62 protein-coding genes and 1 tRNA gene (1 of these 63 cut by a window edge) are annotated in these 55,418 nt (G+C 51.1%); 28 read left to right on the top strand and 35 right to left on the bottom strand.

Going from position 1 to position 55,418, the window contains the following annotated elements; all coding sequences use genetic code 11:
* The 3 genes in view from hemB to cobA are tightly spaced (each overlapping or abutting the next) and all read left to right on the top strand, a layout consistent with a single transcriptional unit that may run on beyond the window.
* Positions 1-124, top strand: the final stretch of a protein-coding gene (hemB, locus tag Q7J08_RS07620; protein ID WP_304911089.1) for a porphobilinogen synthase. The gene continues 842 nt to the left of window position 1, outside the view; 124 of the gene's 966 nt are visible here — the last part of the coding sequence; its start codon lies off the left edge, out of view; it ends in the stop codon at positions 122-124.
* Positions 121-1,359: a glutamate-1-semialdehyde 2,1-aminomutase gene (locus Q7J08_RS07615; RefSeq protein WP_304911088.1), complete on the top strand. Its 1,239-nt coding sequence runs from the start codon at positions 121-123 to the stop codon at positions 1,357-1,359. The genes hemB and Q7J08_RS07615 overlap by 4 nt, the downstream gene beginning before the upstream one ends.
* Entirely contained in the window at positions 1,352-2,983 is a 1,632-nt protein-coding gene (gene cobA, locus Q7J08_RS09465; protein ID WP_370651242.1) for a uroporphyrinogen-III C-methyltransferase, read from the top strand. The genes Q7J08_RS07615 and cobA overlap by 8 nt, the downstream gene beginning before the upstream one ends.
* A 366-nt stretch (positions 2,984-3,349) precedes the next feature.
* On the opposite strand, the gene Q7J08_RS07600 is transcribed toward cobA, so the two are convergent.
* The 3 genes from Q7J08_RS07600 to dapA all read right to left on the bottom strand — a co-directional run bounded on the left by Q7J08_RS07600 (position 3,350) and on the right by dapA (position 5,960).
* On the bottom strand, positions 3,350-3,523 hold the full coding sequence (locus Q7J08_RS07600; RefSeq protein WP_304911087.1) for a 4Fe-4S binding protein: 174 nt from the start codon (positions 3,521-3,523) through the stop codon (positions 3,350-3,352).
* A gap of 795 nt (positions 3,524-4,318) precedes the next feature.
* On the bottom strand, positions 4,319-5,074 hold the full coding sequence (dapB, locus tag Q7J08_RS07595) for a 4-hydroxy-tetrahydrodipicolinate reductase (RefSeq protein ID WP_304911086.1): 756 nt from the start codon (positions 5,072-5,074) through the stop codon (positions 4,319-4,321).
* Positions 5,067-5,960, bottom strand: a complete 894-nt coding sequence (gene dapA / locus Q7J08_RS07590; RefSeq protein WP_304911085.1) for a 4-hydroxy-tetrahydrodipicolinate synthase — start codon at positions 5,958-5,960, stop codon at positions 5,067-5,069. Before dapA ends, dapB begins: the two co-directional genes overlap by 8 nt.
* A 132-nt stretch (positions 5,961-6,092) precedes the next feature.
* On the opposite strand from dapA, the gene Q7J08_RS07585 reads away from it, so the two are divergent.
* Entirely contained in the window at positions 6,093-7,196 is a 1,104-nt protein-coding gene (locus tag Q7J08_RS07585) for a DUF362 domain-containing protein (protein WP_304911084.1), read from the top strand.
* Positions 7,197-7,279: 83 nt separating this feature from the next.
* Positions 7,280-8,485: a TIGR00297 family protein gene (locus Q7J08_RS07580; RefSeq protein WP_304911083.1), complete on the top strand. Its 1,206-nt coding sequence runs from the start codon at positions 7,280-7,282 to the stop codon at positions 8,483-8,485.
* A 1-nt stretch (position 8,486) separates the two neighbouring features.
* Here Q7J08_RS07580 and Q7J08_RS07575 read toward each other — a convergent pair whose 3' ends face one another.
* The 5 genes from Q7J08_RS07575 to mobB form a co-directional block, all read right to left on the bottom strand.
* Positions 8,487-8,990 (bottom strand): FumA C-terminus/TtdB family hydratase beta subunit, encoded by a 504-nt coding sequence (locus Q7J08_RS07575; RefSeq protein WP_304911082.1) that lies wholly within the window; start codon positions 8,988-8,990, stop codon positions 8,487-8,489.
* Positions 8,987-9,808, bottom strand: a complete 822-nt coding sequence (locus Q7J08_RS07570) for a fumarate hydratase (protein ID WP_304911081.1) — start codon at positions 9,806-9,808, stop codon at positions 8,987-8,989. Before Q7J08_RS07570 ends, Q7J08_RS07575 begins: the two co-directional genes overlap by 4 nt.
* Before the next feature lie 303 nt (positions 9,809-10,111).
* Positions 10,112-11,692, bottom strand: a complete 1,581-nt coding sequence (gene sepS / locus Q7J08_RS07565) for an O-phosphoserine--tRNA ligase (protein WP_304911080.1) — start codon at positions 11,690-11,692, stop codon at positions 10,112-10,114.
* Positions 11,689-12,624, bottom strand: a complete 936-nt coding sequence (gene twy1 / locus Q7J08_RS07560) for a 4-demethylwyosine synthase TYW1 (protein WP_304911079.1) — start codon at positions 12,622-12,624, stop codon at positions 11,689-11,691. Before twy1 ends, sepS begins: the two co-directional genes overlap by 4 nt.
* Positions 12,625-12,629: 5 nt before the next feature.
* Positions 12,630-13,052: a molybdopterin-guanine dinucleotide biosynthesis protein B gene (gene mobB / locus Q7J08_RS07555; protein ID WP_304911078.1), complete on the bottom strand. Its 423-nt coding sequence runs from the start codon at positions 13,050-13,052 to the stop codon at positions 12,630-12,632.
* An 87-nt stretch (positions 13,053-13,139) separates the two neighbouring features.
* Here mobB and Q7J08_RS07545 point away from each other — a divergent pair, with 87 nt between their 5' ends.
* From Q7J08_RS07545 to Q7J08_RS07530, 4 genes are all read left to right on the top strand, one after another.
* Positions 13,140-14,864 (top strand): formylmethanofuran dehydrogenase subunit B, encoded by a 1,725-nt coding sequence (locus tag Q7J08_RS07545; protein ID WP_370651241.1) that lies wholly within the window; start codon positions 13,140-13,142, stop codon positions 14,862-14,864.
* Between the two features lie 70 nt (positions 14,865-14,934).
* Positions 14,935-16,209 carry an O-acetylhomoserine aminocarboxypropyltransferase/cysteine synthase family protein gene (locus tag Q7J08_RS07540; RefSeq protein ID WP_304911077.1) on the top strand — a complete coding sequence of 425 codons (1,275 nt, stop codon included), beginning with the start codon at positions 14,935-14,937 and terminating at the stop codon, positions 16,207-16,209.
* Between the two features lie 8 nt (positions 16,210-16,217).
* Positions 16,218-17,681 carry a homoserine O-acetyltransferase gene (locus Q7J08_RS07535; protein ID WP_304911076.1) on the top strand — a complete coding sequence of 488 codons (1,464 nt, stop codon included), beginning with the start codon at positions 16,218-16,220 and terminating at the stop codon, positions 17,679-17,681.
* The gene (locus tag Q7J08_RS07530; RefSeq protein ID WP_304911075.1) at positions 17,678-18,154 is read left to right on the top strand and encodes a threonyl-tRNA synthetase editing domain-containing protein; all 477 of its coding nucleotides are present in this window, start codon (positions 17,678-17,680) and stop codon (positions 18,152-18,154) included. The genes Q7J08_RS07535 and Q7J08_RS07530 overlap by 4 nt, the downstream gene beginning before the upstream one ends.
* Position 18,155: 1 nt before the next feature.
* Here the strand turns inward: Q7J08_RS07530 and Q7J08_RS07525 are convergent, their stop codons facing one another.
* The gene (locus tag Q7J08_RS07525; RefSeq protein ID WP_304911074.1) at positions 18,156-18,752 is read right to left on the bottom strand and encodes an LOG family protein; all 597 of its coding nucleotides are present in this window, start codon (positions 18,750-18,752) and stop codon (positions 18,156-18,158) included.
* A gap of 138 nt (positions 18,753-18,890) precedes the next feature.
* Between Q7J08_RS07525 and modA the strand changes: the two genes are divergently transcribed.
* Genes modA through Q7J08_RS07510 form a run of 3 tightly spaced genes read left to right on the top strand, consistent with a single transcriptional unit; the run spans position 18,891 to position 21,570 of the window.
* On the top strand, positions 18,891-19,691 hold the full coding sequence (gene modA, locus Q7J08_RS07520; RefSeq protein ID WP_304911073.1) for a molybdate ABC transporter substrate-binding protein: 801 nt from the start codon (positions 18,891-18,893) through the stop codon (positions 19,689-19,691).
* A gap of 9 nt (positions 19,692-19,700) precedes the next feature.
* Positions 19,701-20,522 (top strand): ABC transporter permease, encoded by an 822-nt coding sequence (locus Q7J08_RS07515; protein ID WP_304911072.1) that lies wholly within the window; start codon positions 19,701-19,703, stop codon positions 20,520-20,522.
* On the top strand, positions 20,515-21,570 hold the full coding sequence (locus Q7J08_RS07510; RefSeq protein ID WP_304911071.1) for a sulfate/molybdate ABC transporter ATP-binding protein: 1,056 nt from the start codon (positions 20,515-20,517) through the stop codon (positions 21,568-21,570). Before Q7J08_RS07515 ends, Q7J08_RS07510 begins: the two co-directional genes overlap by 8 nt.
* Positions 21,571-21,585: 15 nt before the next feature.
* On the opposite strand, the gene Q7J08_RS07505 is transcribed toward Q7J08_RS07510, so the two are convergent.
* From Q7J08_RS07505 to Q7J08_RS07415, 19 genes are all read right to left on the bottom strand, one after another.
* On the bottom strand, positions 21,586-22,356 hold the full coding sequence (locus tag Q7J08_RS07505) for a formylmethanofuran dehydrogenase subunit C (protein ID WP_304911070.1): 771 nt from the start codon (positions 22,354-22,356) through the stop codon (positions 21,586-21,588).
* Complete coding sequence (locus tag Q7J08_RS07500; RefSeq protein WP_304911069.1) at positions 22,353-24,053, bottom strand: formylmethanofuran dehydrogenase subunit A; 1,701 nt, start codon at positions 24,051-24,053, stop codon at positions 22,353-22,355. Before Q7J08_RS07500 ends, Q7J08_RS07505 begins: the two co-directional genes overlap by 4 nt.
* Positions 24,054-24,650: a 4Fe-4S dicluster domain-containing protein gene (locus Q7J08_RS07495; protein WP_304911068.1), complete on the bottom strand. Its 597-nt coding sequence runs from the start codon at positions 24,648-24,650 to the stop codon at positions 24,054-24,056.
* 1 nt (position 24,651) lies between these two features.
* On the bottom strand, positions 24,652-25,737 hold the full coding sequence (locus Q7J08_RS07490) for a nickel-dependent hydrogenase large subunit (protein WP_304911067.1): 1,086 nt from the start codon (positions 25,735-25,737) through the stop codon (positions 24,652-24,654).
* The gene (locus tag Q7J08_RS07485) at positions 25,734-26,213 is read right to left on the bottom strand and encodes an NADH-quinone oxidoreductase subunit B family protein (RefSeq protein ID WP_304911066.1); all 480 of its coding nucleotides are present in this window, start codon (positions 26,211-26,213) and stop codon (positions 25,734-25,736) included. The genes Q7J08_RS07490 and Q7J08_RS07485 overlap by 4 nt, the downstream gene beginning before the upstream one ends.
* Positions 26,210-26,569 (bottom strand): DUF1959 family protein, encoded by a 360-nt coding sequence (locus tag Q7J08_RS07480; protein ID WP_304911065.1) that lies wholly within the window; start codon positions 26,567-26,569, stop codon positions 26,210-26,212. The genes Q7J08_RS07485 and Q7J08_RS07480 overlap by 4 nt, the downstream gene beginning before the upstream one ends.
* The gene (locus Q7J08_RS07475; RefSeq protein WP_304911064.1) at positions 26,566-26,814 is read right to left on the bottom strand and encodes a hypothetical protein; all 249 of its coding nucleotides are present in this window, start codon (positions 26,812-26,814) and stop codon (positions 26,566-26,568) included. The genes Q7J08_RS07480 and Q7J08_RS07475 overlap by 4 nt, the downstream gene beginning before the upstream one ends.
* Positions 26,811-27,668 carry a respiratory chain complex I subunit 1 family protein gene (locus tag Q7J08_RS07470; RefSeq protein WP_304911249.1) on the bottom strand — a complete coding sequence of 286 codons (858 nt, stop codon included), beginning with the start codon at positions 27,666-27,668 and terminating at the stop codon, positions 26,811-26,813. The genes Q7J08_RS07475 and Q7J08_RS07470 overlap by 4 nt, the downstream gene beginning before the upstream one ends.
* A gap of 1 nt (position 27,669) precedes the next feature.
* A complete protein-coding gene (locus tag Q7J08_RS07465; protein ID WP_304911063.1) occupies positions 27,670-27,861 on the bottom strand; it encodes a hypothetical protein in 192 nt (63 codons plus the stop codon).
* A 2-nt stretch (positions 27,862-27,863) separates the two neighbouring features.
* Positions 27,864-28,505, bottom strand: a complete 642-nt coding sequence (locus Q7J08_RS07460) for a hypothetical protein (RefSeq protein WP_304911062.1) — start codon at positions 28,503-28,505, stop codon at positions 27,864-27,866.
* On the bottom strand, positions 28,502-29,122 hold the full coding sequence (locus tag Q7J08_RS07455) for an EhaG family protein (protein ID WP_304911061.1): 621 nt from the start codon (positions 29,120-29,122) through the stop codon (positions 28,502-28,504). The genes Q7J08_RS07460 and Q7J08_RS07455 overlap by 4 nt, the downstream gene beginning before the upstream one ends.
* A complete protein-coding gene (locus tag Q7J08_RS07450) occupies positions 29,119-29,631 on the bottom strand; it encodes an EhaF family protein (RefSeq protein WP_304911060.1) in 513 nt (170 codons plus the stop codon). Before Q7J08_RS07450 ends, Q7J08_RS07455 begins: the two co-directional genes overlap by 4 nt.
* A complete protein-coding gene (locus Q7J08_RS07445; RefSeq protein WP_304911059.1) occupies positions 29,628-29,870 on the bottom strand; it encodes an EhaE family protein in 243 nt (80 codons plus the stop codon). The genes Q7J08_RS07450 and Q7J08_RS07445 overlap by 4 nt, the downstream gene beginning before the upstream one ends.
* Positions 29,867-30,106 (bottom strand): EhaD family protein, encoded by a 240-nt coding sequence (locus tag Q7J08_RS07440; protein WP_304911058.1) that lies wholly within the window; start codon positions 30,104-30,106, stop codon positions 29,867-29,869. Before Q7J08_RS07440 ends, Q7J08_RS07445 begins: the two co-directional genes overlap by 4 nt.
* Positions 30,103-30,357, bottom strand: coding sequence for a DUF2109 domain-containing protein (locus tag Q7J08_RS07435; protein ID WP_304911057.1), 255 nt, complete (start codon positions 30,355-30,357; stop codon positions 30,103-30,105). Before Q7J08_RS07435 ends, Q7J08_RS07440 begins: the two co-directional genes overlap by 4 nt.
* The gene (locus Q7J08_RS07430) at positions 30,339-30,827 is read right to left on the bottom strand and encodes a hypothetical protein (RefSeq protein WP_304911056.1); all 489 of its coding nucleotides are present in this window, start codon (positions 30,825-30,827) and stop codon (positions 30,339-30,341) included. The genes Q7J08_RS07435 and Q7J08_RS07430 overlap by 19 nt, the downstream gene beginning before the upstream one ends.
* 145 nt (positions 30,828-30,972) lie before the next feature.
* Entirely contained in the window at positions 30,973-31,797 is an 825-nt protein-coding gene (gene dapF, locus Q7J08_RS07425; protein WP_304911055.1) for a diaminopimelate epimerase, read from the bottom strand.
* 113 nt (positions 31,798-31,910) lie between these two features.
* Positions 31,911-33,122: a RuBisCO large subunit C-terminal-like domain-containing protein gene (locus Q7J08_RS07420; protein WP_304911054.1), complete on the bottom strand. Its 1,212-nt coding sequence runs from the start codon at positions 33,120-33,122 to the stop codon at positions 31,911-31,913.
* A 1-nt stretch (position 33,123) separates the two neighbouring features.
* Complete coding sequence (locus Q7J08_RS07415; protein WP_304911053.1) at positions 33,124-34,083, bottom strand: ribose 1,5-bisphosphate isomerase; 960 nt, start codon at positions 34,081-34,083, stop codon at positions 33,124-33,126.
* Positions 34,084-34,156: 73 nt separating this feature from the next.
* Between Q7J08_RS07415 and Q7J08_RS07410 the strand changes: the two genes are divergently transcribed.
* From Q7J08_RS07410 to Q7J08_RS07370, 9 genes are all read left to right on the top strand, one after another.
* Positions 34,157-34,981 (top strand): HAD-IC family P-type ATPase, encoded by an 825-nt coding sequence (locus Q7J08_RS07410; RefSeq protein WP_304911052.1) that lies wholly within the window; start codon positions 34,157-34,159, stop codon positions 34,979-34,981.
* A gap of 181 nt (positions 34,982-35,162) precedes the next feature.
* Positions 35,163-36,932 carry a methyl coenzyme M reductase system, component A2 gene (atwA, locus tag Q7J08_RS07405; protein WP_304911051.1) on the top strand — a complete coding sequence of 590 codons (1,770 nt, stop codon included), beginning with the start codon at positions 35,163-35,165 and terminating at the stop codon, positions 36,930-36,932.
* A gap of 9 nt (positions 36,933-36,941) precedes the next feature.
* Positions 36,942-38,486 (top strand): methanogenesis marker 3 protein, encoded by a 1,545-nt coding sequence (locus Q7J08_RS07400; RefSeq protein ID WP_304911050.1) that lies wholly within the window; start codon positions 36,942-36,944, stop codon positions 38,484-38,486.
* Positions 38,483-38,944 (top strand): methanogenesis marker 6 protein, encoded by a 462-nt coding sequence (locus Q7J08_RS07395; protein ID WP_304911049.1) that lies wholly within the window; start codon positions 38,483-38,485, stop codon positions 38,942-38,944. The genes Q7J08_RS07400 and Q7J08_RS07395 overlap by 4 nt, the downstream gene beginning before the upstream one ends.
* The gene (locus Q7J08_RS07390; protein WP_304911048.1) at positions 38,944-39,390 is read left to right on the top strand and encodes a methanogenesis marker 5 protein; all 447 of its coding nucleotides are present in this window, start codon (positions 38,944-38,946) and stop codon (positions 39,388-39,390) included. Before Q7J08_RS07395 ends, Q7J08_RS07390 begins: the two co-directional genes overlap by 1 nt.
* Positions 39,387-40,649: a methanogenesis marker 15 protein gene (locus tag Q7J08_RS07385; protein WP_304911047.1), complete on the top strand. Its 1,263-nt coding sequence runs from the start codon at positions 39,387-39,389 to the stop codon at positions 40,647-40,649. The genes Q7J08_RS07390 and Q7J08_RS07385 overlap by 4 nt, the downstream gene beginning before the upstream one ends.
* A complete protein-coding gene (locus Q7J08_RS07380; RefSeq protein ID WP_304911046.1) occupies positions 40,650-41,231 on the top strand; it encodes a methanogenesis marker 17 protein in 582 nt (193 codons plus the stop codon).
* Complete coding sequence (locus tag Q7J08_RS07375; protein ID WP_304911045.1) at positions 41,228-42,166, top strand: methanogenesis marker 7 protein; 939 nt, start codon at positions 41,228-41,230, stop codon at positions 42,164-42,166. The genes Q7J08_RS07380 and Q7J08_RS07375 overlap by 4 nt, the downstream gene beginning before the upstream one ends.
* Positions 42,167-42,169: 3 nt before the next feature.
* Positions 42,170-42,604 (top strand): carboxymuconolactone decarboxylase family protein, encoded by a 435-nt coding sequence (locus tag Q7J08_RS07370; RefSeq protein WP_304911044.1) that lies wholly within the window; start codon positions 42,170-42,172, stop codon positions 42,602-42,604.
* A gap of 50 nt (positions 42,605-42,654) precedes the next feature.
* On the opposite strand, the gene Q7J08_RS07365 is transcribed toward Q7J08_RS07370, so the two are convergent.
* Both Q7J08_RS07365 and Q7J08_RS07360 read right to left on the bottom strand, forming a co-directional pair.
* Positions 42,655-43,479 (bottom strand): ABC transporter ATP-binding protein, encoded by an 825-nt coding sequence (locus Q7J08_RS07365; RefSeq protein ID WP_304911043.1) that lies wholly within the window; start codon positions 43,477-43,479, stop codon positions 42,655-42,657.
* A complete protein-coding gene (locus Q7J08_RS07360) occupies positions 43,476-44,609 on the bottom strand; it encodes an iron ABC transporter permease (RefSeq protein WP_304911042.1) in 1,134 nt (377 codons plus the stop codon). Before Q7J08_RS07360 ends, Q7J08_RS07365 begins: the two co-directional genes overlap by 4 nt.
* A 152-nt stretch (positions 44,610-44,761) precedes the next feature.
* Between Q7J08_RS07360 and Q7J08_RS07355 the strand changes: the two genes are divergently transcribed.
* The 5 genes from Q7J08_RS07355 (at position 44,762) to Q7J08_RS07335 (ending at position 49,883) form a co-directional block, all read left to right on the top strand.
* Positions 44,762-45,565 (top strand): hypothetical protein, encoded by an 804-nt coding sequence (locus tag Q7J08_RS07355; protein WP_304911041.1) that lies wholly within the window; start codon positions 44,762-44,764, stop codon positions 45,563-45,565.
* A gap of 72 nt (positions 45,566-45,637) precedes the next feature.
* Positions 45,638-47,218, top strand: a complete 1,581-nt coding sequence (locus Q7J08_RS07350) for an MFS transporter (protein WP_304911040.1) — start codon at positions 45,638-45,640, stop codon at positions 47,216-47,218.
* Positions 47,219-47,272: 54 nt separating this feature from the next.
* Positions 47,273-48,283 carry a ComEC/Rec2 family competence protein gene (locus Q7J08_RS07345; protein ID WP_304911039.1) on the top strand — a complete coding sequence of 337 codons (1,011 nt, stop codon included), beginning with the start codon at positions 47,273-47,275 and terminating at the stop codon, positions 48,281-48,283.
* Positions 48,280-48,501 carry a DUF3006 domain-containing protein gene (locus tag Q7J08_RS07340; protein ID WP_304911038.1) on the top strand — a complete coding sequence of 74 codons (222 nt, stop codon included), beginning with the start codon at positions 48,280-48,282 and terminating at the stop codon, positions 48,499-48,501. The genes Q7J08_RS07345 and Q7J08_RS07340 overlap by 4 nt, the downstream gene beginning before the upstream one ends.
* A gap of 38 nt (positions 48,502-48,539) precedes the next feature.
* Positions 48,540-49,883 (top strand): aldehyde dehydrogenase family protein, encoded by a 1,344-nt coding sequence (locus Q7J08_RS07335; RefSeq protein ID WP_304911037.1) that lies wholly within the window; start codon positions 48,540-48,542, stop codon positions 49,881-49,883.
* Here the strand turns inward: Q7J08_RS07335 and Q7J08_RS07330 are convergent.
* The 5 genes from Q7J08_RS07330 to Q7J08_RS07310 all read right to left on the bottom strand — a co-directional run bounded on the left by Q7J08_RS07330 (position 49,880) and on the right by Q7J08_RS07310 (position 54,542).
* Positions 49,880-50,440, bottom strand: coding sequence for a DUF357 domain-containing protein (locus Q7J08_RS07330; protein ID WP_304911036.1), 561 nt, complete (start codon positions 50,438-50,440; stop codon positions 49,880-49,882). The two genes, Q7J08_RS07335 and Q7J08_RS07330, sit on opposite strands and share 4 nt — an antisense overlap.
* The gene (gene dph5 / locus Q7J08_RS07325; RefSeq protein WP_304911035.1) at positions 50,434-51,192 is read right to left on the bottom strand and encodes a diphthine synthase; all 759 of its coding nucleotides are present in this window, start codon (positions 51,190-51,192) and stop codon (positions 50,434-50,436) included. Before dph5 ends, Q7J08_RS07330 begins: the two co-directional genes overlap by 7 nt.
* 63 nt (positions 51,193-51,255) lie before the next feature.
* Positions 51,256-53,130 (bottom strand): ferrous iron transport protein B, encoded by a 1,875-nt coding sequence (gene feoB / locus Q7J08_RS07320; RefSeq protein WP_304911034.1) that lies wholly within the window; start codon positions 53,128-53,130, stop codon positions 51,256-51,258.
* On the bottom strand, positions 53,127-53,822 hold the full coding sequence (locus tag Q7J08_RS07315) for a metal-dependent transcriptional regulator (RefSeq protein WP_304911033.1): 696 nt from the start codon (positions 53,820-53,822) through the stop codon (positions 53,127-53,129). The genes feoB and Q7J08_RS07315 overlap by 4 nt, the downstream gene beginning before the upstream one ends.
* Before the next feature lie 36 nt (positions 53,823-53,858).
* Positions 53,859-54,542: a Dna2/Cas4 domain-containing protein gene (locus tag Q7J08_RS07310; RefSeq protein ID WP_304911032.1), complete on the bottom strand. Its 684-nt coding sequence runs from the start codon at positions 54,540-54,542 to the stop codon at positions 53,859-53,861.
* A 45-nt stretch (positions 54,543-54,587) separates the two neighbouring features.
* Here Q7J08_RS07310 and Q7J08_RS07305 point away from each other — a divergent pair, with 45 nt between their 5' ends.
* Both Q7J08_RS07305 and Q7J08_RS07300 read left to right on the top strand, forming a co-directional pair.
* Complete coding sequence (locus Q7J08_RS07305; protein ID WP_304911031.1) at positions 54,588-54,881, top strand: DUF3467 domain-containing protein; 294 nt, start codon at positions 54,588-54,590, stop codon at positions 54,879-54,881.
* 51 nt (positions 54,882-54,932) lie between these two features.
* Positions 54,933-55,004: transfer RNA gene (locus Q7J08_RS07300), tRNA-Thr, on the top strand.
* The last annotated feature ends 414 nt before the right edge of the window (positions 55,005-55,418 follow it).

Raw genomic sequence — 55,418 nt, 5'->3', positions numbered from 1 at the left:
CGGTATGAACGGCTGGATCGATGAAAAGAAGATCATGATGGAGTCGCTTCTCGCAGTCAAGCGGGCAGGGGCCGACTTGATCATCACCTATTTTGCAAAAGAGGCCGCGGAGATGCTGCCATGAAAAGTGAAGAGTTATTTACCACAGCAAAGACCTGCCTTCCGGGCGGAGTCTCAAGTCCGGTGCGTGCAATCAAACCGTATCCGTTTTATGTAAAATCCGCCAAAGGCGCAACGCTCGAGACAGAAGACGGGGAATCACTCGTCGACTGCTGCATGGGATACGGCCCCCTGCTTCTCGGTCACGCAAACCCGGTGATCAGAAAGGCGATCGAGGCCCAGCTTGACGACGGCTGGCTCTACGGAACACCGACGAAACTCGAGATCGATCTTGCGCAAAGGATCATCCGCGATCATTCATCGATTGAGATGCTCAGATGCGTTTCGACCGGTCTTGAGGCCACACTTGCCGCTATCCGGCTTGCACGGGGTTTCACGAAAAAATGCGGGATCGTCAAGATCGAAGGCGGGTTCCACGGAGCCCATGACGCCGTTTTGATCGCCGCAGGAAGCGGGGCGACCACGCACGGAACGCCGGACTCGCTCGGCGTCCCTCCGTCGTTTGCAGCTCACACCCGTCAGGTCCGGTATAACGATCCGGAGGCACTTGAAGAGCTGCTTTCAAAGGACAAGGACATCGCCGCATTCATCATCGAACCGGTGATGGGAAATGTCGGCCCGGTCCTCCCGGACGACGGCTATCTGTCCGCGGTCCGCGAGATCACCGCGGCCCATGACGTTCTCCTCATCTTCGACGAGGTCATCACCGGATATCGGCTCGGAATCGGCGGAGCACAGAAAAAATACGGCATAAAACCCGACCTCACCACGCTCGGCAAGATCACCGGCGGCGGTCTGCCGATCGGTGTGTTCGGCGGCAGGCGGGACATCATGGAACTCATTTCCCCGTCGGGCGGCGTCTACAACGCCGGAACGTTCAACGGAAACCCCCTCACCATGGCCGCGGGTATCGCGACAAACGCCTACCTCCACGAAAATGAGGGTCTGTATGCAAAGCTCGATGAAAAGACCCGGGCGATCGAAGAATCGCTGCCCGCGAAGGCTTCCGGCTCGTTTGTGAGACTCGGCTCGCTCTTCAAGTACTTCTTCAGAAGCACTGCTCCGCAGAATTATCTTGAGGCAAAGGGATCGGACACCGCCGCGTTCCGCGTCTTCTTCGAGAAAGCGCTCAAAGACGGCGTGTTCATCCCGCCTTCGCAGTTTGAGACCAACTTCCTCTCGACCGCCCACGACTCCTCCTCGATGGAAAAAATCATTTCGGTATATCAGCATGTCTAAAATTCGGATCGGCACACGCGGCAGTAAACTTGCTCTTGCCCAGACAGAGAAGGTCATCGGTCTTCTTGCAGAGAACGGCATCGAAGCAGAGTATGTTATCATCAAAACGACCGGCGACAACATCACGGACCGCGGTCTTCATCAGATCGGCGGCTTTGGGATGTTTGTCCGGGAACTCGATAATGCGATCCTCCGGGGCGAGATCGACTGCGCTGTTCACAGTATGAAGGACATCCCCGCCGAACGGCCCAAAGGTCTTCTCACCGTTGCCGTTTTGAAACGGGATCCCCCGTATGATTATCTGGTGATGGACGGGACCATGGAGGATCTGATGGTGATCGGGACCTCGAGTCTGCGAAGAAAGGCCCAGCTGCTCAGATATTATCAGAATTGTTCCGGGGCCCGGGTCGAGATGCTCCGCGGGAATCTGGATACGCGGCTTGCCAAACTCGATGACGGACTGTATGATGGGATCGTGGTCGCAGAGGCGGGCCTTAAACGGCTCGACTACCGGCGAAACGGGATCCGGCTGCCGGTCGATATGTTCGTTCCGGCGGCAAATCAGGGAACGGTCGCGGTCGTCAGCCGGGATACCCCCGAACTTCGGGCAGCATTTGCCCCGCTGAATGATGATCAGTCGGCTCTGGACTGCGCCATCGAGCGGATCGTTATGGAAGAGGTCGGCGGCGGATGTTTTACCCCGATGGGGATCTTCTGCGAAAATCAGCACCTGATCGCCGAGGTTCTTTCGCTCGACGGGACCCGTGCCGAGCGTATCACCGCGGATGTGGTGGATCTGGAAGGAGCGAAAATTGCCGGGATCAAGCTCCGGACCGTTGCCGCCGAACTGATCGCCGAGGCAAAACTTGCCCTTGGCGAACCTACCGGAAAACCCGGGAAGGTGTATCTCGTTGGGTCAGGTCCGGGAGGTCTTGGACTTCTGACGTTCCGTGCCCGCGAGGTGATCGACTCGGCTGATGTGATCATGTATGATCAGCTGCCGGGTGACGAGATCATTGCCTCACTTCCAGCACGTGCGGAGAAGATCGACGTTGGAAAATACGGCGGTCATCACACGATGAAGCAGGAGGATATCGAGAAACTGCTCGTCGAAAAAGCGCAGGCAGGCGGGATCATCGTCCGGCTGAAGGGCGGCGATCCGTTCCTGTTCGGTCGCGGCGGCGAGGAGATGGAGGTGCTGCGCGAGCACAACATCCCCTGCGAAGCAATTCCCGGGGTCACGAGCGGGATCGCGGTCCCTGAATGTGTGGGCATCCCGGTCACCCACAGGGATTTTGCAAGCCAGGTGACCTTTGTCACCGGTCATGAGAATCCGGAAAAGGAAGTATCTTCGATCGACTGGAAATGGCTTGCGGGAAGCCCCGGGACGATCGTCATTTACATGGGCGTGAAAAATCTCGGCAGGATCGCGGAACTCTTGATCGAAAACGGCAGGGATCCAAAAACGAAGATCGCCGTGATCGAGAGTGGATTCCGTCCAGATCAGCGGGTCACGTGTGCCACGCTTGCGGATATCGGCGAGGTCGGAGCTCGGGTGGGACTGAAACCTCCGGCGATCATCGTGATCGGTGAAGTGGTCGGGCTGTATAATAAATCTCACTAAATCAGTTACTTACCCGAAAATAAAAAAATAAAAGATATAATTACAATTACTTTTTACTAAGAAGGCGATTACCAAATATCAATACAACAGCTATCACTAAACAGACAATAAATATTGTCATGTTAATGTATAACCCCCCAAGGAATCCTAATATCAACAATACGATACAAATTGCAAGTATAAGTTTCAGAATCACAAATGATACATGAAGATAATAGTATATAAATGTCCTTGTATAGGCAGTGAAATATATAATGATCAGTGCAATTGCGCTGTATAAAGAAAATTAAAAGACACGTTCACTCTATTTTTCGGCAGACGGGTCCCAACGTGATTCGCGTATCAATCTGAAAGAAAAAAAAAGATTTATTCCATGTGGAGTGCGCTTTCAGGGCACTCATCCACACAGGTTTCACAGTCAACACATTCATCGGCGTTGACGACTGCTTTGTCATCGACAAGTTCGATCGCAGCTGACGGGCAGATGTCCACACAGGTCGCACATCCGGTACATTTTTCTTTATTAACTACTGCTGGCATTTTTGGATTTACCTCGTATAATTACCATATTTCTTATCCGAAGGGGAAATACATTTCGAGTTGGTGAAGAGAGGTGTCTGTCAAATCAACGCTCCGATTTACAGGTCAGAGTATGTTTAGATTTGGGTGGTACCATCTTCTCAAGTCTATTGACTCGCTCGGCTGAGTTCGTCCCCTTTCAGCGTCCAACCCGCCCATCACACGAAATCCACGAAAAAAGAACGAAAACACGAAAATCAAAAAAAATATCAATTGAGTGTAACACATTTCGTACCTCCCCATCCTTCCACCCCTGTCCCCATTTTCGTGAATTTCGTTGGCGGGTTGGCGACGAAGTCGACGACCTCAGCCGAGCAAACCGAAGGTTTGCGAATTTGTGAGTTTTGTGTGGGGGACGGGGGAGGGTACTATGAGGAATCACTTATAATCCAATCTTATTGGTTTTCGTGTTTTCGTGGATTTTTTCGTGAATTTAGTGTGATGAATTATAATTTCCAAAGAATATCGACCACTTTGAATAAAGGGGCTCAGGAACAAGTGTAAAATATAGTAAATAAAGAAAAAAATAATCTCTCTCGTTAATCTGCCAAGACAGGTCACACATCCCGGGGATTAGGATATCTCCACCGCGGGACGCTCCGCGCCGAAGTCGCGTCCCCGCACCCCAAACATAACCAAAAACACCCATTTTTCCTCATGGATCCCCCTGGGGCGGCGATAGGATTTGTCCGAACGCTCTCGCAAACCGAAGTACAACCAAAAAAAAGATCAATATCGAAAAAAAGAAGGATCGGATTATAACCCGAGAACTTCTTTCATAGTGTATAAACCGGGCGCTGCCGTAGGTGCCCATCCTGCTGCACGGATAGCCCCTCGTGCGAATACCGCCCGGTCATATGCCCGGTGGGTAAGCTCGATCGTCTCAAAGTTCTGGTGGAACTGGACGGTGTGGTCCCCAACCACATCGCCGCCGCGGATCACATGGACGCCGATCTCGTTTTTCCGCTCGGTCATACCCTCGCGTCCGTACATCTCTTCACGTTTGCCGACCTCTTCCTGGATCACTTTCAGGATCGTCTTCGCCGTTCCACTTGGAGCGTCCTTTTTGTGCCGGTGGTGTGCCTCGATCACTTCGATATCGTAATCGCCGAGGCGGGAAGCCGCATCGCGAACAAGTTCCCAGAAAATGTTCACGCCGACACTGAAGTTCGTCGTCTTAACGACCGGGACGTTCTTTATCGCGTCAAGGAGTTCTGCATCCTGTTCCGGGGTAAAACCGGTCGTGCCGATGACTAATGCCACGCCTTTTTTCGCGGCGATCTTTGCATTGATCATCGTCGCCGCTGCGATCGTGAAATCGATCATCACATCGGGTTTGACCTCGTCGATGAATGCGGCAAGATTTTCGGATGAAACGACCGGTTTACCCAGGACCGTACCTTCCCGGATATCCACGCCGCCGACGAAATCCAGCTCAGGGTTTTCGATGACCATGTTTGCGATCATGGTTCCCATTCTGCCGAATGCACCGCAGATGATGACCTTAGTCATACCGGGAAAGCACCTCGCGAAGTACTGCAGTGTGCTCCTCACTAAGTGAGTCTAAGGGGAGCCTGACGTTTCCTGAGTTGATCAGACCGCGGATCTCTGCGGCACGCTTGACCGGTACCGGGTTCACGTCCATGAAGAGCGCCTTTGAAAGATCCATCAGCTCATAATGCATCTTCATTGCTGCCTTCACATCGGAACGCTTGAACATCTCATACATCTCGACCATACGCTTTGGTTCGATGTTTGCCGTGACCGAGATACATCCGTGACCGCCGACCGAAAGGACCGGGAGTGTCAGGGAGTCATCGCCTGATGTGAGGATGAACGGATAATCGCGGTCGAGATCCTGAGTTGCCTGGATGATAGCCATCATCTGGTCAAGGTTTCCGCTTGCTTCCTTTACTGCGACTAAGTTCGGGATGGTCTCCACCATCTCGATGATCAGATCTGCAGGCAGGTTCTGACCCGTTCGTCCGGGGATGTTGTACACGATAACCGGAAGACCGATCTCAGCGACCTTTCGATAGTGCTTCAGCAGACCGGATCTGTTCGGCTTGTTGTAGTACGGGCTGATCAGAAGAACGCCGTCTGCACCGGACATCTTTGCAGCGCGGGTCATCAGAAGAGCTTCTTCCGTGTTGTTCGAACCCGTTCCTGCGATGGCAGGGATACGGTTGCTCGCAGCAGAAACGGTCTCTTCAATGACACGGATATGCTCGGCATGTGTCATTGTAGCCGATTCGCCGGTTGAACCGCATGCGAGAAGTCCGTGAACGCCTCCACGGATAACATGCTCGATGCAGTTTCTCAAACCTTCAATGTCAAGCGACTGGGGGTTGTCGTCATTGAACGGCGTGATGAGTGCAGGAATTACACCTTCAAACATAGTACATTAGCATTTGGTTGAACAAGATAATGTATTTTGCGCAGTCCGTGTGCCCAGGTCAGGGAGAAGTGTGTCTTTCACCCCTTCATCTGCACGAAAACATATCTTGTTCCACGGTCAAAGTTATCATGAATGGAAGAAGTCTTTATCGCCCGGGCCGGAGCACAGTCGCAAAACCGGAACACCGGGAACAAGATTCGGGCACTCTGTATGGCAGCAGGCCTTGAAAACATGGTGAACCCGGGTGATCTGACTGCGGTCAAAGTCCACTTCGGCGAACGGGGAAATGACGCGTTTGTAAGTCCGCTCCATGTCGCTTCGGTCGTAAAAGAGATCGAAGTGATCGGAGCAAGCCCCTTTCTTACCGATACCAATACCCTGTACCTCGGAGACAGGAGAAACTCTGTTGACCATGCAAAGACCGCGGCGATGCATGGATTCTGCTATCCGGTCTTTGGCTGCCCGGTGATCATCGCCGACGGACTTCGCGGTCAGAATTACACTCCAGTAGATGTGTACGGAAAACATTTTGAAACCGTCAAGATCGCCTCCGATATCGTCTCTGCAGACAGTATGGTTGTCGTGTCCCACTTCAAAGGGCATGAAGCCGCAGGGTTCGGGGGAGCCCTGAAAAATCTCGGCATGGGCTGTGCATCCAATGAAGGAAAACGGGAGCAGCACACAACACGTCCGATGATCCTGGAAGACAAGTGCATAACCTGCGGAGCCTGTATGAATGCCTGTCCGGAATTCTGCATCAGCATTGCGGGCAAATCGGTCTCGATAGATCTTGAGCACTGTATCGGCTGTCTGATGTGCATGAACACCTGTCCGGAACATGCGATCGATCTCGACTGGCAGGATGACGGGGTCGTGTTTGTTGAACGGATGATCGAGTATGCGTCCGGGGCGGTCGGCAATAAAACCGGGAAGACGTTTTACGTCAACTTCCTCACGAACATCACCCCACATTGCGACTGTACGCCGTGGAACGACATCCCGTTCGTTCCGGACATCGGCATCCTTGCTTCGACCGATCCGGTCGCTTTGGACAAAGCCTGTTTCGATCTCGTGAATGCCGAAGAGGGTGTTTTCGGCAGCCTTCTGCCGGATCATCATCAGCCGGGCGAGGAGAAGTTCACCCGGGTCTGGCCGGGAACCAACCCGGAACTGCAGATCTCGTATGCCGAAGAGATGGGTCTTGGACGTGGCGAATACCGTCTCATTGAGATCTGACCCTTTTTTTAGAATAGTATTTAACTTGGGTCATTATCAACGCATAATCTTATCAGTATCAAAAATAAAATATGGTGACACCTATGGACATACGGATCCGTCGTCTCATTATTGCTCTTGTCGTGACAGCATTGATGCTCGGATCCCCCTATATTCCTTATTTTGGTCTGGTGATGCTTGCCTTTGCCGCCGTCTTCTACTTTGTGGATAAAAGCCGGTATTTTGCGATCGGCGTCGGCGTACTCGCTATATTATACCAGACCAGTCTCATTCCCGTATCGGCACTGATCGGCCCTCTGATGATGATCGTCTGGGGAGAATATCTGCTCAAGATCTTCAAAAACGTCAGTCATCAGGTATTTCTCTATATGATAGGTTCGGCCGCGGCTCTTTTAGCGACGATGCTTTACACAAACGAATTTCAGCCGCTGGTGGGCATCATCGCCGTGATCGTTCTTTTAATGCTTCGGAGCATCTTAAAAGACCGCGAGGACGGTTCGATGATCGGACTGCTCGGGGTCGCGATGACCATTACGCTCTTTGAGGATCTGCAGTTCTTCGTCGATTACCAGACACTCGCCTTCGCGGTCGTGCTGTGTGCGGCATTCGGCTACTTTGCCTACCGGGCAAAGACGATCGATATGAGCGGGGTCTTCACGGCGGTTCTGTTCGGCGTGATCCTCATTACCTTCGCCGGTGTGAACTGGTTCTTCGTGGTGATGCTGTTTTTCATTCTCGGATCGTTCTTCACCAAGTTCCGGTATGCGGAAAAAGAGTTCCTGGGCGTTGCTGAGGGGAAAAAAGGCCGTCGCGGATATATGAACGCATTTGCGAACGCGGGCGTCGGGGTCTGCGGCGCCGTGCTTTACGGGATCACCGGAGACGTTATCTTCATTGCCCTGTTCCTTGGTTCGATTGCTACGGCGACCGCCGACACGCTTGCAAGCGAGATCGGTGTGACCGGGGGCACTCCGCGAATGATAACGACACTCCGTCCTGTCCCTCCCGGAACAAACGGCGGGGTCACCCTGACAGGCGAACTCGCCTGCCTGTTTGGGGCAGTAATTATCTGTGTCCTCGCATTCCTTCTCGGCGTGGCTCCCTGGTATGTTTGTCTGATCGGTGTCGCTGCAGGGTTTATCGGCACGAATCTTGACAGTCTCTACGGTGCTGTAATCGAAAATAAGGGTTTTATCGGGAACTCCGGAACCAACCTTCTTGCTACGCTTTCAGGCGGGATTTTGGCCATGCTTGTCTGCCTGGCTTTGGTCTCGACAGGTCTCGTATAAGTTATCTCACAAACAGATCATTGCCGTGTGCATCGATCCCGACAACTACCGGCAGATCGGTCAGTTTGATCTCCCAGATCCCTTCCGCCATGCCGAGTTCCGGATAATGACAGCCGGCAAGCTCCATGCATGAAGCTGCTAGGGCGGCGCATCCGCCGGTGAAGGCAAAATAAACTGCCCTTCCGCGGAGTTCCTCGCGGACTTTAGCGGACATTCCGCCTTTTCCGATCAGACCACGGACACCAGCGTCGAGCATGTGCTTCGTGAGATCGTTCATCCGTGCGGATGTTGTAGGACCCGCGGCGACGACCTTTTTCTGTGCCTCGTCGATGACCGGTCCGCAGTGATAGATCACTGCCCCTTTCGGGTCGAAGGGAAATCCTTCATCCCTGATCATCATGTGGGCTTCGTCGCGTGCTGTGTAGATGATCCCGGAAAGGAGAACACGGTCACCTGCGTGAAGATCGAGCACCTCTTCCCCGAGGGGGGTCGTGAGCCGGATCATACATCCACCTCGACAACACCGCGGCGTGAACACCAGCACTGGATATTCACGGCGATGGGGAGAGATGCCGTGTGGCATGCCCCTTCTTTTACTTTGACTGCAAGACAGGTCGTGTCGCCGCCAAGTCCCATCACACCGATGTCGAGCTGGTTGATCGAATCGCAGAGTTCCTGCTCGAAGGAGGTCATGCTATTTATTGGTGCGAGGAGTGCCTCTTTTGCAAAGGATGCAGCCGAATCAAAGGTCCCGCCGATCCCGACCCCCACGATCACCGGCGGACACGGGCGGGAGCCTGCATCTCTGACGACCGATTTCACAAACTCCGGGATCTTTCCAACTTCGGAGGGAAGCATCATTTTTATCTGGGACATGTTTTCCGAACCTGCTCCCTTGGGAAGTACGGTCACCCGGAGTGTATCTCCCGGGATTATATGTATTGTCGGGATCCCGATCCCGGTATTGTCGCCTGAATTTTTCCGGGTGAGGGGATGGACCGCGTTTGGCCGGAGAGGGACGGATTTTGTTGCAAGGCGGATCCCTTCGCTTACGGCATCATAGAGTTTCGTGGTAAAAGGCACCGTTTCAGGAATGGTCAGGTAGATGACGAGGATCCCGGTGTCCTGACAGATGGGGACGTTTTTCTCCCGGGCGATCTGGAGATTCGCAAAGATATTCTCCATCTCCCCGCGTGCGGTCGGGTTTGTTTCTTTATTGTATGCAATATGCAGTGCTTCCTCCACATCGGGCGGAAGGATCGTCTCGGCCTGGCGGATGGCCTGTTCCACGGCGGATGCAAGACGGTTGTAGAGGGGGTCCATGGTATATCTGTTTAGATGAGATAAGGATTAATGTTTTTCATTAAAAAAAGATGGTGGGGTTTATGCACGAAAATGAAAACCAAAAAGAAAACAACTTCTCCTGAATGCAAAAACAAGATTCCCCACCGCGGGCCGCTCCGCGCCGAAGTCGCGGCCCCGCACCCCGATAAAAAATCGTGGGCTTTTCGATAAGATATATTCGAGTGAGGATACGTAAATTCAAATCTCCTCAGCCAAAGCGTCCCTTACACGAAATCGAAGTACAACCAAAAAAAAAATAAACAAAAAATGGATGGAATTATTTTACAGGATCTTTGACGTGATCGTCATAAAGATCGGACCGCGAAGATCGAGTTTCTTTTTATTGTCGGTGATATACCGCATGACATATTCCTCGATTTTCAGATTCACATCGCTTGGGTGTTTCGACATCTTCACCTGAACGCTTGTCCCTTCGCCGACTCTTGCCGCCTCTTCAATGCGGGCGAGCGCCAGATTTGCCACCGAATAAAGGAAGGAGATGCCGACCGGCGATCCTTCGGCTTTGACGTCGGCAAACTTTTCGGTGTCAGGAACCCCGAGCACTGCTCCTTTTCTGACATAGACCTCATTCAAAGCAGCAGGGCCGAGAAGACTCGTGTTCTCTTCCGGCTCTTCGACAGAGATCTCCACCTGATGACCGAAGAGTTCTCCTTTCCATGCAGAGAATGAACAGGGCGATTTTTCAGCCGCATGGGCTGCGGCCGTTTCCATAACTGCCCGTACTGCCCGGCGTGCCTCCGCCGTCTGCGGCTCCTCTTTTAATCCGATGCCTTTCGTCAGTTCCGTGTCCGAATACACCGGAGGATACAGCTGGGCGAAGGAGAGTTTTCGCACATCTTCTGCCTCTGTCAAAACCATCGCGAGACGCTCGACACCCATCCCGAGATTCATGACCGGGACACCGACCCCGTATTCAGCGAGAGCTGCGGGTGAGTAGATGCCGAACGTTGCGACTTCGACCCAGCCGTGGACCGGATGTTTCCCGTACACTTCAGTCTGGGTTTCAGGCATGTAGTACTTCGAGCGCTTCTCATCCGGTTGGAATCTGAACTCGGTAAAACCGAATGCCGAAAGAAGACCTTCGGCGACGGCTTTTCCCTCCTCGATCGTGACATGCTCGCCAGCGACGATACAGGATGCCGAGTGATATGTCCGAAGATGGGTCGCATCCTCCTCCTGCTCACGGCGGAAACATCTGTCGACCGAGAACATTCTGATCGGCATCGGCTTTTTGTCCCACATTTGGGCAAGCGAGAGGAACCAGCCGCTGGTCATATGGGAACGAAGCGTTGTTCTGGATGATTCGGGAGCGAGTTCCTTAAACTCGGGGAAGACCGTGTCGAGAATGTGAACGACCACACCGTCGTCCACGCCTAACGCGACCGACATTTCGTGCGTGAGATCATCGCCGTCGAACTTACCTTTTTTGTAGGCGTGCAGACACTTCATCAGCTTCTCTTCCGTGCCTTCGGCAAGAGGTTTTTCGATGATCTGGGCGATCGCGTCCAGACGTTCTTTGGAGATCCCTACATTCGGACGGGGGAGACCGCCGACATAGTAGACGCGATCCAAAACCGCGGCCGCTTCCGGACCGAACTGACGATAGACGTCCTGTTCATCGATGAACACGGGGACCATTGCTTCGTCAAAGCCCATCGACATATAGGCGGCCCGAAGACGGGCGATCGTGTCGAAGATCGGGTGGACTTTTGCTCGGCGATACGCATAACGCGGATAGATCTTTGATGATTCCGGCGGGGTTATGACTGAAGGTCCGGCATGCCAGGCTCCCTCGAAATCGGTTTTTCTGCGTTCCTTGAATTCCTCAATATTGAATTTCATGATTTTCTCTTCAGACAAACAACGCGGCTCGGCGCATTTTCATCCATGATGTCATAATTGCAGAGTTGGGCAACTTCTGCGGCGAAACGGCGAATGGTTTCCATGTCGGGGACATGCATTTCTGTTAATCTCATTCGACTGTATCCCAAATACATGTATCCCTTTATTTCAACGAAGAGGGGCTCTGCATCTTCAATGATCTTGGCAAAACCTTCCTCATCTGTGTCATTGTACCCCTTAACGAGGGTGATGCGGACCGCCGTTCTGATACCTTCCTCCTCTTTTTTTCGGAGAAGGGAGAGGGACTTTTGGATATTCTCCCACATGACTGCTGGATCACCCATCGGACGACAAATCTTTTCATAAGATGGCAGATCCATTGCATCCAGCGAAAGATACAGTTGTGTCGGTCGGATCCGTTCGATCACTGAAGGCATAGTTCCGTTCGAAACAACAAACACGCTGTTCTTTTTGTCTTCCCGAAGAAGATCGATCAACTCAGGTAATTTTGAGTAAAGGGTAGGCTCGCCCGAGAGGGAGAGCGCATACTGGGTCGGGTGTTCTGTGGCTTCCTCCCACCTTGCCGGATCGGTGTACGGTTTGTCGCCGGAGAGTCCCTTCTTCTGCATCTTAGGAAGGGCCGAAACGATCTCTTCCGGGGAAAGTTCTCTCTCGGACAGGATCTCGTGTTCCATGGACCGCCAGCAGAAAAGACAGCGCTGATTGCAGCGGAGCGTCGGAGTCATCTGGACGCATTTCCAGGTGTCGATCCCGTAGAACTGGTGTTTATAGCAGGATTCTCCGCCCCGAAGAGCACGTTTGCACCACATGCACGGTTTTACGGCGGCTGACGCGCCTTCGGCTATGAAGTTATATCCCTGCCTATGAAGAGATGTTTTCGGGGTTGTTGACGGGGAGCGTTTTCTCGGCATGCCAATTAACGTTTTGGCACATATTCATCAAACAAATCGCGTGCAGCAAACAGTTCTTCAAGGGTAGGATCGGTCAGGATACAATTTTCAGCAGACAGATCGCCAAGAACTGCACAGGAGAATCCTTCCTCCTTGAAACCCTCAACAACGGCATAATCATACCCCATCCATGCATAAAAATCAAGAACAAGATAGACATCAGTACCCCGCAGGGTCAGCACGGTTTTTTCCGCATCGATGCCCGCACCGCAGCTTGCTCCCGCCTCAAAATGCACCGTCGTATCTTTTCCCGGCGGCAGTTCCCAGATGTGATGGCCCATATGTTTTATAGTACAGACCGTGCCCACGTCCACGAGAAGCGGAACGAGTTTCGTAACGAGGGTGGTTTTTCCAGAATTCGAATGACCTATGATATTGATGACCCGCATTTGTATCTATATTGTCTTACGTAAGATGGATTTATTACTTTGTACCAGAAACATACACTTACATTTGGATAATGGTGATAGATAAACATGAAATTGATGATGAGCAGCGGGCGTACAGCGGAACAGGGTGCGCAGCTGTATTATAAGGACGGAGCAAAATATTCGATAGAAACGTCCTACTGCTTTTTACACCCTATGGATGCCATGAAGATCGGAGTCGAGGAGGGAGAGCACGTCCTCATTACGAGTGAGGCAGGTAAAGCGGTTTTTTCCGTCCGGGAATCTCCGGAAACACCTGCAGGTGTTGTTTTCATTGCCTGCGGACCGTTTGCTAATTTTATTCTGCCTTCAAAGACCCATTCTACCGGAGCACCTGATTTCAAAAGTATCCCGGTCGAGGTCGAACCGACCGATCTGCCTCTCGCGACCGCATGGGATTTGATGGAGGAGTTGGGCGGACTCAGATACGAGGTCCCGCCGGGCATCATTCTGCCGGGTGTGGAAAAAGGAGAAAAGATCATCAAAAATGCGGCGTGTCCTCTGTGCGGCTGTCTCTGCGATGATATCGAACTCCACGTCAAAGACGGGGTCATTACCGAAGTGGTGAACGGATGCGGACTGTCTGCAGGAAAGTTTTGCGCAACCGGCAGAATGATTACTCCAATCGAACGGGACGGAGATGTCTGGCGCGAAACGGATTTTGATTCGGCAATCAAAAAAGCTGCCAATATGTTTGTCCATGCGAAACGTCCGCTGTTGTACGGATGGTCCGGCACCTCGACCGAGGCGATGCATATAGGTCTTGAAATCGCCGAAGAGATCGGGGCCGTCATGGATAACTGTTCATCAGAATGCCACGGTCCGACCATTATGGCGGTCCAGGAGGTAGGTCATCCCGGATGCACGCTTGGTCAGATCAAAAATCGTGCAGACGTTATCGTTTACTGGGGCTGTAATCCGATTGCGGCCCATCCCCGTCACGAGTCCAGATACTCGACGTATGCAACAGGCGCATACCGTAAAGAGGGGAGGGGAGATCGGACCGTGATCGTGGTCGATATCCGGGAAACCGACACGGCAAAACTCGCCGATATCTTCGTGCAGGTAAATCCGGGAGGGGATTTTGCGCTCTTCAACGCTCTGCGGGCAGTCGTTCGCGGCGAGCGTGATGTTATTCCCGACACCGTGGCCGGTGTTGAGCGGAATGTGATCTTCAAAATAGCAGACGTTTTGCTTTCCGCAAAATTCGGTTCTTTCTTTACCGGTATTGGTCTCACCCAGTCCCGCGGCAAATACAAAAATGTCCGGGCAGGGATCGAGCTGGTGGACGAACTCAACCGGCACACGAAGTACACCTTAACGCCGCTCCGCGGTCACTGGAATGTTGACGGAACAAACCAGATGTTCTCTCTTGTAGCCGGATATCCGTACGCCGTTGATTATTCGCGGGGGATCGTCCATTACAATCCGGGAGAGACAAGCGGGGTGGATATCCTCGCCAAAAAAGAAAGTGACGCAGTTTTGATCATCGGAACGGATCTCGGGGCGCATTTCCCAAGAGAGACGGTGGCCCATCTCGCACGTATCAATACCGTCGTTATCGATCCGTTCATCTCCCTTTCTACCGCTATTGCAAAACTCCATATTCCCGTAGCCTCGGTGGGCATCGATGCGGAAGGAACTGCCTATCGCCTTGACGGTGTCCCGATCCATGTGAAAAAGGCGTTCCACTCGGATATGCCGTCAGATGAAGTGATTCTCGGGAAAATTCTCGAAGAAGTCAGAAAAATCAAAGCTGAAGAGTCAGCATAATCTTTTTTATAGAAGTACCCGAATCTATATATCATATGCCCTCCAATAAGAATTCACAGTGTGAACTATCATGACCCCAAAATACCAAAAAGAAACACTCAGTATCCATGCTGGACAAAAACCGGACGAAACGACCGGGGCACGGACCGAACCGATCTACATGACCACTGCGTATGTTTTCAAAGACGCAAAGGAAGCTGCGGCACGATTTGATCTCTCCGTGGAGGGAAATATCTACACCCGGCTCACGAATCCGAACAATACCTCATTCGAAAAACGCATTGCCGCGATCGAAGGCGGAACTGCAGCAATAAGTACAGCCTCCGGAATGGCAGCAATAAGCACCCTGATCCTTGCACTCACCAATCCGGGTGACGAGATCGTCTCGGCCGATAATCTGTATGGAGGAACATTCGAGTTATTCAGTCTGACCCTGCCGAACTTTGGGCGGACCGTCCGGTTCGTCCCCTCGAATGATCTGACAGCTTTGAAAGCTGCAATCAATGAAAAGACCCGGGCCGTCTACTTTGAATCCCTCGGAAACCCGAAACTTGACATCCCGGACTTTGCAGAGATCGCAAAAATCGCCCATGAAGCCGGCGTCCCGTTCATCGTGGACAACACCGTAGGGATAGGCACGGTCCGTCCACTTGAGCATGGAGCGGATCTGGTCGTCATGTCGGCAACGAAATATGCCAACGGACATGGAAACTCCCTTGCGGGCGTGATCGTTGAAAATGGGAAATTCCCCTGGGACAACGGTAAATTCCCCAAGTTCACCGAGCCGGATCCGGCATACAAAGGACTCGTGCACTACAAAGCATTCGGTCCGTCGACTGTATCGACCAGTATTCGAATCTCCCTGATGCGCGACCTCGGTGCGGCTCTTTCGCCGTTCAATGCCTGGCTCACCTCGATTGGCCTCGAGACCCTCTATCTTCGGGTCCCCAAACACGCAGAGAATGCATTGATTGTCGCGAAGCATCTCGCATCTCATGAAAAAGTCGCATGGGTCAACTATCCCGGCCTTCCCGGACACCCGTCGGAAAAGAACCGCGAAAAATACTTCGGCACATCAGGCGGTCCGCTTCTTACCTTCGGCGTAAAAGGAGGATATGATGCGGCGATCACCGTTCAGAATAATGTACAGCTCATCTCGCTTCTGGCGAACATCGGCGATGCAAAAACACTCATCATTCATCCGGCATCGACGACCCATCAGCAGCTTAGCGAAGAAGAACAGCGTTCAACCGGGGTCACGCCTGATACGATCCGCCTCTCGGTCGGTCTTGAGAATCCGATTGATATCATCGCCGATCTGGACCATGCCCTCTCCCTCATCTAAATACACCCATGTTACAGGATTCACTTGGTGAAGTCACCACACACTATCACACCCTAACCCGCCCGGTGGATCTGGAGAGCGGAGCATCTCTTTCAGATGTGATCATCGCCTATGAACGGTACGGAAGAAAGGATAACAAAAACATCATTCTTGTCTGTCATGCTCTCACCGGAGATGCACATGCGGCAGGTTTTCATAAAGGCGACACAAAACCCGGATGGTGGAACGGGATCATTGGTCCCGGCAAAGCACTAGATACAAACCGATACTGTGTGATCGCGGCCAATGTTCTCGGCGGGTGTAAAGGCTCGACCGGTCCTTCGTCAGAGGATCCGGTCACAGGAAAACCCTACGGGACCACATTCCCGGTGATTACGATCCGCGACATGGTCCATGCCGAACATCAGCTGCTCGAAGAGCTGGGCATTGAAGAACTCTATGCCGTTATCGGGGGTTCGATGGGAGGGATGCAGGCCATGCAGTGGAGCGTTGAGTTTCCGTCGTTCGTCCGCCGCGTTATCTGTATCGCCTCTGCCGGCTACACGACCCCGATGCACATCGCATTCGGGGCAGTTGGGAGAGCCGCGATCATGAGCGACCCGGACTGGAACGGCGGGAACTATTCTGCCGGGAAAAAACCGGTCCACGGCCTTTCCCTTGCACGAATGATGGCCCACATCACGTATCTTTCGGATGAGTCCATGCACACCAAATTCGGGAGAAGACTTCAGAAATCAGAGGCCTTCGAGTATGGATTTGATACCGAATTTTCTGTTGAAAGTTATCTTCAGCATCAGGGGGAGATGTTTGTGGAACGCTTCGATCCAAACTCCTATCTGTACATCACCCGGGCTGTTGACTACTATGATCTTACCAAAAACGGCAGTCTGACCGAGGGCCTGGTCGCGACCCAGGCAAAGTTTCTGATCATATCCGTCTCGTCCGACTGGCTGTATCCGTCGTATCTCTCGCAGGAGATCATGCTTGCCCTCACGGCAAACGGCAGAGAAGCCAGGTATGCGGAGATCGTTTCTCCCCACGGGCATGACGGTTTCCTTCTGGAAAATGCCCAGCTGAACTATATGGTCGGTCAATTTCTGACCCCGGTCACCGTAGAAGATCTGATGACGAATAATCCCCCGTCTATTCGGGAAACCTCCTCGATCCGCGAGGCGGCCGAACTGATGATCGGGCATGAGATCAATCATCTGCCGGTGGTTTTGGCGGACGGGACGCTCTCTGGTATCGTAACGTCGTGGGATATTGCGAAGTCGGTCGCCGGCGAGTTTCAGAGCCTTGCTGAGATCATGACTAAAGATGTGATCACGATTCACCGCTCAGACTCGCTTCGTCTTGCAGCTTCGCTTATGGAAAAGCACGCTATCTCCGCTCTGCCGGTCGTTGATGATGCCGGCCGTGTTCTCGGGATGCTGACCAGCGAAACGCTCTCTCTTTCCGAGGTGCTCCAATGAAAATTCTTGGGATCCACACGGACCGCGTATGGTATAAAGTCACCAAAAAAACAAAAATCGCCGAGCCGGATCCGGTGAGGGAGGATGAGATGGAGAACTGTGTTCTCCTGTTTGCGAGCGTGGAAAAGTCAGATGAACTCTCACCCGAACTTACGGTCTCTGCGACGGTGGATAGTATCAAACTGCGTCTTTCCCGCCTCGGGGCAACCCGGGTGATGCTCTTTCCCTATGCCCATCTTGCAAGCGATCTCGGATGTCCGGGCGTATCCCAGTGGATCTTGAAAACGATCCAGAGCAGACTCATTGAAGAGGGGATCGAGACGAAACGGGCGGCATTCGGGTGGTATAAGGAGTTTGAAATAAAAAGCAAAGGGCATCCGATGGCAGATTTTTCGATGACGATCTGCCCGTTTGCCGGAGGGGAATGCGAGAGCAGCAGTAAATGCTGCCAAAGTGAATCAAAGAACTGCTGAGTTAATTTCGTTTTCCTGCAAGAAGGGGGCGGCTCGTATATTTCGGCAGCCGCTCTGCAAGGATCCTGATGACATCATCTGATGTGTCCACCCCGAACACACAGTCGTCGGGGATATCAGGATACCGCGGCTTGTCATCGATCTTATTGTCCGCGATCAAAGCGCCCCAGTCGGAGAACACTCCTTTTCTTTTCACGACATCCGGGACACGGTACGCCATGATGAGCCGGTGCATCACCCATGCATACGAGAGTTCGGAGAGTGTTCCCGACCCCCCGCCAACCGCGACTACGGCGTCCGTGTTTGCCACGATGAAGTTTCGTGCATGATCCAGTCCGGTCGCGATCACAATATCCGTATATTGATTTGCCTGAGCCGGATCATTGCCCGGCAGGACTGCGATAACATCCCCTTCTCTATAGGCGGGAGAAGCATGTGCGCCCCGGGACACGGCTTCCATGACGCCGCCAAGCCCGCCGGACAATACCCGGTATCCGTTTGAAACCAGTGCATTCCCGAGCGAAAATGCAAATTGTTCTTTAGCACACCCGGGTTTCAGGGCAGCATCTCCAATAACTGAAATAACCGGTCTTCTCATTATAGTATATCATAAGTCGTCCAGTAAGATGAAGATTTACACCTCCATAATTTTTGTTAACATAGTTTAATTAACCAATTTAATATGTTTGACTAATGTTTAATACACTTCCATGCAAACGATAAGGAGGAGTTATTCATGAAGCATAACAACATTTGGTTAGGTATTTCGATCATTCTCTGTGTTCTTCTCACAGTTGGAATCGCAGGGTGTGTCAGTGGACCAGTGGAGCAAACTGAGATCAACGTGTTCGTCGCAGCATCGCTGACCGGCGCTATGACGGAAATTGCAGACCAGTTTATGACTGAGAACCCGAACATCAAAGTTAATCTGAACTTTGCAGGCAGTTCTACATTAAAAACCCAGATCCTCGAGGGAGCAGAGGCCGATATGTATATCTCGGCAAACGACAAGAATTTCGACCCGGTCGTTGAAGCAGGACTTATTACCGATAAGAAAGTTCTTCTTGAAAACAAACTCGGCATTGCAGTCCCGAAAACAAACCCGGCAGGAATCACTGATCTCGGCAGCCTGACAAACTCAGGTGTGAAACTCGTTATCGGAGATGACGCGGTACCATTTGGTCAGTACACAAGGACCATCATCCAGAAGTACCAAAACGATTCCCACTCAGGTTATGTTGATGCATTCATGGCAAACGTTGTTACCCAAGTTGATGCAGTAACAAAAATCAAATCATACCTCACCCTCGGTGAAGCAGACGCCTCAATCGTTTACATGTCTGATATCTCTAAAGACGATAGAAATGACATAACATTAATTGAGATTCCGGACAAATATAATGTAGTCGCCAGCTATCCGTATGGAATTCTCAAAGCAACCACCAAACTCTCCGCAGTCCAGAAGTTTGAATCATATCTTACCGGCAGTGCCGGCAGTGCGGTCCTTACAGATTACGGATTTGTACCGGTGGCATAAGACCACACTATGAATCCAACTGCCAGATCTCACACATTGAGTCGCATCGCGACTCAAATTCTGACAGGAGGACTCATACTCCTTTTTCTCGTATTTATTTCCGTACCGCTTGTATCTCTTTTCACACGAGTCAGCGTTGGGGATTTGCTTTATGCGATCACCAGTGAGGCTGCGATCAATGCCCTGACATTAAGTGCCATCACCGCTGTGATCTCAACGATCATCGTCATAATCGTTGGCACCCCACTCGCCTATATCAATGCAAGGGTCCCCTACAAAGGAAGAAACATTGTTGATACCCTGACCGATCTCCCGATCGTTCTTCCGCCGACGGTCGCAGGTCTCGCCCTTCTTATGGCATTCGGAGCGAACGGTCTGTTAGGGCAGTATTTCTCGATATTTGGAATAAAGATCGCATTCACAACAACTGCAGTTGTCCTTGCCCAGATCTTTGTTGCCTCGCCGTTTTATCTTCGGCAGGCACGCTCCAGTTTCGAAGCGATCGATGTTGAATATGAATATGCATCCAGAACACTCGGGGCAGGCCCTTTGAAAACGCTGTTCAAAGTCACCCTGCCCCTGGCCCTCGGTTCACTATTGTCAGGAATCATCATGACTTTCGCACGGGCACTCGGTGAATTTGGTGCCACCATGATGTTTGCTGGAAATCTGCCGGGAAAAACCCAGACCATGCCGCTCGCGATTTACAGCGAACTGCAAAGCGATCTCTCGATTTCGGTAGCTCTTGCTATCTTACTCGTGATTTTTTCGTTCGGCATCATACTGATCGTAAAATATCTGGGTGCACGGGAGAAGAAAAAATATGCTTGAAGCAACATTTACCCGGCAGCTCCGAGATTTTACTATGGATGTTGATCTGACCGTTCAATCTGGGGAAACACTTGCCCTTATCGGAGAAAACGGATCAGGGAAATCAACTACTCTGAAGATCCTCTCCGGCCTTATGAAGCCGGAATCTGGTAAAATAACCCTGAACAATCAAGTCCTCTATGATTCCAGGACCCGCAGACATATCGACCCGGAAATGCGGAATATCAGCTACATGTTCCAGAATTATGCTCTTTTCCCGCACATGACGGTGAGGGAGAACATTGCATACGGTCTTACGGTAAGAAAGAGGCCGATAGAGGAGATCAGAGCACGAACCGATGAACTCATCGTTCGGATGGGACTTGACCAGATCGCTGACGAACCGGTGACACGGTTATCAGGAGGGCAACGCCAGAGAACGGCACTGGCACGCTCACTCGCTCCAAGACCAGCGCTTCTCCTCCTTGATGAACCCCTCGCTGCTCTTGATGTGAAGACACAGGAGAACATGCGTCGTGAACTTGCTTCAGTGATCCGGGCAGAAAACATCCCCTGTATTCTCGTGACCCACTCAATCATAGATGCCCTTTCAATAGCGGATTGTGTATCGGTGATCAAACGGGGAACGATCGTCGCCACAGGAACTCCCGAGGATATTATCCATGATCCGACATACGGCTTTTCTGTATCGGAAAATCCAAATCTGTATCGCGGTGATATCCATAGTGGAAAAACAGGGAAAGTCTGTGTGAAAATCGGCGAGATCTACGTCAGAGCAGTGACGACATTATCCGGCGTGGTGAATGTGGAGATCCGTCCCGAGGAACTGATCATCTCGCGGGAGAAATTAGCATCGTCCGCTATCAATTCGTTTCAGGGAAAAATCACCGAAATACGTCAGAGCGGTCTTGAGACGCTGGTCTATGTAGATATCGGAATTCCGCTTGCTGCAGCGCTCACCCCTCAGTCGATCGAAAGGCTTTCTCTGAAAAAGGGCGATCCGGTTGTTGTAACATTCAAAGCAACCGCAGTTCATATATTTGCGTGAAAAAAGAGGAAACGCTTAGATCCGGTCAAATGACCCGACACGAAGCGTGCCTTTTGCATTTCTGTGGGCAACATCTCCCTGAAAAACCGTGAGATGATGCCCATCTTCGATAATCGTTCCAGTCTCCTTAAAGGTCGGCAGGAAATCGGTAACATGCCCGTACACCGTAGCTTCCCCGGCAAACATATCCCCGCAGGGCATCAGACAGTCACCCTCGATGAGAAGTTTTCCCCCCTTCATATTACTGCCCGCATGAATTCCGGCATCTCCTTTCACGTGGATCACTCCGCCAAAAAGACATTCGGCACAGTAATCCCCAACATTTCCTGCTACAAAAATCTCGCCGCCGCGAACACCTTTTCTCCCTCCACGGTATCCTGAACCACAGTAGTTCCCGGCATTTCCATGACAGATGATTTTTCCGTCCAGCATCTCACGCCCGAGCCAGTCTCCGGCATTTCCCAGGATCTCGATCGTTCCGCCGTTCATGAAATCCCCGCAGTGCATCCCTACATCCCCATCGACGATGATTTTTCCATCAGTCATGTACTCACCCACACGTTTTACCTGATGACAGTCACCAACGAGGATGATCTCCGTCGCTGCGGGACCTGCAGCCTCGCCGTCAACACGGATATCAAACACATCTTTGAGTTTTTTCTCCTCGTTACCCACAAACACCGTGACATCCACTCTCTTTGAAAGGGTCTCGGGACAGATAGACTCTGCTTCGATAGGAAGATAAGGATCAACCTCTTCACGTAAGATGAGCGTGATTCGTCTCATAACGTCGTCTCCGTTTCGATTTTCATACTCTTCGTGAGGTAATAATCCTCATCCACGGCATAATTCTCCATGCGTATCGAGTAATACCGGTCAAAGGTCCGGATCAGATCAGGATCTTTGGACATATCATACGCCTCAGGTACTTTCGGACTGCACCAGAACGTACGGTTCTGATTATCTGCCACGATTTCGTCCTCTTTAGAGATCATCACGCCAAGTTTCATCGTGTACTTTGTCTGGGCAAAACCCCTGATGATCTCGGCATACTGCTTGGAGGGGTCGATCTTATCAGGTTTTATCGGATATATCGCTATATCTCCTTCTGCACCCAGTCCAAGATGACCTTTCCCTCTGTCGATGAGACCAAGAGCCCGTGCCTGACCCGCACGCGTCATTACCGCGATCTCTTCAAAGGTCATCTCCCGGTCAAGTGATGGAAGAATAACACGGGTGCCGGTTTTCGGGTGGACGGTGGCAAACTCACGGTCACGGTATTCCTTGCTCATCAGAAGTCCAATGATCTCCGGATACTTGACAAACGGCGCACCGTTAGGATTATCCGTTGTCAATAGACACTGCCAGGGATTTTTCACCTGCAGAGCCAGTTCAAGCCCGATTGCCCACATGATGCTGTTCACCAGATTCTTGCGCCGGTAGATCACCGGAATAACACCGGATGCGGTCTCCAGTTCAACATCATGATTACTCCATTTGTCCTGATGAAGGCGATACAGGTTGAACTCCATTGGACCGTCGGCCGTCATGGTCGTGGTCCGTCCAAACATCACCTGTCCCATATCAATGGTGATCTGGGGGCGCAGATTCACCGTGTTCGCGACCGGTTCCGACTTTGAACAGAAATCGTTCCAGCCGGTCCCACCGTATGAATGGAACTGGACATGCGTGAGATAGCAGGTCTGCCGTTTCTCATTCAGATCGGGAACAAGACCCATCGTCCCGATCGTGCAGGTATAATTACCCGGCTTTCCCAGATTATTACAGTGAAGATGTACGGAATGCGGAAGACCAAGCATCTCGTTCGCTTCGATCACTCCTTTGATATACTCAGCAGGACTTAGATCAAAATCAGGGATGGGTTTTCGAATGCATTCCACATTCTTTCCCCAGCTCCACATCTCGGCACCAAGCGGATTGGTCAGTTTTACCCCATACCCTTTTACGGCATCAAGCCGCCATGCGATAAGCGCGGCGGCCCGCTTGATGTCCCCGGAGGCGACGGCCCGCATTAATCCCCAGTCGCCGTCGAAGAGCGTGAGAATGAGACCGTCCTGCAGAGGCGTGTGTTTGAACTCCTCATGGGTATGCCGGGCTTCAAGCGGAGCCATTGCTCCTTCAGTGAGCGTTGTATACCCCATAAGCGCATACCGATAACTGTTTCCATACGTTGTCGGAATACTGTATCCGGACACGGCACGCATCCCTTTTCTCCTGGGAGCCCTGCCTGCACGCATATCCTCGGGGCTCATGTACCTGCCGAAGTTCACCTTCGTTCCGCAGATATGCGTATGGGAATCAATACCCCCCGGAAGAGTCAGACATCCCCCTGCATCAATGACCTCTGCTCCTTTTGGCTCCTCATCGGTGATCCTGCCGTTTGAGACAAAGATGTCCCGGATCTCTCCGGATATTTTATTGATCGGATCGACCACATAGGCGTTATTGATGATATAATCCATTTATGTTTCCTCCTGCAAAGCGATTACATTCCGGATCACATGAATAGCTCCGTTCGGGCAGGTGTCCATACACACTTTACATCCTTTGCAGTGTTCATTGTGTTTGACCGTGTTTTTCCCGTGCTCGACACGTATGAGGACATCACTCGAAAGCGAGGTCCCGCCTGCCCCGATATACGGATCGATTTCCCGGTTTACCGGACATGCCGTAGTGCAGTTCCCACAACCCATGCATTTTTCGATGTCGATTTTGATGATGTATTCATGGGTGAATACAAGTCCCTGCTCTTTCTTACGTGCAAGGAGATCTCCGCTCGTAAGGACTCCCTCGGGACAGGCTTCCACACAATATCCGCATCGAACGCAGTGACCCTGCGTGATCTGAGGATTCCAGACACCTCCCGTCTGGACAACATCGATCGCCCCGGGGCAGGGACATATCATTTTGCAGGCAAGACAGTGCGTGCATGTCTTTCCGGTCAGCTCGGGAAAGTCCCGGAAGTAGGCCGGTTTTGTCAGAGGAGGGGTCTTTACGGTGAAAAACGCTTTTATCCAGGATAGTCTGAAGAACTCTCTGAGATAGGTGAACACAGTCATGTTACCGCTCCGCACAGGCAATACAGGGATCGGCACTAATGAACGTGGATGTCACATCAGCCGCCGACGCAAGATTTTTCATCATCGCATGGGTCGCGACCTCAATATTAGGGATAGATGGGGTCTGGATCGAAACAAACACCACCTGACCGACCGAGTCGATCTCAATATCATAGGTGAGATCCCCCCTCGGCGCTTCTATCGTGTGTTTGATATGGCCTGCTTTCATTTCTCCGCCGTTACGGATCTTTCCCGGCTCAAGAGCCGCAATGCCATTTCTGATCAGGGTCAGAGACTGGAAGAGTTCGTCGAACCTGAGCATGATCCGGTCAAAATTGTCGCCATGATTCCGGGTAATCATATGCCAGCCCATCTCCATATAGAGAGGATCGTCCTTTCGGGCATCGCGGGGAAGACCGGTAGCACGGGCAGTAGGACCTACCACGCCTGACGCGAGAGCATCTTCCATGGAAAGGATGCCGATCCCTTTTGACCGAAGACCGATCATCGACCCGGTCTCGAACATTTTTACAAAGCGTTTCAGTTCGGTTTCGATATGATAGGTTCCGGCAAGAATGTTTGCGGCATTTTCCGTTGATAGATCTTCACGGACACCGCCGGGAACAACATATGCCGACATGACCCGGGTCCCGGTCATCATTTCGATCGAATCCATCGCGATCTCACGAAGATTCAGCAGATACATTCCGAGGGTTTCATGCTCGATCGTGTAGCAGTACGAATAGTTTGCAAGAAGATGACTCTGAATACGGTCAAGTTCGTTCAGGATAAGACGAAGGAGTTCGGCCCTTCTTGGAACCGTGATCCCGCTGATCTTTTCCAGAGCTTCAACGATCACCGTGTTGTGGACAACAGAACAGATCCCGCAGACGCGTTCTGCAAGAAAGATCGTCTCCTGCCAGGGTCGCCCGATCATAATTTTTTCGATCCCTTTCTTCACGTAGCCGAGTTCTACTTCGGTGGTCACGACCCGTTCTCCCTGCGTTTCACATTTGATCCTGCAGGGTTCCTTGAAACAGGGGTGGATCGGCCCGATCGGCAGGGATACATCAACGACTTTTTTCATTTCTTCAAACCCCCTTCCTTCTCTTTCTGATGAACTTCATAGTCTTTGAAGAGAATATCAGCAGCTCCGAGAATTGCTGAAATGATCTCAGACGGACGCGGCGGACATCCGGGTACCGCCGCCGTGACCGGGATATATTTACTCACCGGCGGATCGATCAGTTTTCCCGGCCGGTTGAACACACATCCCGAGATAGGGCAGTTGCCTATCGTCACGACCGCTTTTGGCTCGGGAACACGGTCCCACAAATCGGGTAATTTATCGATCCACTGAGGAGACATTCCCCCTGTCACAAGGATCACATCGGCTTCTCTTGGATTGTTGTGAACATAGATACCGTATTGTTCTATGTCATACCTCGGGGCAAGACAGGCAAGGATCTCAATATCGCAGCCATTACAGGACCCGGTGTTCACATAACAGACATGGATCGAACGCTGCCGAACGGCATTTTTGAGCTGCTGCAGAATGGTCATGATATCTCCTCCAGGATCGCCTGCAGTATATCAGATATCTCGACGTCCTTCTCTCCGGCCAAAGCACGGTAATGATCGGCCCGTTCTTTTGAAAGGATCCCAGCGGCGGTTGAAAGATGATGCAGGGACAAAGCGTCTCCGATCTCGTCGGACCGTGCCTGTATTTCGGCCGCATCATAGCGCGGTCCGAGATTTTCCAGTGTCATCAGATCGCACTTTTCGATAAGTATCTTCCGCATACGCTGGCGGGATATCCCAAGCCGCTTTGCAAGCGCAACGGTCGCATCATTCTGCCTGACTCCACTGAGTGACGTGAGTTTCATGGGAGTGAGATCCCTTTCGTAGATGAGCTTCATAATATACCCCCAAAGCGAAGAAGCCCGTAGATAACAAATCCGAGGATCATGACCCAGATAAGGATCATCTCACCGATATGTTTTGTATGATCACTCTTCCAGACAAACATCCCGGCGAGGATCCCGATAAGGACCGCTCCCAGAATCGCACCCGGCAAAACCACCGGATGGAGAGATGATTCGAGCAGCATCAGGATGACATAGAATGCCGACCCTATGACTGCAGCTAATGGAATGTAATTCATGATATCATCACCAGCCAGACGATCAGTCCATAAACGCAGACAACAACCGTCCAGATCGTCTGGATGAGGACAGTGTTATACGGTGTAAGCATAGGGGTCGTTGCGCAGATAAACGAGATGGAGACCATCACGAGGACCATGACCGGAAGGAAAAGCCACCAGGGCATGATCCCGAGGAACACAACGATGAAGACGGAAATCAGAACGAATGTTTTCAGGGAAAGAGCGATATTCAGAAGAGCCCTCCAACCGCCGAAATGTTCTGTCCAGTAACCGGAGACGAGTTCCTTTGCCTCGATCACGGAGAACGGCCCGTAGTGCGCCTTCGAGAGAATGATGAGGTAAAGCGATATCGCCGCAGGCAAAGCGATGCCGATAAGCGGAACATTTGCGGCTTCCCATGAAGAAATTCCCGAGATAGACAGTGTGCCCGTGAAGAGATAGACAACTGACACGGTCACGAGAAGGGGCAGTTCTGCTGCGGCAGACATGACCGATCTGATCGCCCCGAACTTGGTATACGGGGATCCTGAGGAAAGACCGGTCCCGTGCTCCACGATCTTATGGAGCATGTAAAAGGCAAAGATGAGAAGGAGACTTCCGCCGATCCAGAAAACATACAGTGCTGCGGTCCATATCCCGATCGCGATCAGAACGATCGCAACATACATGACCTGACTCGCGGTTCTCGGGATCCAGGTCTGTTTGAAGGCGAACTTCAGGGTATGCAGTATCTCCTGCCAGATTGGCGGACCCGGACGTTTCTGGATCCTTGCAATGACTTTCCGGTGGATCCCGTGCAGGAGAAGACCAAAAAAGATCGCAAATATCAGGAGAAGAAGGAACTCGATCATGTCAGTACCCCACAAACGGAATATCTCCGTCTTTTGAACCAGCACAGGCTGCGAGGACCACGGAGACGAAAAAACCCGGTACCGATATGATCAGGATAAGGATCCAGTACGGATTTCCGTCTACAAGCACGGCCGAAATGACTGCAGCGCAGGCAAAGAGAACTGCAAGTAAAATATATGCTGTTTTTTTCATAATCACACCGTCAAGAGGATCTCCACGACCCGCAGAAAGAGCAGGAGAGAACTTACGTGGATCATCAGGATATACGGAGCTCCGGAAGCCCGCGTTATCTCGGCTTTACCAATATAGAAGGGAGCCATTCCTTCGCCAAGAACCCCTATCATCAGGAGTAATTTAGCGACGATGGGCACGCCGCCAACTGCCGCAAGTTCCCAGATGGAAAGCGTCCCGGTCGTAGCGGCAATTATTGCAGCTCCGGCAAACAAGGGGACCGTCCCCATCATGACAACCAGTCCGTAGGAGAACGCGGCCGAAAGAACATGTTTGTTTTTCACTGCGGCAACGATTCCGATATTCAGGACACCGATGAAAGCGGCAAACAGCGTGAAGTTGAAGATATCTCCGGTTACGATTGCACCGATCGTCGCGATCCCGCAGGCAATAGCCATAAATCTCTGGAATCTGAGAAGATCCACGGGTGTTTCTTTCAGGGAGTAGCCGTCGGTCCCGAATACGATCTCGACCGGTTTTTCCGGCAGGGAAATCACCGCAAGGATAACAAAGATCGCGGCAAATCCAAACAGGACCACGGTATATCCTGAAAGATAATGGATCATATCACCAAACGGTATCGTGACCAAAATCGACTCCATCATGATCCGTCACCCCGCATGGTACCCACAAGAGCAATCTTTGCCATCACCTTGATCATGATTCCAACTGCTGCGGCCATGAGAGCAAGGAACCATTGACTCGGGAAGAGGATAAAGATCAGAAATGCCAGAACCCAGAGGACCCAGGCATATCCGGATGCGTTCTCTGATGAGAGGAAATTTTCCGTCGTCGATTTCCCAAGGAAGAACAAGGCAAGACCGAGGCCCGCAATAAGACCGCCGGTAAATCCTGTGAGGAAAATACCATATGCGGTGAGAACAGCGCCGATGATCGGGGGGGCCGTATGCAGGACTTCGATGTCGAGACGGCGGATTGGGCGGACATTCTGGAGTCCTTCTTTGACGAGCCATAATTCTGAGACCGCCATTATTTCGGCAACCCCCACTACGAGTCCGGGAAGAATGAGTGCTTCGGCAAGATCGGTCGCGAGAAGTGCGATCACCACAAGCCCGGTTATCTCTATCAGGTCAACAATGATAAGCAGGTGGATCTCATCTTTTTGTCTGACGATCGCCGAAAAAGCAACGATGATCGCGATAAAGGCAACGGCAAGCCCTATTTTATAGATAATATCCATTTCAGCAAAAAATTCGATCATTCCTTTGACCTCCGGTAAAGAAACGCTGCTATCGCGAATGCACAGAAAAGGATGCTGGCTTCGACGATGGTATCAAAACCCCGGGTATAGTAGAGGATCTCATCGAGAATACCGCCGGGGTGAGCAACGATCGATGTCCCGAGATGGAGCGTGTAGTCTGCAAGGAGCTGACTCATCGGAGTGAGATACGCGGTCACGTAGCCAAGTATCGGCTCATTTTCCGGATACTGGGAAACTATGTCGGCAGGTTCCGTGAACGGGATCCCGCCGCGGTCATACGGATTCAGAGAGCTGGAAGGATCAAGCGACTTGGGATAAAGCTGATTCTCTTCATAAGCAATAAACGGAACACAGCAGAGACCAAAGACGATGATCAGACATACGCAGATCGCGTAAAGTTTTGGCAGATTTTCGATCGTCGAGAGGTAACAGGAAAGTTTCTGGAACGGACCGAATACTCCGCGTGCCTTTTTCGCCGGACAGTTTCTGGCATCCTGACCTTCCTTCATGCTCCCTCCTTTTTCTCGATCACTCTGACAAAGATCAGAGTGGTAACGACATTGACGGCGACGAAAGTGACAAGAGCGAGAGTTTCGTTGAAACCAAGCATGATAAACACGAGACCGAATTCCGCAACTTCCATATTGATGAGCCGGGTCAGGTAGGTTTTGTCACGCGGATATGCTGTGAAGATAACACCGACCAGGAGGAGGATGCATCCAACAATAAACTCAGGAGGAACGATCATTTGGCCGCCTCCTGTTTTTTGCCGAGAAGAAGCAGAATGAAAATCGTGCCAACAGGCATCAGAAGAGAGACGACGATCGCCACATCAAGATATCCTTTCTCCACAAGGAAGAGAACTACGCCTGCGGTGAGGATCCCAAGACAAATCAGTTTGTCAAAGGCTGATCTCACAAACAGCGTGGCTACCCCTCCAAAGAGAGCGAGGAAGATTGCCAGAATCAAAATCAGGTCGGTCATTTTTCCTCCAGTTGGGCAACGGTGCTTGAGATGGCATTCGATTCAAGGGTCGAGCCGATAAAATAGGCAATTGCCGCACAGATCGTTATGGGATATGGCATCAGAAGAACGATTGATCCTGCGACGGCAAAGTTCATGACGTTGAGGTACGGCAGTTTTTTCAGCGTTTTCGGCTCAAATACCGCACGGATTGCACAGTATACTCCGATGACCACACATATCCCCTCGACGATCATGAGACCTTCCTCCATATTTTTCCAAGCAGGCGGCTTGCATGCTTCGGAGAGATGCCTTCAACGAGGAAAATGGCTATAACGCAGCCGGCAATGAAGGATTCCGGCGGAAATCCCGCAAATGAAGTGAGTGCCCAGATGATCAGCGTGGCACAAATTGCCCCGCTTGTTCCCGCAAATCCTTTATCCGCACAGATGCGTGCTCCCACATATACAAGAACGATCGAGATCAACGCACCCCAGATACCCCAGGCATAATACCCGCAGGCAGCAAGAAGTGTCCCTGCCGACGCATCCGGCGATGATATGATATTGCCGATCATCCAACCGCCGTTCAGATCCCCGCCGCTGTTCTCGAGTTCTTTTCCGATCACATCAGCTCCGGAAACACCGCCTTTCTGTGGGAGTTTCCAGAAGATATCAAGTGCGGTAAAAAGCAGAAGGCAGATCACAGCAGCAAGGGGGATAGCGGGGATTAGATCAATCATAATGTTTCATCCGAACCTCTGAAAGGCATTGGGAAAGTGCTAGTTAATTAGGTATTGGCATTTGGTTAAATAAATGTGATGCATTTGGCCATCTGCATATCTCCTTCATAGGAGATGATACGAGTGAATCGTAGCAAAAAAGGAGTTAATACCGGATTTCTCCGACAAAGACCGTTTCTGCAGGTCCTTTCATCTGGGGGATATCCCCTACAATGATATCAAGCGGACCGCCGACGGTCTTCACGTGAACGGTGTTCCCATGTACCTTGCCAGATTTTGCTGCAATAAGTGCCGAGGCCGTAGAACCAGTACCACACGAGAGAGTTTCTCCCTCAACGCCGCGCTCAAAAGTCCGGATGACAATCTCAGACGAACCTGTGATCTGAACAAAGTTGACGTTGGTTCCCTTGGGGAAGGATGGGTGATGACGAATTTTGGGTGCGACTTCCTCGATAACGATACCATCAACATCGCCAACGAATATGACCGCATGGGGGACACCGGTGTTCACCGAATAAACGGTCATGCCGTCGATCTCGCGACTCTCATCATAAACTGCAGCTCCCATGTCAATGGTGGCCATGAAATCCCCTTCGGAATCATACCCTACACGGACCTGCATGACTCCTGCGAGAGTCTCAACAGAGAATGCTTTCTTCTTTGCATACTCTTTATCAAATGCATATTTTGCAATACAGCGGATCCCATTGCCGCACATCTCAGCCTCACTTGCATCCGGCTGGAAAAGTCTCATACGAATATCTGCCTTTTCGGATTTGGAGATAAAGAGGACGCCGTCTCCCCCGATACCGAATCTCCGGTCGCAGTACACAACAGCAAACTGCGCCTTCATTTCATCAGGAATGAGTATTCCATTCATCTCATCAATGAGAATGAAATCATTTCCGTTCCCGTGGAGTTTCATAAACGGGATTGACATAACATCATGTTTCGGGAGCTTGATGGTCATAATAATATATTATAGGAGTTCCGAGATTTAATACTCATTACTCTCCTTAGACATAAAGAAGATGATAAAAACAGGATAATGCTCTACCCATCTTTGGGCAGAACAAATTCAGCTCACACAGAGCCCCATTTTTCCAGTGCTTTTCGGAGCTCGGCATGGGTCTTTGCATACTCTTTGGCACTCACGCCCAAAAGTGCTGCATCCACTGCCTGCCGCATCGCACGTGCACCCGCCGCAGTTCCATCTGGATGTCCGTGAATACCTCCGCCCGCCTGCAGGACGATTTCGTTTCCAAGCGTTGTGATCTCAGCGTTGACTTTGCCCGGGTGAAGACCGCCTGAAGCTACGGGGAACACCGGGAGAAGATTTCCTGCCGGGCGAGTCAGTGCTGCATTGTCCCCGAGGATCTCGGCGGTTTTCCCCCCCATCTTTCCGGAAACCGTACCTGTGTGGAGCTGATCTCCTCCACAGACCCGAACCAGTTTTGCAATAGGCCGCATCGCAATACCATGTTCAGGATTTCTCGTCAGCGCCCCATGCATAGTTCGGTGGACATGGATCGGGACATTGATCGAGGGGGCAGCTGCAAGACACTGGACCGCAGAAAAACCTGCCGTCAGAACATCGACCATCAGCATATTTGCTCCCGCTTTCACGGCATTCGAAGCGACCTCGAGGATCCGGTCTCCACCTGTCGTCACGTTCAGTGCATACAGGACCTGACGCCCGGTTTCCTCTTTAGCCCGGTCGAGTGCTTCCATGACCATCTCCAGTCTGGCCATCAGCGGACAAAACTTCTGATCGGTCAGCGTCTCATCGTCTTTGATCAAATCGACTCCACCGATCGCAGCCTCGTAAGCAACGGCGGCAGTATCTTTCGGCGTCAAACCAACCTTCGGTTTGATGATCGTTCCAACATGCGGACGACGGGAGATGTCAGTGCCGCTGAGTTTTCGGACGCCCTCGATTCCGAACTTGGGTCCGGTCCCGTCAAGCCCCTTTGGAATATCAATGTCAAGAAGTCTGACAGCCTCAAGTTTTCCAAGACCGAACAGGTTTCCAGCAATTACGGATAGGTACTGAGGAATGTTGCCCGGCTCAAATATCTCATATGGGTAACTAAGTTTCGTTTGGAAACCGTTTCCCGACGGTACGATCTCAACGACCTCGCCGTCGAAGGCATGAACATAGGCAGTTTTCTCGTTCACGGTTGAAATATCGGTCCAGGTCCCGGTTGTCTGCTCCTCACAGATCGCCTGAGCGGCAAATTCTGGCGTCACTCCGAATTTTGGTTTGAAATAATAGGTTGCGATTAAATCTTTCATGTTAGTGCTTCTCCAAACTTAAGAACTGGTTCTGTAACTCGTCAAGTCCCCATCCGAGATATTCCCGCATGATCGTGTAGGCAAGATGAGGCGGAATTGCTCCTGCTTCGGTAATAATCAGATCAATATATTCAGCCGGGGTAACATCAAATACCGGGTTTTTGACGCGGACAAACGGCAGCCCTGCGGCAATATCATCAGGAAGGACTTCGTTTTGCGGACGTTCCTCGATCTGTATGCGTTCGCCAAGGATCGTTCTCGGGGCAAACTTGTATGTCTCGGCGGTCACGATCACATTTTTGCGTGCCTCGTGGGCGCAGAGAGCGATCTGCGACGTGCCGATCTTATTCACAACGGCCCCATTTACTGTTATTGCGTCGGCACCCACAATAACGAGATCGACCTCTTTCATCATGGTTCTTACCGCAGAATCCACGATATAGGTCGTAGGGATCTCATGGTCATTGAGCGTTTTGATGGTGATCCGTCCCTGATTCCACGGTCGGACCTCGGTTGCATAGACCTCGATATCTTTTCCCTGACGCTTCGCCTCGATAATACTCCCGAGAGCCGCACTTGAATTACAGTGCGTCATGATCACACTGCCGTCCTGGATATGATTTGCTCCCATTACGGAGATCCGATCGAGTGCGGTCCTGGATGACCAGATGAACTCGTTTGCTTTTTCCCGGAGATTCCGGCGTGCTGCCTCTTCATTTTTGGAAGAGCGGACATCACGCATTACGATCTGTATTGCATTGGGGAGAGAGACAGCTGTTGGCCGGGTCGCAAGAAGAAGACCTGCCGCCTGATCCATTTCCCGGATAAAAATCGAAACGTCTCCTGTCCGCGGAAGCGTCTCGGCATGATCACGAAGCGCAGAAACTGCTTCCCGGGCAATCTTTCCGGCGCCGCGTATCTCCATAGAGATGATTTTCTCGGCTGTGTCGTTGATGCTCATTTATAATACTGATTGAAGTCTAAGATTAAATAACTGAGGGTTAAGCCATGTTTTATCTCAAAGGGAGAGAATAATGTCGGTTGGTGTTGTTTTTGACAGTGCCGGAACGCTTCTGAAAACGAATCGTGCCGTGAAAAATATAAAGAGCGGGATACTGCTGAACGACAGTCCGGAAACGACGATGCTGACGTTTGAGGATCCAGACCGGATCCTCATTCTTCTGAATGTCAGTTCTACCGAGATGATGAAAGTCCCGCCGGAAAAAAATCTCTCAGAACACCTGAAAGAGACTGATGTGGTGTTTGGTATAAGCTGCGGGAGAAAAATCATTGATGCCGCTGATGTGGGGACTATTCTCTTCTCTGACCCGGTTTGCCGGGTTATTGACCTCCAGGAGGTTATCCGTGCCTGCTGGCAGATCGTTTCCAAAGAGGCTGAGTCGTTTGCCATGAATTCCGGTGTCATCATCAACCTCCGGACAAGAGAGATAGAATTTACGCTAGCAGCAGCAGGCTACCCATTTCCCGGGGTAAAGGAAATGATTTCGGCGCTGCACCAGAAAGGAGTCGCCGTGTACATTGCTTCCGGGGACCGAACCTCAAAACTTGAACTGATCGCAGATAAAATCGGGATCCCGCGAGACCGTATTCACGGCGTGGCGACTCCGGTAACAAAAGCACGTATCATAACGAGCCTCAAAGGAGAATACGATGTTGTGGTGATGGTCGGTGATGGGATCAATGACCTCTCGGCGATGCGGGCTGCCGATGTTTCTATTCTGACTGTTCAGCAGAAGGGAGAACGTCCGGACGTACTCTGCAAACAGGCAGGATACATCATTGACGACATACGTGATGTGGTTCCGATCATAGATAAGCTAAACGCTGATGTTGAGTGAAAACAGCAATGAAGCACGAACCTGCACTAATATGATAACTTCAATACTATCTTCATATTCATACACCCTCTGAAGAATATTTGAGGCAGTCAACGGTCATGCATCACACCCTACCTCGACCTGCTTCTAAAAACTAATAACTCCGTAAAACAAACACATACCGTTATAGAAGGAAGAACATATGAAAACCCCGTTTATCACGATAAAGGACCTCATCATGGACTTTCCAGTCTCTACGGATGATTGTGACGAGAAATCAACCGAAATGGTCAGGGTCCTGGATAACATCAATCTGGAACTCTCTGAAGGAGAGATCGTTGGTGTAATCGGCAGAAGCGGATGCGGCAAAACCGTACTTATCCATCTGATCCGAGGAATCGACCAGGCCCCAACTTCCGGAAAAATCATCTATCACATCTCCCGCTGTCCAAAATGCGGCAAAATCGAGTTCAAGAGCAATGCAGGAAAACCCTGTCCTGCCTGCGGCGAAACACTTATTGCAGAAGATGTTGATTTCTGGGCACCCAAAAACGAGAAACTCAAATCACAAATAATGGCAAGGACCTCGCTGATGTTCCAGCGGACCTTTGCGCTCTACGGGGACGATCGTGTCATTGAAAACGTGCTTCGTGCACTTGACGACATAAACTATCCTTCAGAAAAAGCCATCAGCCGGGCAGCCGACTTACTCGACGAAGTCAGACTCTCCCACAGAATGATGCACATTTCACGTGACCTCTCCGGCGGTGAAAAACAGAGAGTAGTCCTCGCCCGTCAGCTTGCCCGTGAACCACTCTTCCTTTGTGCGGACGAGCCGACAGGAACACTTGATCCGAAAACAGCGAGGATCGTCCATGATCTGTTAAAGAAAGCTGCCAAGGAAAACAATATGGGAATGATCGTCACCTCCCACTTTTCCCAGGTTCTTGAAGATGTCTGTGACAGGGCTGTTCTTCTGGATGACGGAAAGATCACCAAGATCGGCACTCCTGACGAGATCATCGAGGAGTTCATGAAGGGATATCACGACGACCGCGTATATACCGACCAGATTTTCGGCGACCCGATCGTCCGTGCCGAACATCTGCTCAAAAAATTCATCGCTGTTGACCGGGGTGTCATCAACGCGGTAAACGATATCACCTTCGAGATCAATGAACGGGAGATCTTTGGCATCATCGGCGTATCCGGCGGAGGTAAAACCACCCTTTCAAAGATGATCGCCGGTCTTTACGAGCCGACATCCGGTAAACTCGAAGTCAGGGTCGGCGACGAATGGGTCGATATGTCAAAACCCGGATATCTCTTCCGGGGAAGGGCAAAACAATACATCGGACTCCTTCACCAGGAATACGATCTCTATCCCCACAGAACGATCATCGACAACCTGACCGACGCGATCGGCTTAGAGTTCCCCAAAGAACTTGCGACCCGCAAAGCACTCATCACCCTTCGGATGGCAGGATTCACCGATAAGAAGGCAAAAGATGTTCTTCACAGACTGCCGGCAAGCCTTTCAGAAGGGGAGAAGCACAGAGTCGCTCTCGCACAGATCCTTATCCGTGAACCGCGCATCATTCTCCTCGACGAACCAACAGGAACGATGGATCCCATCACCAAAGTCGATGTCAAGCACTCCATCATGCATGCGAGAGAAGAGATGGAAGAAACGTTCGTCATCGTTTCCCACGACATGGAATTCGTGCGTGATGTCTGTGACAGGTGCATGTTCATGCGCGGCGGAAAGATCATCGCCATTGGTCCGACCCACGAAGTGCTGAACAACCTTTCCGAGGATGAAAAGATCGTTATGAGAAATGCGGTCGAGAAGGAACGGGCACGGGCAGAAACCGGGATCCCGAAAAAGGTGACCCTTGCAGGAGGAGCCCCTGAGGCAGAAGCGACCGAGGGAGCCCTGCATGAAACCACCGACGAAATGTTCGAGATGTAGGTCAGGATCATGACTGACATCCGGATTTTTCTCAATGGCGAGCAGAAAACCGTTCCAGAAACAACAACCCTCAAAGATCTCCTCCCGGAACAGCCGGAAGGGACCTCTGTCGTTCTTCTTTTACCCGGAAGCGTTTCCCGGGAAATGACGCCGCATCTCCGCCTGACCACAAGCGCCGGGGACATCGTCATCGAACTTGCGAAAAAAACACCCTTCCCTCTGCCTACGGGAGAGGTCGATCAGAATCTGCGTGTCCACTTCGAAGACAGAAATGCGGTATCGTTTGGACCATTCCCTCAGGAGTTCACGCCCGACAAAACACCATACCGTTATGAAAGAGGCGTCGTATGTCTCGGTTCCGGCGGCTATGATTCGAAGAACGCCTACCTCACATTTTCCCGCAGGGAACATATGGGCGATCACGGAGCCGCAAAAGGCGGAGCGATTTTAGGGAAAGTCATCTACGGTCTTGGGATCATGAACCGCTGGAAACACGGCGACACCATTACCCGGATAGAACAGGTATTTTCCAGCACGGATTCGACCAATGCGAAGGTGACCTCGGACCTCTCGACGGAGGTGAAGGAGGGGATGCAGATCTTTTCCGAACTGATCATCACCGCAGAAGGATATCAGGAAAATCATGCCGAGATCGACTGTACGTGCACAGACTCGGTCGAGCATATGCTATTCTGCCTGCGGGAAAACACATTCCGGATCGACCGGACCGCGTCCACCTACATCAGGGACCATACAGAAGGAAAACTCTACGTTCTTCAGGAACGCCAGAAACCGAGAAGAGAAGGGACGATTACGGTACGAACAGCCGGAAAAGGCTCGGGCGGCCTGTATATTTACACACGCGACGTCCAAAGCAATCAGCATCACACGCGGACCGGAGCGGTCACGCGGGGAATAGAGCTCGCCAAATTTTCAACCGAAAAAACAGTTCTGTCCGTCAGACCGGTCCCGGAACTCCTTGACCTGCGCGGCCTCCCTCTCGGAGAAGCAGTCAGTCTTGCAAAGAAACGCGGACTGAAAGTGATGGCAGACAACAAGGATGTGACCGGGAGGGTCGTCATCAGTCAGAAACCTGAGACGACACTCGAGGTCCTGAAAGAGGGAAAAGTCTCGCTCTTTACCATGGGTCTAGAGAATGTCATCGACATCTCGCTTGATTATAAAAAAGCCCCGCAATCGGTCGATCTGTTCCGCCGGGTCACCGGACTGAAGAAATATGCAGTCGGGACCATGCCGTTTATTTACAATCTTGAGGATGAGATGTACCTCTTCAAGCCGCCGTTCTCGACAGGCACGAACATCATCCCGGAGAACACCCCAAAAAAACCGGTCAAGACCAATACTCTCGCACTGACGAACGACTCGCGGCAGGCTGTCGGTATGGTCGGCGTCCGGGTGGTCGAAAACAAAGAGTACGGGCCGACCGGAGAGCCATTTGGGGGAACAAACGTCATCGGAACTATAATCGACATGGAAAAGCTTCCTCTCATGAAGGAAGGCGGGACTATCTACTTCAGGGAGGTCAAAGAGTGAAACCCTATGTCCCCGAGTATGTCGGGACCGTAACGAAGTATGTGTTCGTGGATTCTCCAAACACCACACCCCAGGATATTGCAACGGCCGCATACGAGATCGCCCAGGGTGTTATGATCAAAGAGACCTGTTTTGGGTGTCAGATCACCGGTTCCCCGGAAGATGTCGACCGGATCGTTGAACATCTGCGTATTCTCGATCCCTATCGGATCTTCATAAAAGACAGGGGATTTCCTCCGGGAGATTCACGGAGATGCCGCGCCGATCTCGGCGGTGCGAGACCCGGGTATCTCGGGCACGAATACGAAATGAGTTTTATCAGATATATCTCCCACGGACTGGAAGAGACCGAGGGGATGAACAAGACCTCACTCAAAAAAGCTGCAGGGGAAGCTCTGCCGCTTGAAGAACCGCTCGATGCGGATGTGCTCGAAAAACTCTTTTCGGAGGAAAAATAATGGCAAAAGTATTCATCTATCCGGCAACCAGCCTCATCTTATCCGACCTTGTAGCGAGGTACGGTCACGAACCACTCGGTTCGGCTCTTTCGATCCGCGAACATGTCCAGACACCGGGTTTTGATTCACCGCCGATCCAGATGACCTCGGAAGATCCGCAGAAAGGTCTGAAATGGGCAGCGGTCGAAGTGCCGTCAGGGATCCGGGGGCGGATGGCCCTGTATGGCCCTCTCGTAGAAGAGGCAGAAGCTGCGATAATTATCGATGAGCCGGATCTCGCATTCGGCTGTATGGGCTGTGCACGAACAAACGAGCTTCTGGTATTCATGCTCCGGGAAAAAGACATCCCGAGACTTGAACTGAGGTATCCGGCAACTAAAGAAGAAGGTGTGACGTTTGTCGCAAAAATCAAACAGTTCCTAAAAGATCTGGAGGTCAAAGAATGAGTGCAAAAGAACAACCGGTACGGATCGCCCAGATCACCTGCGGGGCAGAATACAGCGGGATCCAAAACGAAATCACGTCCGCAGCAGAGACCGTTGGGGCAAAGATGTTTTACCCTGATGTTGCGTTGAAAGATGTAAAACGCGCCTACAAGGACTTTGGTCTTCCGGTGAAAAGTCCGGATCTGAAACTTGCGATCGCTCGTGCCCAGGCAATCGTAGAGGGAAGGATCGAGGCGGACGGAATCTTCATTGCAAGTTGCTTCCGTTGCGCAGAAGCGGCTATCGTTCGAAACGAACTCCGCAGATATATCCTAGAGAATTCAAAGATTCCGGTTGTATCCTACTCGTTCAACGAACGAACCGGCGCATCCACTCTTCTGACCAGACTTGAAGCCCTTTCAACCATCGCAAAACGCCGTGCCCTTATGGCGCGTGAGGTCCAGGTCGGAACAACAATGGGTGTGGACTCAGGCTCTTCGACCACCAAATGCATCATCATGCAGGACAACAAGATCATCGGGACCGGATGGAGACCGACCACCGATGTTCTGAACAGTGCGGACGAGGTCATCGCTCTCGCACTTGAAGAGTCCGGACTCAAAATCTCCGACATTGAAGCCACAGGATCCACAGGATACGGAAGATTCCTTGTCGGCAAACACATCAAAGCGGATCTCATCCAGGAAGAACTCACCGTCAACTCAAAAGGTGCGGTCTACCTTGCAAACGCCCAAAAAGGATTTGCGACCGTCATCGACATCGGCGGTATGGATAACAAAGCAATCAGTGTAAACGACGGGATGCCCGGATCATTCACGATGGGAGGCATCTGCGCCGGAGCATCCGGACGGTTCCTTGAGATGACCGCAAAGCGTCTTGGCGTCGACATCACCAAACTTGGTGCATTATCTATGGAAAGCGACGGCGGGGAGAATGTGCCGATGAACAGTTATTGTATCGTCTTTGGCACACAGTCTCTGGTCAATGCCCTTGCGGCGGGATTTAAACCCGCAGATGTTGCAGCCGCTGCATGTCACAGCGTTGCCCAGCAGGTGTACGAACAGCAGCTCCAGGAAGTCGATATCAAAGAGCCGGTCATCATGGTCGGGGGATCATCGCTCATTCAGGGACTCGTCCGTGCCATGGGTCGAATGCTCAAAACAGAGATCGTCGTCCCTCCATATTCCCAATATATCGGGGCAGTCGGCGGAGCATTGATCTCCTCGGGCTTTGTCGATAAGAAGGTGAAGGAGGCGTAAATGGCAGGTTTGGACTACTTCGAGGTGGAATGCACCGAAGACGGGTCGGACAACTACAATAAAATCGCGACCACCGTACTGCAGGACCACAATCTGCTCAGTATCGTGGAAGGACTGCACATTTATATCGACCCGGCATATCCCCTTTTTGTGGCAACCGGATTCATCCGCCCGCCGCGTTCGGCAATAAAGATCTCGGATGTAGGCAACGTATTGATTCAGGACAATCAGGCAACGATCGCGGTCGGAGATGAAACCTATCTTGCCGCGATGCTGAAAATGCTGTGGCTCAAACTCGGACACGACAATGTCGATCAGCCAGACCGATTCACCGTCATCATCAAAAATGTGGCGATCCCAAAGAATCTGAGAGACTGGGTGGTCATCGACCCGACCCAGTCACTCTTCAAAGATCTGATCTATGCGATCCAGGTGATCGCCCCCGAAGGCTTCAAGGTCCGGCGGGAGAACTACGGAAAGAACCGGTTCTCATTTGCCGCAAGCGAAAACACCATCCCGGCGGAAGTTGTCGATAAGATCATCGCTGACCGGTTCGCGAAAATGGAGGAGGCACTGAAATGATCCTTGTACCGATCACCTACAAAGGAGGGGTGTACCGTCTTGACGAGATCATCGATTACATCGAGGATCTCGGCGGCTATATCGTCCAGCGACATAACATTGCAAGCGAGGTCGTTCTTCAGGTCCTCATGCCGAAGGAGGATATCAAACGGCTCATCACCTTCTCCCGACCACTCGCAGGAGAGATCCTGGAGTCTCCGCTTGTTGGAACCGAAATCGCGGTTGTCATTCCAAGTCTCGAGATCCACCACCTTCCTCATTCAGCATGCGACGTAGCCGAATATCTGCGAAGCCATGGATCGAAATCGAACATGCTCGGCATGGCACGCGGTTTTGGAAAACGCATCGCCCAGATGAATGACGAGGAACGTGATCTGATCAACGAACATGATCTCGCGATCTTCGTGCTTGGCAACTTTGCCTCCTGTATCGAAACGAAATTCCCGAAGTTTCGACCCGGCATCACTGTCCCGATCATTCTGACCGGGGGGCCTGAGCGGGAGATCCTCGAAAAACAGACCAACCCGCCTGTTGCCGGATACGTCGGAGGTCTCGGACGGTTTATGCACCGGACCCAAACGGAAGCGGATATTCATCGGCTCGATCTGGTGATCGACGAGGTGATAAAAGTCGTGGAGATGCGTCGGCAGGAGATTGCAAACGATCCCCTCTCGGTCTCGCCCGCAAGACTCCAGGCGCTCATCAAGCAGGAGTTGCCGGAGATCGAGGAGGTCTACTCCCCCTCCCCGATCGCAGTCCAGCTCAATGGCCTGCGGGTAAAACTTTCTTACCCGACATATGCACAAAAAGTCCGGGATCTCGTGATCGAGGATGAAGTAAAAGTCGGCGATGTGGCAGACGTTCTGCCTTCACGTATGCGGGATTATATTCTGATCCGCATAAAGCCGCTTTCGGAAACAAACATAGTGGTATAAATCATGGTAGATATCGACATGAATTTTGAAGAGGCGATCGCCGAAGTACAAAAGAACGGAGCGAAACTTACAGCCGCCGAGTGGCTTGGAAGGATCGAAGCAGAGTACGGAACATCGCCTCTGATCTATAAAAAACTGGAGGACTGTCCCGAAGCTCTCATCTCACATCTTTTGTACAAAAATGCCGTGACGCAGGCTGGAGCACTGCCGCCGAAGACCGTTGAACTCATCAGCCTTGCAGTCGGAGCGGCATTACGTTGTGATCACTGTACCTCCTACCATATGCAGGTCGCAAAGAAGATGGGGATCACGAATGAGGAGATCTTAGAGGCGGTTTTGGTCGCAGGTCTTCTCGCAAACTCATCGGTCCTCGCAAATGCCTACCGTCTGGTCGTGCCGGAGAAGGAACCGTGCGTCGGGACCTGCGCCATACAATAGAGGAAATCAAAACCCGTTTGAAAAAAACGGGAGAATGATTTCACATCCAATTATTTTTTCATCTGGAGTAATTCAGTCTCACATCGGACTCCGCCTTCTATTGGAATACAAAGTTTATGATGACGGGTCGCTGAATGAAATTCCTCGATGTGGACATCCACATTGTAAACATCCTTGATCAGTTTTGCGTCCAAAACATCATCAGGACTCCCATCTGCAATCACTTTTCCTCTCTGGATAGTCAGGACACGATTTGCATACAAAAAAGCATGATCCGGATTGTGCGTTGAGAGAATAATGATGTAACCTTCCTTTGCAAGATCGGAGATCCGGCACATCACCCTGAACTGATTGCCGTAATCCAGATTTGCAGTCGGTTCATCCATAATGAGGACCTTTGCTTTTTGCACAAGAGCACGGGCGATAAGAGTGAGCTGACGTTCCCCGCCGCTTATCTCACCATAACCGGCATCACGCAGATGAGCAATACCCAGACTTTGCATCGCAGCATATGCCTCGTTGATATGATCCTGATTTGGAGCAGACAAAAGACTGAGCTGATTGGTAACGCCCATAAGGACCACATCCAACACAGTGTAGTTGAAAACCGGATATGTTGACTGAGGAATGTAGGCAACATGTTTTGCGATCTGTTTATGCGTAAGGGATTTGATATTGACGCCGTTTAAGATGATCTCTCCGGAATAATTTCTCAGAAACCCGAGAATACAGCGGAACATCGTACTTTTTCCGACACCGTTCGGACCAAGAACGGCGAGAAGGTCCCCTCCCTTCGCAGAGAAAGATATAGCGTCCAGTACGAGAGGAAGATGCTTCCCGTAGGAAAAACTCAGATCGTTCACACTGAGATTCATGAACGTTTTCCTCCCATCATCAGAAGATAGGCAAAAATCGGCGCTCCGATGAATGCAGTCAAAATCCCGATCGGAACTTCCGTCGTTGCAATAGTCCGGGAGAAATCATCCACAAGCAGCAGGAATCCACCACCCATGATAATAGCGGCGGGAACAATCTTCCGATAATCATACCCGAAAAGCATCCGGCAGAAATGCGGAATCACAAGACCAACCCAGCCGATGATTCCGGAAATTGATACGGCAACGGCGGTTATCAGGGTGGCACAGACAATGACTACAAACCGGAGTCTGTGAGTATTTACCCCCATACTCTTCGCCTCATCCTCACCCAACGTCAAAACGTTCATTCTCCAGCGAAGAAGGAAAATCGGGAGCGTTCCGAGAATAATGATGATGCCGGCAAAAATCACATCATGCATCGTCGCACCGGCAAGACTTCCCATCAGCCAGTAGGTGATCGCCGGAAGTTGTTCGTTCGTGTCAGCGACCAGTTTGATATATGACGTCGATGCGGAGAAGAGACTCCCTACCAGTATACCTGCAAGAACCATGCTCAGGGTGGCACTCCCTTTTGTCATACGGCTGACCATATAGGCGACCAACACAGCGATCAGCCCGCCGGCAAAGGCAAGGATGGTGACCATTCCGCTCCCAAGCGACAGATAAATGGCAAGACATGCACCAAATCCCGCGCCTGCCGAAGCTCCGAGAATATCCGGAGAGACCAGCGGATTCTGGAACATTCCCTGATACGCAGCTCCCGCTGTGGAAAGTGCGGCCCCTACTAAGAGTGCAGCAAGGATACGGGGAAGACGGATATTTATTACAACACTGTACATGGCATAATCCCATGTATCAATACTCACGATAAACTGGGACAGAAAACCCAGAACGGTATTCTGGATATCAGGGAAGGGACTTAAAACAAAGGAGATACAGCCATAGATGGCCGATAAGAAAGCCGATATCAAAATCTGAAGAACATCACCAATGCATATGGTGAATCTCCCGACAACAAAGGAAATCAGAATACATACCACTGCTGCAAGAATGAGAAGTATGAATCTAAGTTTATAGTTTGGTTGTTTCCGATTCCGAACGGTCAGAAATTCAACAGGTTCCGACATAAGTCATAATATTTACATCCCAAAGAGATATTAAGTATTCACAGTCAATTCTGAAAAGTTAAACAGGTACTATTAACAAAATGAGAGGGAGATTCTCTGGGTGAGGTATTAATACCTCGGGAATAAATATCATCACACAAAGGAGGTATCATTTGGCACGGAAAAAAGAGTTTGATCCGCTAGGCGGGTCGATTGGCAGTGAAAAACCAAAAAAGGCGAAGAAAGACAATACGGTTCTCGGGTCGAAAGGACATACCGGTTCATCGAGTGTCTACGATGAAATGGATTATACACCCGTATCTGACGGCTATACCGATGCTTTGACGGCAAGCGGAGCATCGGACAAACCAAAAAAACGAGGACTTTTTTCAGGGATCTTCGGGCAGAAGAAATCGCCAAAAGCGTCCGGTCCGGCAAAGAAATCCGGATATGAGAATAACTTCCCGATCATAGATGATTCCGGGATACCTGATACGGAAAAATACTATCATGCGGGGACGGATATCCATGAAGATGACATCTTTGAGGTAGAACCTCTGGAGATGAACGAGCCGGCAATTCCCGATGCAGAATCCTTTGAAGAAAAATATCCGAAGTCTCAACCGTTCATCGCAGACCAACCGAAGATTAGAAGATCAGCAGAAGAACCGGCTCATTTCTTCGTCGAAGAAAAACCGAAACCAAAAAAACTGACGGTGAGATATCACCCAAACGTCTGTTACCTGTGTGGAGCGGATTCGGCGGTCCCGCATCCGCAGTTCAGATTCGGGAGCGAGTCGGATACGGAGAACACCGTTCCCCTTTGTAAAACCTGCATGCGTGCCGTAACAACGCTGATGAAATACCGTGATCCTGCAGATGAACGGGAGATCAAAAGCGAATGGCGATCTCTTTCGCCCGGCCTGGATGAGAAACGTGCTGACGACATCATCAGTAATGGACGCAGAAATTATTAACAACAACTCTTTTTTGAGTAACAACACAAAATGAATATCCATTAATACATCCAAAAAACAATAAAGATGTATATGGAAACATTACGTCTGAGTGCAAAACAATATTTAATTGCAATAACAGTCGGAATTGCCTGTTTTTTGCCCCCGTTTATCGGAGAAGCGACAAACATCGCCCTCCCAAATATGCTTAATGGGCTGGGATATACGATGGGACCAGACTACTGGGGTCTTTACGGTTGGATCCTTACTGTATACCTGCTCACGTCCACGATTTTTCTTATTCCTGCGGCAAGACTTGCCGATAAATTCAGCAAGAAGTGGTTCTTCTGCATAGGTGTCCTTCTGCTCGGCATAGGATCTCTCGGTGTTGGCATGTCAACTTCAGGCGAAATGGTCCTTGCCATGCGCACAATCGAGGGAATCGGAAATGCGCTGATGTTTGGAACCGCGATAGCTTTGCTTGCTTCGGCAGTGAAAGTCGAACTCCGTGGTACCGCGATCGGATTGGCCATGACCGGAGTATTCATGGGACAACTCGCCGGACCTCTGCTTGCCGGGGCCCTTACCGATGTCTTCGGCTGGTCGATGGTGTATCTTATCCTCTGTCCGGTTGCACTTCTTTCCTTCATTCTTGCAATTCCCTTCATTCCAAAAGACCACCCGACAGATACGGGACGATATGACTGGATCGGCGCGATCCTCTTCATGGTGGGCATGGGTCTTGCCCTCTACGGATTTTCCAAACAGCCCAACACAGAAGCACTCGCACTTCTTATCTCCGGGATCTTTCTTTTGATTGCCTTCTTCTTCTATGAAAAGAGAAATGCGAATCCCCTTATTCCAATCAACCTGATCCTCCACAACAGAGGATTCACCTTCAATAACTCCGCAAACCTGCTGTATTATGTGGCGATCTATGCAATGGGTTCCCTTGTCTCGCTCTATATGACAAATGTCTGGGGGATCACGGACGCACTGCCCCGTGCTCTCATCGTCACCACGCAGGGACTGATCCTTGTGCTCTTCACGATCGTGGCAGGCAGATTCTATGATCACCTTCTGCCCAGATGGCTTCTCGTATTCGGCGCACTTCTCACCATTGTCGGTATTGCAGGAGCATTCTTTATGGGTGCCGCCTCCGCTGAACCGGTCTGGTTGATCGGTGCGATCCTCTGTGCAAGTATCGCAGCATTTGGTATCGGCTCTCTGATCCTCACCACAATCGACCGGCTCATCAAACATGCCCCGCCAAAATATGCAACGACCACGGGACTTCTCATCATCAGTATAGGAATGATCGTTCTTCTCACCTGCGGGACCGAGACTGCGATCTGGAGTATGATCGCCGTTCAGGCATTCTTCGGTGTGGGTATCGCCATATTCGTCACGCCGAACAGTACGGCGATCATGAACTCGGTGACGCATCAGGAATTCGGCATGGCGTCCGGGACCCTTTCTACGACCAGGATGCTTGGAATGGCGATCTCGATCGGTATCGTTTCCATTCTGAAAAACATCTTCCTTGCAGGAGTTTCGGACGACTACGCGGCCTCCTTCCTCCAGATGATGGACGGGACCATTATTGCCGCACTCGTCGTTTTAGTCCTCGCGATGATCTTTTCCTGGACCGCGGGATCACGTAAAAACGCGTAACCCATAATCTCAACCACGCTCTTTTTTTCTTCCGCGTTCATACTCTTACCACATATGGCAAAGAGATCAGGCAAAAAACGAAGTTCATCCGGTACGACCCATAAGAAGATCACCAGCCTCATCTGCGGTCTGCTTATTATCGCAGTTGTGGTGATCTATGGAGGAGCTGAACTCAGCGGATATGGCAGTTCGACCCCGCTCGCACCGCTGGTCACCGATGAGCACGCCTTTTCCATGCATGTCATCGATATCGGACAGGGAGATGCTATCCTTCTCTCCAAAGACGGAATGTATGCATTGATTGACGCAGGTGAGACAATGTCCCCTTCGATCCGCGAATCGCGCTCGGCGATATTCGCTTACCTTGATTCGCTTGGCGTCGAAAGATTAGAGTTTCTGCTGATCACCCATCAGGACTATGACCATATCGGTTCGGCAAAGGATGTTCTCGCGACCTATGACGTCGGCGTTGTCTATGACAACGGGGTTGAACATACATCCGCGACGTATGAAAATCTCCAGCAGTACATCTCTGATGAAAATATTAGTTATACTATCGTCAGAGAAGGGGATCAGATCACGAATCCCTGGTACGGCGTAACGATCGAGATCGTCTCACCCCCGCATGATCTCATCATGACCGGAGCTTCTCCCGATATCAACGAAAATTCCATCGTTCTCAACGTAACTTACGGTAATGTCTCATTTATTCTCACCGGGGATGCCGGTAAAAAAGCCGAGGCATATATTCTCTCTACAGGCACGGCAGTTGATGCGGAGATACTCAAGGCAGGTCATCACGGAAGCTCCACCTCATCCACCGATGCGTTCCTCAAAGCAGTCAGCCCGAACGTTATCGTCATGAGTCTTGGTGCAGACAACGATTACGGTCATCCGCATATCGAAGCCCTGACACTGTTCGCAAAATACACCGACCACATCTACCGGACCGATCTTGACGGTGATGTGGTCGTGACGACCGACGGATCGGTCTACTCCGTTGTCACCAGAAACGAACATATCGCAGAAAATATTCTCGTGTCGGGAGACGGGGTCCGGGTATGAAACTGCTCGTGACCGTGGATGAGATAGAAAACAACAAAGCCGCGCTCCTTCTTCGCGGTCCAGAAGGCGAGAGACCCCTTGGGATTTTTCCTCTGGAAAACCTGCCGGCAGGCACAAACGTCGGCGACATCCTCTCCCTCTCATTTGAAAAAGAAGAGGAGGAAACGATAGCAGCCCGGCAGAGAATCCATTCTCTGCACAAAGCTCTGGAAAAATGATAGATTCCTTTTTATTTTTGTGAAACAAAGTGAAACATATGTCTATTGAAGCTCACCGGTATTTTTTTAACACCGGCAATACTCTCCCGATCCAGCGCAGACTCCTCGCTCTGCAAAAACTCCGGGCATCCATAGAGGCTCATGAACCTGAGATCACAGCGGCTCTTTTTGCTGATCTTGGGAAATGTCCCTTCGAGGCATACGCATTTGAGATAGCTCCTGTCCTTCACGAGATCGATTATCTGATCAAGCACACGAAAAAGTTCCTGAAACAGGATAAGGTACGTTCCCCCTTGCTGATTTTCCCGGCAAAAACAGTTATCCGTCACGACCCGTTCGGTCTTGTTCTCCTTTTGTCTCCGTGGAATTATCCGTTCAATCTCTTTATGCTCCCGCTTGCGGGTATCATCGCCGGGGGAAATGTCATTATCGGAAAAACATCCCGAAGATCCCCGGAGACGGGGAAGATCATCAGGACGATCCTTGCGGAAATATTCCCCGAAGAGTGGGTCAGTGTAGAGGATGAGGTCGATCTGGATGCGCAGTATGATTACATCTTCTTCACCGGAGGGAAAGATACCGGAAAAATGATCGCTGAAAAGGCGGCGGCTCATTTCACACCGGTGACCCTGGAACTTGGCGGGAAAAATGCCTGTATCGTCGATGAAACGGCAGATATCCCTGTAGCCGCAAAACGGATCGCCTGGGGGAAGTTTGCAAATTCTGGACAGACCTGTATTGCCCCGGACTATCTGCTGGTACACATATCCATGCGGGACCAACTCGTGAAAAAACTCAAAGAAGAGATCGTCACCCTCTACGGAAGTAATCCGGCAACAAACGATGACTATGGGAAAATCGTCACTATGGATGCATATGACCGTCTGGTCTCATTTGAAACACCGGACAATCTCATTTTCCGTGCCGGAGAGCACAATCCAAACGGAAGAAAGGTCGCGCCGACGATTTTGTCCGCCGGTATGTCCGACACGATCATGCAGAATGAGATCTTCGGTCCGATCCTTCCGGTCCTCACCTGGGATAGGAAAGATGAACTTGAACAGCTGATCAAAAAGGATCCGCTGGCTCTGTACATTTTTTCCGAGAACAAAACCTTCTGTGACACCCTCCTCGATCATCACCCGTCAGGCGGAGCCTGCATCAATGATGTTATGATGCAGGTCGCAAACCAGAACGCACCCTTTGGCGGAGTCGGAACAAGCGGGATGGGAAAATATCACGAGACGGACTCGCTGGAAACATTCACCCGGAAACGCACGGTCGTCATCAGGAAAACAAAACCCGACCCGAAAATCCGGTATCCGCCGTATACCGAAAAAACGCTGAAGCTCGTAAAAAAGTGGCGTAAAATGCTGTTTTAAATGGTGAAGAGATGCCGATCTCCGGAAATCGAAAACAGACCGGCACGAACCCCGCAGTCAAGCCAGCCGTATCCGTAGGAAAACAGCACCAGAGCATTGATGAGGTCGTCCGGGAGATGAGTTGTCCCCCGGGTCAGATATGCGTGTCCTGTCGCATGGATCGTTGAGGCCGCAGCATACATCGCGGTCTCCGGATCGGGCGCGGGGGTAACTCCATCCAACGCGTTCGTGAGCATTCTCTGATACCGGTAGGTTTTCTCGGTCAGATGCTCGGCAAGAGATTCCGGGAGGCTTTCGTCGATCTCGGGAGGAGCCGACGGCGAACCCGCAAGGTACCCGAGACAGCGTCCCGCGTCCAGCCAGCCGTACCCGTACGCAAACGAGGCAGCCGCGTTCACCAGATCACCTTTTTTGAAAAAAACTCTGCCGTCCGAGGCATAACAGGAGACCATCTTAGCGATCTCGTCCGCGGTCTGTCCAAGAACCGTGTTGTTTGGAACGGTCTTCTCAGAACCGGAATCCTTAGCAAAGACTTTCCCGTATGCATCGATCAGCATAGACCCGCAAACCTCTCAAGATACTCCCGCTCGATATCGTGAAGTTTTGCCGGGACAATGAGAATATGCAGAGGGGAGCCGAAGTCAAAGGTTTTCATCTCCTCGGCACTTCCTGCATGGACCGCCGGGTCGGGAGAACCCGCACGGGCGATACCGACATATAACGGGATTTCGGCACCCACGCGGCGTGCCTGCTCTTCCAACAGATCGACGGCCTCGGAAATCTTCATGTAACGTTCCTTGTCCTTCTGGATATCAAGAAACACCAGTGTGTGGAGATTTTCCTTCAGATTTGCCGAAATGACCTCTATCGGGGTCATCGGGAACCATTTCCCGTACGGGAAGGGAACAGAAACGGATTTGCCGAACCGGTAGTTCTGCAGACCGGAAAGACCGCAGACCGCGGTCGTTATCGAGGCACCGTGAATGATTTTTGTCTGAATGTTTCGATCAGCCGCCCGGATACGAAGATCCGAATGGGTCGTCGCAATCATTGAATCGCCGGCAGTCAGAAAAACCGCGTGTCCGAACTCGGCGGCATCGAGGATCTTATCTGCATGGATCTCCACATCTTCCCGGTACAGAGGCGTGATCTTTTTTCCGTAGAACGCTTCGAGCCGTTCGATCGGGGCACCGGTCAGAACCGAGGTATACACTTCCAGAAACACCGTGTCGGCGGATTTGATAGCATCCATACCACGGACCGATACGTCAGATTCGTCAAAGAGGCCAAGCCCGATAAAAGTCAGCATTGTTACTCATCTGTTGGCTCTCGTCCATGTTATTTTTATTGAGAAGGAGAGGGAATCTCTCCCTCAAAACAGCATGAAAACAAAATGCAGAAGTGCCCCAAGGGAAGTGCCGAGCAAAAGAGTGAACACCGTGATAAGAGCGGCCGCTTTTACCCCAATTTCCCTCATGAGAACGGCTATCGTAGAGATACACGGAACGAAGAGAACGCACACCAGAGCGAAAATATAGAGCTGACTGCTCGAAAGGATGGAGGCAAGATCGGTCGTTCCCCCCATGATCGCGAGTGTTTCAAAGGCCATCTCTTTTCGAAGGATCCCAAACATGAGAGCGGTGAACGCAAATCCGGGCAGCCCGAGGACTGCGGTGGAGATCGGATCGATGAACGACTCGAACATCGTGACAAGTCCCAGGTACTCGAAGATCCCCAGAAACACACTGCTGATCAGCAAAAGCGGCATAGCGATGTACAGGAACTCGCTGACACGCATCCATGCTTTTCGGACAACATACTTCGGAATCGGCCGGCGAAGCTGAGCCATCTCGAGGATCATTCCATACTGTTCACCCGGTGTGATCCGGGAAAGAACACAGCCGAGAACAAAAACCAGAATGAAAACGATCCCATAGATGGAAAATGCGGCGCCGAACCCAATGAAGGAAGCAACGATCCCGGATATCACAACGGTCCTCGCTGAGCAGGGAAGCATCGTCACAAGAACAGAGGCAATGACACGTTCACGCCTGGTCGGGAGAAAACGTGTGCTCATGATCGCAGGGACACTGCAGCCAAAAGAGAGAACGAGCGGGATGAGCCCCTGACCATGGAGACCGAGCCTGTGCATTCCCCGGTCCGCAAGGAACGCGGCTCTGGTCAGATATCCGGTGTCCTCTAAAATCGAGATGAAGATGTAGAACAGAAACACATAGGGAAACGCAATTCCAAGACCCGACATGAGGGCGAGAATCACTGCACTGCCCACCGTATCCAGAAACGGCGCCAGGTTCAGAGCGTGGAACGGATTCAGAAGATACGTCGTCATCACGCTTATGATAGCTTCTTCCAGAAATCCTCCCAGAAGAAAAACGACCCCAAGGATGCCGACCATCGTGATGATCAAAATGGGAACACCGGGAAATCCCCTCGTTAAGAGGGAGTCGAGATCGCGGCGTTTCTTTGGCGGAGATAAGGTCGTCACCTCTTCGGAGATGGTCTTTGCCGTGTTGTGCCGGTTTGCTCCAATGATCTGATCGGGCGACATCATGTGCCGTTTTTCGATCTCGGATGATATGACCGCGGCACTTTCCATCACCTCGGGGGAAAGAGTGCTCAGAGGAACATTTTCCAGAGCAAACATTGACTCTGCTTCCGAAAGATTGTGATACTTCTGCAGGCTTTTTGCCGCCGCTTCGATGTGATGATCGTATCGCGGAACGATCCCGGGAACCGGAAGTTTATCACCGATCACATAGTCGGCGATTTTTTCCAGATTTTTTCCTTCGGTCGCAATTGTCTCGATCACCGGAACGCCGAACTTTTTCGAAAGCGCATCGGCATCGATGATCTTCCCGGCGGACCGGGCATCATCCATCATATTGAGCACGATCACCAGAGGTTTTCTGATCTCGGCTGCCTGCAACAGAAGATACAGATTCCGCTCGAGATGTTTGGCATCCAAAACCGCCACGATGAGATCCGCGTCTCCGGTGACCAGATACTCTCTGACGAGTTTTTCCTCATCGGATCTTCCTGAAAGAGAATAGATGCCCGGGAGGTCAGTGAGAGAAAACTCCGTCTCGTTGTAGCGGACAATACCCGTCATCAGGCCGACAGTGGTTCCCGGATAATTGCTCACCTCAACACCAAGACCGGTCAGGTGGTTGAAGATGAGGGATTTCCCAACACTGGGGTTCCCGATCAGAACTGCCCGGCGCATCATTGCGTGTTGCACCGCTCGACCATAATATTCTCGGCGACCTCGGGACTTAAGGCGATATCGCATCCTTTGACGGTTATTACGACCGCATTATTGTCGAGCTTGCGTCTGAGTGTTATCAGTTCGCCGGGAATGACCCCGAGATCAATGAGACGACGGTGTTTGGCAAAGCACCGGATCATGGAAACATGCAGGAGGGAACCTTCCTCGCACTCAGATAGGGAGACGATGGGATTTCGTTTCGTGAGTCCGGCATGTCCTTCATGCTCGACTGGACTGCTCGTTTCCAGATGGGCAGCACGCCTCCACCCTCTTCCCCGACCAGTTTTGTGTCCCGGACCGCGCTTTTCCAGAAACGTGTCGAGACGCTCGATCGTCTCCGAGGAGATGCTGTGTTCCATGAGGCATGCCTCTTTTGATGCATGATCCGGTTCGGTACCAAGAACGTCGGTGAGAAAACTGGTCAGGACCGCATGTTTGCGCGCAACCTGCGCTGCCTTCACGGTTCCCTTATCTGTGAGAGAAAGTCCACGGGCAGACTCGGTGAGATACCCTTTGTCTTTGAGACAGGTGACCGCTTTGCTGAGCCCTTCAGTGTCACCGTGTGCCAGATCTTCCAGATTCGAAACCTTTACCGTTTCTTTTCCGGTATTGAGTATTGCTTCGAGAATATCTTCTGAGAGTTCAAAGGTCATTACTATCTTAGTATCTTTTTTCTCAGAATATCTAAGTTATGCCTTTGACATCATTTTGGAAAAGAGAGATTTGGGTTTTTCAACAGCGGAACAGGTCTCCACGAATTTACACCAGGAACAGTATGGACCCCGGACAACTTTCGGAATCCCCCCTTTCGTTACTTTTTCTGCTGCCCGTAGTGCCAGAAACAGAGCACGTCTGTCTTTTGGTTCTACAACAACACTGCGTATAGTTCCCGAGCCGATATATTCAACGCGCCCGTAGAAGGGTTTTCCAAACATCTCTTCCAGACAGATCGCGTAGCAGACCACGCGAAGCCGGTCGGAAAGGTAGACGCCGCGTGTGGGGGCCGATCCGCTTTTTACGAGGGAAAAACTGTCATCAAAGAACCGGTCGACTTTCCCGAAGATACCGTATTTTTCAGAGAAAACCGACACATCATACCGTTCAGCCTGACGCCAGGTCACTTTGCTGCAGGCAGCGACCATCTTTTCGAGGTATGAGAGCGCGGGCTGATCCTCATGCACCAGGTTTTTCAGCCCCCCCTCCCAGATATCCTCAGCCGAGAGGATATCACCAAGATAATAGGATATTTGTTTTGCGACCGTGTATGCGATCGGTTCTTCGTAGGGGATATCAATGGATTTTGCCAGGTAGAGCTGCATGGGACAAGTGCCTGCTTTCACCACATCTGTTACAGAGATTTTCTCGTCCGGCATAATGACTCAATAGACATAAGTTCGTTCAGCACACTATTAATAATTATGGCAGGCAACGAACTCAACATTCAGATCCCTCAGAACCTTGACCCGGTTTACAGTAATATGATTCAGATCGCATTCAAGGATGATGAGTTCACAATGATGTTTTTACACCAGCTTCCGGTGGCAAATCAGGCAAAAGCAAAGGCAATTGTCGCGATCAGCCCGAAACATGCAAAGAAACTTCTGGAAGCTCTGCAGAAGAGTGTGAATGATTACGAGGCGAAGTTTGGACAGATCACCAGCGGAGCGCATGCCGAAGGAACCGATACGCCGACTCTGCAGGGATATTCATAAATCAATAACCTATTTATTGTCTAACAGGCAATGTGTTTAAGCACATAATGTGCCGTCGTGGCTTAGCGGTATAGCGGCTGATTCGTAATCAGCAGGTCGAGGGTTCAAGTCCCTCCGACGGCTCTTTTTTTACGTTTTTATTCCGAGTCTTCTTCACGATAACAATTCTATCTGCTTCCGGAATTCCTGACCCGGGTCTGCCGGTCAGTGAAGAGAATGGCGTACTGTCATTGTACGAAGCTCAAAAAAGGATACCCGCCCCTGCACACAACGACGGGGGTTTTCTCATCATCTCGATTCTTTTGATTGTTCGATGAGTTCATATTTCCGGCGAATGGTTCTGGCAGACTGTCCAGGGGTTTTCGTGGAGGGCTTCTGCCGCTTAATTTGTGCTTGTAAGGTTGAAGTGAACTCTGTCATATTTTTCTCTTTGCCCGTTCTTAGCTTTCGAGAACGCTTTTTCAAATACCAGACCCCGCATGACGGCATAGTGGTTCGTGCGTGGATCTCTCAATGCATTTTCCCGGGAACGTCCCG

The organism is Methanocorpusculum sp., assembly GCF_030655665.1.
GTDB lineage: Archaea > Halobacteriota > Methanomicrobia > Methanomicrobiales > Methanocorpusculaceae > Methanocorpusculum.
The sequence above is the reverse complement of the archived record's forward strand: the minus strand, read 5'-3'. Positions and strand labels throughout refer to the sequence as shown.

Excerpts from the sequence above, each read along its gene's own strand:
- Q7J08_RS07615 (WP_304911088.1), top strand. The coding sequence starts at position 121 with ATGAAAAGTGAAGAGTTATTTACCACAGCAAAGACCTGCCTTCCGGGC.
- cobA (WP_370651242.1), top strand. The coding sequence starts at position 1,352 with ATGTCTAAAATTCGGATCGGCACACGCGGCAGTAAACTTGCTCTTGCC.
- Q7J08_RS07600 (WP_304911087.1), bottom strand. The coding sequence starts at position 3,523 with ATGCCAGCAGTAGTTAATAAAGAAAAATGTACCGGATGTGCGACCTGT.
- dapB (WP_304911086.1), bottom strand. The coding sequence starts at position 5,074 with ATGACTAAGGTCATCATCTGCGGTGCATTCGGCAGAATGGGAACCATG.
- dapA (WP_304911085.1), bottom strand. The coding sequence starts at position 5,960 with ATGTTTGAAGGTGTAATTCCTGCACTCATCACGCCGTTCAATGACGAC.
- Q7J08_RS07585 (WP_304911084.1), top strand. The coding sequence starts at position 6,093 with ATGGAAGAAGTCTTTATCGCCCGGGCCGGAGCACAGTCGCAAAACCGG.
- Q7J08_RS07580 (WP_304911083.1), top strand. The coding sequence starts at position 7,280 with ATGGACATACGGATCCGTCGTCTCATTATTGCTCTTGTCGTGACAGCA.
- Q7J08_RS07575 (WP_304911082.1), bottom strand. The coding sequence starts at position 8,990 with ATGATCCGGCTCACGACCCCCCTCGGGGAAGAGGTGCTCGATCTTCAC.
- Q7J08_RS07570 (WP_304911081.1), bottom strand. The coding sequence starts at position 9,808 with ATGGACCCCCTCTACAACCGTCTTGCATCCGCCGTGGAACAGGCCATC.
- sepS (WP_304911080.1), bottom strand. The coding sequence starts at position 11,692 with ATGAAATTCAATATTGAGGAATTCAAGGAACGCAGAAAAACCGATTTC.
- twy1 (WP_304911079.1), bottom strand. The coding sequence starts at position 12,624 with ATGCCGAGAAAACGCTCCCCGTCAACAACCCCGAAAACATCTCTTCAT.
- mobB (WP_304911078.1), bottom strand. The coding sequence starts at position 13,052 with ATGCGGGTCATCAATATCATAGGTCATTCGAATTCTGGAAAAACCACC.
- Q7J08_RS07545 (WP_370651241.1), top strand. The coding sequence starts at position 13,140 with ATGAAATTGATGATGAGCAGCGGGCGTACAGCGGAACAGGGTGCGCAG.
- Q7J08_RS07540 (WP_304911077.1), top strand. The coding sequence starts at position 14,935 with ATGACCCCAAAATACCAAAAAGAAACACTCAGTATCCATGCTGGACAA.
- Q7J08_RS07535 (WP_304911076.1), top strand. The coding sequence starts at position 16,218 with ATGTTACAGGATTCACTTGGTGAAGTCACCACACACTATCACACCCTA.
- Q7J08_RS07530 (WP_304911075.1), top strand. The coding sequence starts at position 17,678 with ATGAAAATTCTTGGGATCCACACGGACCGCGTATGGTATAAAGTCACC.
- Q7J08_RS07525 (WP_304911074.1), bottom strand. The coding sequence starts at position 18,752 with ATGAGAAGACCGGTTATTTCAGTTATTGGAGATGCTGCCCTGAAACCC.
- modA (WP_304911073.1), top strand. The coding sequence starts at position 18,891 with ATGAAGCATAACAACATTTGGTTAGGTATTTCGATCATTCTCTGTGTT.
- Q7J08_RS07515 (WP_304911072.1), top strand. The coding sequence starts at position 19,701 with ATGAATCCAACTGCCAGATCTCACACATTGAGTCGCATCGCGACTCAA.
- Q7J08_RS07510 (WP_304911071.1), top strand. The coding sequence starts at position 20,515 with ATGCTTGAAGCAACATTTACCCGGCAGCTCCGAGATTTTACTATGGAT.
- Q7J08_RS07505 (WP_304911070.1), bottom strand. The coding sequence starts at position 22,356 with ATGAGACGAATCACGCTCATCTTACGTGAAGAGGTTGATCCTTATCTT.
- Q7J08_RS07500 (WP_304911069.1), bottom strand. The coding sequence starts at position 24,053 with ATGGATTATATCATCAATAACGCCTATGTGGTCGATCCGATCAATAAA.
- Q7J08_RS07495 (WP_304911068.1), bottom strand. The coding sequence starts at position 24,650 with ATGACTGTGTTCACCTATCTCAGAGAGTTCTTCAGACTATCCTGGATA.
- Q7J08_RS07490 (WP_304911067.1), bottom strand. The coding sequence starts at position 25,737 with ATGAAAAAAGTCGTTGATGTATCCCTGCCGATCGGGCCGATCCACCCC.
- Q7J08_RS07485 (WP_304911066.1), bottom strand. The coding sequence starts at position 26,213 with ATGACCATTCTGCAGCAGCTCAAAAATGCCGTTCGGCAGCGTTCGATC.
- Q7J08_RS07480 (WP_304911065.1), bottom strand. The coding sequence starts at position 26,569 with ATGAAGCTCATCTACGAAAGGGATCTCACTCCCATGAAACTCACGTCA.
- Q7J08_RS07475 (WP_304911064.1), bottom strand. The coding sequence starts at position 26,814 with ATGAATTACATTCCATTAGCTGCAGTCATAGGGTCGGCATTCTATGTC.
- Q7J08_RS07470 (WP_304911249.1), bottom strand. The coding sequence starts at position 27,668 with ATGATCGAGTTCCTTCTTCTCCTGATATTTGCGATCTTTTTTGGTCTT.
- Q7J08_RS07465 (WP_304911063.1), bottom strand. The coding sequence starts at position 27,861 with ATGAAAAAAACAGCATATATTTTACTTGCAGTTCTCTTTGCCTGCGCT.
- Q7J08_RS07460 (WP_304911062.1), bottom strand. The coding sequence starts at position 28,505 with ATGATGGAGTCGATTTTGGTCACGATACCGTTTGGTGATATGATCCAT.
- Q7J08_RS07455 (WP_304911061.1), bottom strand. The coding sequence starts at position 29,122 with ATGATCGAATTTTTTGCTGAAATGGATATTATCTATAAAATAGGGCTT.
- Q7J08_RS07450 (WP_304911060.1), bottom strand. The coding sequence starts at position 29,631 with ATGAAGGAAGGTCAGGATGCCAGAAACTGTCCGGCGAAAAAGGCACGC.
- Q7J08_RS07445 (WP_304911059.1), bottom strand. The coding sequence starts at position 29,870 with ATGATCGTTCCTCCTGAGTTTATTGTTGGATGCATCCTCCTCCTGGTC.
- Q7J08_RS07440 (WP_304911058.1), bottom strand. The coding sequence starts at position 30,106 with ATGACCGACCTGATTTTGATTCTGGCAATCTTCCTCGCTCTCTTTGGA.
- Q7J08_RS07435 (WP_304911057.1), bottom strand. The coding sequence starts at position 30,357 with ATGGAGGAAGGTCTCATGATCGTCGAGGGGATATGTGTGGTCATCGGA.
- Q7J08_RS07430 (WP_304911056.1), bottom strand. The coding sequence starts at position 30,827 with ATGATTGATCTAATCCCCGCTATCCCCCTTGCTGCTGTGATCTGCCTT.
- dapF (WP_304911055.1), bottom strand. The coding sequence starts at position 31,797 with ATGACCATCAAGCTCCCGAAACATGATGTTATGTCAATCCCGTTTATG.
- Q7J08_RS07420 (WP_304911054.1), bottom strand. The coding sequence starts at position 33,122 with ATGAAAGATTTAATCGCAACCTATTATTTCAAACCAAAATTCGGAGTG.
- Q7J08_RS07415 (WP_304911053.1), bottom strand. The coding sequence starts at position 34,083 with ATGAGCATCAACGACACAGCCGAGAAAATCATCTCTATGGAGATACGC.
- Q7J08_RS07410 (WP_304911052.1), top strand. The coding sequence starts at position 34,157 with ATGTCGGTTGGTGTTGTTTTTGACAGTGCCGGAACGCTTCTGAAAACG.
- atwA (WP_304911051.1), top strand. The coding sequence starts at position 35,163 with ATGAAAACCCCGTTTATCACGATAAAGGACCTCATCATGGACTTTCCA.
- Q7J08_RS07400 (WP_304911050.1), top strand. The coding sequence starts at position 36,942 with ATGACTGACATCCGGATTTTTCTCAATGGCGAGCAGAAAACCGTTCCA.
- Q7J08_RS07390 (WP_304911048.1), top strand. The coding sequence starts at position 38,944 with ATGGCAAAAGTATTCATCTATCCGGCAACCAGCCTCATCTTATCCGAC.
- Q7J08_RS07385 (WP_304911047.1), top strand. The coding sequence starts at position 39,387 with ATGAGTGCAAAAGAACAACCGGTACGGATCGCCCAGATCACCTGCGGG.
- Q7J08_RS07380 (WP_304911046.1), top strand. The coding sequence starts at position 40,650 with ATGGCAGGTTTGGACTACTTCGAGGTGGAATGCACCGAAGACGGGTCG.
- Q7J08_RS07375 (WP_304911045.1), top strand. The coding sequence starts at position 41,228 with ATGATCCTTGTACCGATCACCTACAAAGGAGGGGTGTACCGTCTTGAC.
- Q7J08_RS07370 (WP_304911044.1), top strand. The coding sequence starts at position 42,170 with ATGGTAGATATCGACATGAATTTTGAAGAGGCGATCGCCGAAGTACAA.
- Q7J08_RS07365 (WP_304911043.1), bottom strand. The coding sequence starts at position 43,479 with ATGAATCTCAGTGTGAACGATCTGAGTTTTTCCTACGGGAAGCATCTT.
- Q7J08_RS07360 (WP_304911042.1), bottom strand. The coding sequence starts at position 44,609 with ATGTCGGAACCTGTTGAATTTCTGACCGTTCGGAATCGGAAACAACCA.
- Q7J08_RS07350 (WP_304911040.1), top strand. The coding sequence starts at position 45,638 with ATGGAAACATTACGTCTGAGTGCAAAACAATATTTAATTGCAATAACA.
- Q7J08_RS07345 (WP_304911039.1), top strand. The coding sequence starts at position 47,273 with ATGGCAAAGAGATCAGGCAAAAAACGAAGTTCATCCGGTACGACCCAT.
- Q7J08_RS07340 (WP_304911038.1), top strand. The coding sequence starts at position 48,280 with ATGAAACTGCTCGTGACCGTGGATGAGATAGAAAACAACAAAGCCGCG.
- Q7J08_RS07335 (WP_304911037.1), top strand. The coding sequence starts at position 48,540 with ATGTCTATTGAAGCTCACCGGTATTTTTTTAACACCGGCAATACTCTC.
- Q7J08_RS07330 (WP_304911036.1), bottom strand. The coding sequence starts at position 50,440 with ATGCTGATCGATGCATACGGGAAAGTCTTTGCTAAGGATTCCGGTTCT.
- dph5 (WP_304911035.1), bottom strand. The coding sequence starts at position 51,192 with ATGCTGACTTTTATCGGGCTTGGCCTCTTTGACGAATCTGACGTATCG.
- feoB (WP_304911034.1), bottom strand. The coding sequence starts at position 53,130 with ATGATGCGCCGGGCAGTTCTGATCGGGAACCCCAGTGTTGGGAAATCC.
- Q7J08_RS07315 (WP_304911033.1), bottom strand. The coding sequence starts at position 53,822 with ATGACCTTTGAACTCTCAGAAGATATTCTCGAAGCAATACTCAATACC.
- Q7J08_RS07310 (WP_304911032.1), bottom strand. The coding sequence starts at position 54,542 with ATGCCGGACGAGAAAATCTCTGTAACAGATGTGGTGAAAGCAGGCACT.
- Q7J08_RS07305 (WP_304911031.1), top strand. The coding sequence starts at position 54,588 with ATGGCAGGCAACGAACTCAACATTCAGATCCCTCAGAACCTTGACCCG.